The organism is Ruegeria sp. S263, assembly GCF_056780525.1.
In genome coordinates this window covers 2,099,607-2,155,949 of the sequence record NZ_CM165558.1, presented here as the reverse complement: position 1 = coordinate 2,155,949, position 56,343 = coordinate 2,099,607, and the positions used below count along the sequence as shown (strand labels likewise).

Sequence of the window (56,343 nt, the reverse complement as noted above, 5' to 3'; positions counted from 1 at the left end):
GCATCCACCAACATCTCGGCGCTGATATCACCTGTATGCGCGCCAGACCCGTTGGCGTGGCAATCCTGCCCTCCAACTTCGATATCGGTGGAATGCACCGTTTCGGCAGCCCTATGGAGCAATGTGGCAGGCGGACAAATCAGAACTTCAACCGACGGGGCGGGGTACGTATTTGCGAGCGACGTCAACTCCCCCAAAGCAGATGACGTTCCGTTCATTTTCCAATTACCTGCCGCCAGCTTGCGCCGCATCTTACGTACTCCCACATGATCTGTTGTTTGACCCTCGGATAACACCCGGGGCAGGGCGTGACAATTCTGGTTGCAGACCAGCGGCGAAATCGACAGAAATTCCGCAAAAGAATGAGGCAGATATGATCGACACTCTGGATCTGGAAAAACTGGATACCCGCAACAAGGTCGAGTTAGCCCGGCTGCAGCGCGCTGTCAGGGATGTCGGCTTTCTGTGTGTGTCCAACACGGGTTTGGACAATGCCCGCGTCGAGAGGGTGCTGTCGGAATACCGCGCGTTCTTTCATCTGCCGGAAGCTGAGAAAAGGCGCGTTGACATGGCTAGGACCGGCGCAAACCGGGGCTGGGGTGCATCCAGATCCGAGCAGGTTGACCCCAGCGCAAACCCTGATTTCAAAGAGGTGTTTGATTGCGGCTATGAACTGGCGGCTGGCGATCCCTATGCAAACCGGGGGTTGAGCGTCTATGCCCCGAACCTGTGGCCCCAATCGCCGTCAGGGTTTCGGGACACGATCCAAGATTACTATGACGATGCCTGTGCTGTTGCGCTGCGTATCCTGCGCGCTATTGCTGCCGCTTTGGGCCGGGACGCGCACAGCTTTGATACGGCTTTTGAGACACCCATGGCTTTGCTGAGGGGCAATTTCTACCCACAACGCCCCGCGTGGGCTGGCGCGCAGGATTTCGGTATCGGCGCACATACGGACTATGGCTGTCTGACCCTATTGGCCACAGATGGTACGCCGGGTCTTGAGGCGCAGGTGCCGGATGGTAACTGGGCCGAGGTGCGTGCTGATCCAGGCACCTTTATTATCAATTTCGGGGAAATGTTGGAGTTCTGGACCGAAGGGCAGGTTAAAGCGACGATGCACAGGGTTGTCGGAGGCGCGGAAGAGCGGCTTTCAATTCCGCTGTTTTTCAACCCGTCCTACGACACCAATGTCGCGCCACCGGACTCAGATCAAATTATATCCGCCGGAGAACACCTCACCCGTCGGTTCAATGAAACATACATCCACCTAAAGACGGCGTCTTAACGCTGTGTTGACAGGGTTTCGTCGAACTTAATGGATTCACCGCAACCGCAGGCATCGACAACGTTGGGGTTGCGGAACTTGAAACCGGATTCCAACAGCGACACTTCATAGTCAATCTCGGTTCCGAATAGGAACATCTGCGCCATCGGCGCGATCATGACCCGCGCACCGTCCTGTTCAACGACCTCATCATTGACATCGGCTTCGTCGACATAGTCCATCGTGTATTCCATGCCGGCACAACCGCCTTTCTTTACGCCAATACGCAAACCGGCATGTCCGCCAGTATCCATCAGGCGGGCAATCTGCGCAGCAGCTTTAGGCGTCATCGTCACGGCGTTTTTGCCGGGAATGCCGAACATGTTGATCTCCGTTTTCACAGGTTGGTTTCAATTTAATGCTGACTCGACGCAGTCTCAAGTCATAGCAGCCCTGCTTACCTAACTTTTCGAGTCAAGTTTGCGAAATGGGCCTGTATTCATTTGCTTTTGGCAACATGATGGTTTTAGCCTGAACCGTGTTTGAGCAGAGAATTCAGAGGGCACAATCTTATGAACAGTCGATTTAAGAAGACGCAGCGCGGATTGTTTGTTTTATCCGCGACCGCAGCAATTCTAGCCGTTTCGGGCATGTCGATGGCGGATGAGGCAGCTCGTCACCCTGTAAACTGCGCAACCGCCGAAGGTGATCTTCGCGCAATTGCCGCAGAAAAGAAACATGCGCAGGATCAGCAAGTTGAGAGCGCGATTGCGATCACCCCCGCAGGCGCGTTGCTGGGGCTGGTCACCGGAACCGAAAAGAAAAGACTTACAATGTTGTCAGGCGATTACGTCAAACAGTTGGACCAGCGCGCCGACGAGATAAAGACCACTTGCAACATTCAGTGATCGGCGGGATATCGGCCTGGTTGCCCTATTCAACTTAGGCCATTGTAATCACTGGGTTTACATGAAGCCCAGTTCAAGCCGCGCCTCGTCGGACATCATTTCCATGCCCCAGGGCGGCTCCCACGTCAGTTCGACGTCAACCTCTTTGACGCCAGCGACAGGCTCAATAGCCTCAACGATCCAGCCGGGCATTTCACCGGCAACAGGGCAACCCGGAGCCGTCAGTGTCATGATGACCTTGACTGCGTTATCGCTGGTAATGTCGATCGTATAGATCAGGCCCAGATCGTAAATATTTACAGGGATCTCAGGGTCATAGACCGTCCGGCAAGCTTCGACCACTGCGTCATACAGGGGGTGCTCGATGGTTGAAGGCGCGATCAGCGGGGTTCCTTCAAACTGTTCACTCGGATAAGTCATTTTTGCCTCGGGTCTGTTTCCTGAGAATTTATATAGGGAAAGCCACTGGCAGCGTCCAGTGGGGGTGTGGCGCCAAAAAGGGCGCCAGCGCTATTTTTCGTTGATGTCGTGGTTGAAGGTTTTCACCTGTCCATGGGGCAATGAATACATGCGCCGCAACACAAGCCAGGAAACCAATGACAACACCGCAAAGATCAGCAGCAAAATCGACAGCGACGGGGCGAAGCCGGGAATTACCAGCAAGATACCCGTAATTGCGGCACCGATCGCAAAGCCAAGAAAGATGAACCCGGGCAAGACGATCTCTAGGATGCCGAGGGCTAAAGCCCCGGCAAGCCAGATCCACCATGTCAGCCAGAACGGGTCGGCCATCACTTTGCTCCTTTCAGCATTTTGAACGCATCGCCGAATGCTTCAAGTGCGTTGGCGGGCACAACAATCGTTTGCGAACCGGTTCCGTTCCCCAGCGCATTCAGGGCTTCAACTTGTTTCAACGCGACCTGGTACTGGGCGGCTTCGATGCCATTGTCCTGAATGGCCTTGGCAACAACGCCGGTGGCATAAGCTTCGGCCTCGGCCTGAATACGGCGCGCCTTAGCAGTCTGTTCGGCCGCGTAAAGTTCTGCGTCCGCCTGAAGCTCGACCGAGCGTTTCTGACCTTCGGCCTCGGTAACCTGCGCACGGCGCGCACGTTCTGCGTTCAATTGCTGCAACATCGCGTCGCGGGTTGCCTGATCCAGGTTCACATCCAGAATCTCGGCCCGGGTCACTTCGATTCCCCAATCATCCACCGCGGTTTCAACGCTTTCCTGAATGCGGGTGATCAGTTGGGCACGGTTTGATTGCACCTCGTCCAGATCCATTTTACCGATCTCGGCTCGCACGATCCCCGCCACGGTGGTGGCAATCGCACCGTCTACGTCGCGGATACGGTAAACCGTCTTTTCCGGTTCCAGAATGCGATAGAACACCGAGGTGTCGATTTGCACCAGCACGTTGTCCTTGGTGATCGCGTCTTGCGTTGCATTGGGAAGTTGGCGTTCCAGAATGGATATCTTGTGGCGCGCAACATCCAGAAACGGAACGATAAAATTGATACCGGGGCCAAGGACCGAATGCAGTCGGCCAAACCGTTCAACCACGTATTTTTCGGATTGAGGTACGATTTTAATGCCTTTGAAAATAACGACGACAACCAGAACCGCCGCAAGTAAGTAGATTATATTTGATGAAAGCAGTCCAAAAATTTGGTCTTCGGTCATATCTGTCCTCTATTATTGTGTACGATGGTATACATTTGGGGATTGAATCGCACAATTTCAACTCAGGTATGAAGGGAATGCGCATAATTGCATATCTTTGACCTTAACGCCGTGTACCGGATTTTTGGGAATGTGGCTGCTTTGCATCCTGAAAAGGTTGGGTACGGTTGAGGTAAATGTACGAAGGCGACCCCACGGTTGGCGTTTATTCTCCGGGTTTTGTGCGATCCATAAAAACCGGGCTTTGCGCATCGACTTGCCGACGGGTTGCAATACAGCCTCAGATCAGGCAAATGCTGCCCAGTTCAGCGACCCAAAGAGCGATCCAATGACCGAGCGGTTTTCTTTCGAGCTAAAGGCCACCGATGGCAAGGCCAGAACGGGCGTCATAAACACGCCGCGTGGCGACGTACGTACACCCGCTTTTATGCCTGTTGGCACTGCGGCCACCGTAAAGGCGATGATGCCGGAAAGCGTGCGTGCGACCGGTGCGGATATATTGCTGGGCAACACCTATCACCTGATGCTTCGCCCAACTGCCGAGCGTATTGATCGGCTGGGTGGCCTGCACAAGTTCATGAACTGGGAACGTCCCATTCTGACGGATTCGGGTGGGTTTCAGGTCATGTCGCTGGCGGGCCTCCGTAAGCTGACTGAAAAGGGCGTGACCTTCAAATCTCATATCGACGGGTCAAAACATGAACTGACGCCAGAAAGGTCGATGGAAATCCAGCGTCTGCTGGGGTCTGACATCGTCATGTGTTTCGATGAATGTCCGGCGCTGCCTGCTGACCGTGATCGGATAGCCGATTCCATGCGCCTGTCGATGCGTTGGGCCGAGCGGTCGCGCGAGGCTTTTGGTGACCGTCCCGGTCATGCATTGTTCGGTATCCAGCAAGGGGGGCTGGAACAGGACTTTCGCGAGGAATCGGCCGACGCGTTGAAAGAAATCGGGTTCGAAGGTTACGCGGTCGGCGGATTGGCCGTTGGGGAAGGCCAAGAGGCCATGTTCGACGTGCTGGATTTCGCCCCCGATATGCTGCCGGCAGATAAGCCTCGGTATCTTATGGGTGTCGGAAAGCCCGACGATATCATTGGGGCCGTTGCACGCGGAATTGATATGATGGACTGCGTCCTTCCATCTCGGTCCGGGCGCACGGGGCAGGTGTTCACGCGCTATGGCGTTGTAAACATTAAGAATGCGCGCCACGCCGATGATCCACGCCCATTGGACGAGAATTGCGCGTGCCCGGCCTGTTCCAACTATTCCCGCGCATATCTGCACCACGTGTTCCGGTCGAATGAGATGATTTCGGGAATGCTTTTGACCTGGCATAACCTGCATTATTTTCAGGAAATCATGCAGGGAATGCGTGACGCTATCGCGGCGGGAAACTTTCAGGCGTGGCATTCCGAATTCCACGCGCAGCGCGCGCAAGGCGATATTGAGCCGATTTAACAACGCGGAACCGCCTTCATGAGGTAAAATCCGTGGATATATTGGCGCGACGCCTTGCAGTCCGAAAAACCACGCGTCATTCTGATTGAGACAAATGACGGTGAGGTTGAAAACGGGCGGTGAAGCCCCACCTTAATCGTCCAAACAGGAGACGGTCGGGCGTTGCCTCGATGAGGGACCGGTGCCGTCTTGCCAATGATAAGGATTGAGCATGCAAGAGCCTCTGAATTCCTCGTACCCAGTACTTCCGCTGCGCGACATTGTGGTATTCCCACACATGATCGTGCCGCTGTTCGTGGGTCGGGAAAAATCCGTCCGCGCGCTGGAAGAAGTGATGCAGGACGACAAGCAGATTCTGCTGTCCAGCCAGATTGACCCAAGCGATGATGATCCTTCGGAAGACAGCATCTATCGCTCAGGTGTTTTGGCGAATGTTCTGCAGCTGCTGAAACTGCCTGACGGTACTGTAAAAGTGCTGGTTGAAGGGCAGGCGCGTGTTCAGATCAACGAATTCCTGACGAATGACGAATTCTTTGAAGCCCGCGCGGAATACCTGACCGAAATTCCCGGTGACGTGACCACAACCGAAGCGTTGTTGCGCACCGTTGCCGATGAATTCGAGCGTTACGCGAAGGTACGCAAGAACATCCCAGAAGAAGCCCTTACTGCGGTAGGTGAAACTGCCGAACCGGCGAAGCTTGCTGATCTTGTGTCGGGTCATTTGGGCATCGAGGTTGAACAGAAGCAGGAGTTGCTGGAAACCCTCAGTGTCAGTGAACGGCTTGAGAAGGTCTATGGTCTGATGCAGGGCGAGATGTCGGTTCTGCAGGTCGAGAAAAAGATCAAGACCCGCGTGAAATCTCAGATGGAGAAGACCCAGCGCGAGTACTACCTGAATGAGCAGATGAAGGCCATTCAGAAGGAGCTGGGCGATGGTGAGGACGGCAGCAACGAAGTTGCTGAACTGGAAGCCAAAATCGCCGAGACCAAGCTGTCGAAAGAGGCGCGCGAAAAGGCCGAAGGCGAGCTGAAGAAGCTCAAGAACATGTCGCCCATGTCGGCTGAGGCCACAGTCGTGCGGAATTATCTGGACTGGATCTTGTCTCTGCCGTGGGGCACCAAATCCCGCGTCAAAAAGGACTTGGGCCGTGCGCAGGATATTCTGGATGCCGATCACTATGGCCTTGAGAAGGTCAAGGAACGGATCGTCGAATATCTAGCGGTTCAGCAGCGGTCGAAAAAGCTGAAAGGCCCGATCCTGTGTCTTGTTGGCCCCCCGGGTGTGGGTAAAACCTCGCTTGGCAAGTCGGTTGCCAAAGCCACGGGGCGCGAGTTCATTCGCATCTCGCTGGGTGGTGTGCGCGACGAATCCGAGATTCGAGGTCACCGCCGGACCTATATCGGCTCGATGCCCGGTAAGATCATTCAGGCGCTGAAGAAGGCAAAAACCACGAACCCGCTGATCTTGCTCGATGAAATCGACAAGATGGGGCAGGATTTCCGTGGCGACCCGGCTTCGGCGATGCTGGAAGTGTTGGACCCGGAACAGAACAGCACGTTCATGGACCACTACCTTGAGGTCGAATATGACCTATCCAACGTGATGTTCCTAACCACCTCGAACAGCTACAATATGCCTGGGCCTCTGTTGGACCGGATGGAGATCATTCCGCTGGCTGGCTATACGGAGGAAGAGAAGTCCGAGATCGCCAAGCAGCACCTGATCAGCAAGCAGGTCAAGAACCACGGTCTAAAGGCCAAGGAATTTGAACTGACCGATGAGGCGTTGCAGTCGATCATCCGCACCTATACTCGCGAGGCGGGCGTGCGGAACCTTGAACGTGAAATTGCCAAGGTTGCTCGGAAATCGCTGACCAAGATCATCAAGAAAGAGGCGGAATCGGTTACCGTGACGCCCGAAAATCTGGATGACTTTCTCGGCGTGCCCAAGTTCCGTTATGGTCTGGCCGAACAGGACGATCAGGTTGGTGTTGTAACCGGTCTGGCCTGGACGTCGGTTGGTGGCGATCTGCTGCACATCGAGGCGCTGAAACTGCCGGGCAAAGGTCGCATGAAGACCACGGGTAAGTTGGGCGATGTGATGAAAGAGTTGATCGACGCCGCTTCGTCTTATGTTCGTTCAATTTCGCCTCAGATCGGGGTCAAGCCGCCGAAATTTGACACGCTTGATATCCACGTTCACGTGCCGGACGGCGCGACGCCCAAGGATGGGCCCTCTGCCGGACTGGCAATGGTGACGTCGATCGTCTCGGTGCTAACCGGTATTCCGGTGCGCAAAGACATCGCCATGACGGGCGAAGTGTCGCTGCGCGGTAACGCAATGCCGATTGGGGGGCTGAAAGAAAAGCTGCTGGCGGCCCTGCGCGGTGGTATCAAGACGGTCCTGATCCCGGAAGAGAATGAAAAAGATCTGGCGGATATTCCGGACAATGTAAAAGAGGGGCTGGAAATCATTCCCGTAACCCACGTGTCCGAAGTTCTGAAACAAGCGCTGGTGCGCGAACCTGAGCCGATCGAATGGGACGAAGCCGCAGAAGAAGCAGCAGCGGCGGCGGCAAAGTCGAAGGATAGTTCAGGGGCGTCTGCAACGACGCACTAAGCTTTGATTTTATGGACTGGGCGGGGTTTCGACCTCGCCCTTCTTTTTATGCCCGGACGACAAGTCCAAAGGTCTGTTCGCGATGTTAAAAAGGGTAGGTGGTGGGTGATAAGAGATTTGAACTCCTGACATCTTCGATGTGAACGAAGCGCTCTACCACTGAGCTAATCACCCGTAAGGCGGCGTCTTACAGCGAGTCATTGACGTCTGCAAGAGGGGCCAATTGAGATTTGGTGTGTCGTTTGATATCCCCTGGAAGGAAAAGCCCCGAAGGTAATCTCCGGGGCTTTGGTCTTTACAGGCCAGGCAGGCCGGGAAGCTTGTCGAAAACTCCACGGCGTCCGAATGTGGTTCCGCGTTCGTTGCCGAAATTCATCCGGACCCCGACACCGATATAAGCTTCGTTCGTGTTACCCGAAACGACAGGCGAGGAGATATGCGCAACTCCGAGAATCCCGTAGACCTCGGCGTTGTCGCTGGCTGCGTAATTCGCGCCAAGTGCAAACAGATCAAAATCCAACACTCCGACAACGTCATTCACCAGATCATAGCTGGCGGTGAATTCCCATTTGTCGTTCAGGTCTGCCGTAACCGATACACCGAACATATTGCCGTCAACGTCCGAAAAATCGCTCAACTGTTGACGTGCGATATAGCCTTCAACCTCAGCTGGTCCTGCGTCGAAGCCAGTTTCCAGACCGTAGAATTCCACATCAAGAGAATCGATGCTTTCCTGCCCATAAAACGCACCGAATGAGGCGTTCTTGCTGGTGTGCCAGTTTGCGTGCAGCGTCCAGTTTGTCGCGTTTTCACCCAAATCCTGAAAGCGGTAACCGCCCAGGTCCAACTGCGCGCTGAATGCACGATTGAATGCCAGCTCGCCAGATCCGTTCAGGTTAAATACATCACCCAGATCGCTGTCTGTGAAAGTTCTGTAACCTAGATCCAGATAGCCACCGGTCACTTCGACTGCGTTGGCATGGCTTGCGGCAATTGTTACCGATAGTGCGCTGATAATGAATAATTTTTTCATTATTCTGCTCCGTCTTTTTCTTGTTTTGGGTAGCGTCTGATTGAGACTCTTCCGGTGAGCGCTGCTCTAGTCACCTAGGTCTGGAATGTGTACTGAGTCGATATGAAATCGTGTCGATGTTGCAGGCCAGACACACCTATAAGGAGATTGTCGGTTAAGGACTTCGTGTCGTCGTGAAATAACAATGTGTACTGCGAAGACGGGCAGGCGCGCCGACCTGTGGGCCAAGAAATTTTTGGAATTCGGAAAAATCTTCAAAACGCCGCTTGACGATGTCCGAGCCTAGCCATAATACACCCCAACGTTCAGCAACGAACGGGCAGCGGGCGGTTGTAGCTCAGTTGGTTAGAGTACCGGCCTGTCACGCCGGGGGTCGCGGGTTCGAGCCCCGTCAACCGCGCCATCGCTGCCAACCTTGGTCCAGGGTAAAGGCCATGAAAATAAGTGCGCGGTTGTAGCTCAGTTGGTTAGAGTACCGGCCTGTCACGCCGGGGGTCGCGGGTTCGAGCCCCGTCAACCGCGCCACTTTTCCTCAAAACCTGCCTTTTTTCCGAGCGAAATTCGTCGAGTATCGGCAGTACGTCAGTATGTGTCAGCAGGGATGGGCGATATTCCGACAGTTCACAGTTTGTTCTAATTTTTCTGTTGGAGACTCAGTGCGGCTCGCCTATTTCTAGGACACTTGTGTGTTGGGGGCCGAATATGGCTGAGCTGAAGAATATCGAGGTGCGCGGCGCGCGTGAACATAACCTCAAAAGTATTGATGTAGATATCCCTCGGGATCAGCTTGTGGTGATCACCGGGCTATCCGGTTCGGGCAAGTCATCCTTGGCGTTCGACACCATCTACGCCGAAGGCCAGCGGCGCTATGTGGAAAGCCTTTCTGCCTATGCCCGTCAGTTTTTAGACATGATGGAAAAGCCGGATGTGGATCACATCAGCGGTCTTTCCCCAGCGATTTCCATCGAGCAGAAGACGACCTCCAAGAATCCGCGTTCGACCGTGGGAACGGTGACCGAAATTTACGACTACATGCGCCTTCTGTTCGCGCGTGCTGGAACGCCGTACAGCCCCGCAACGGGCTTACCAATCGAAGCGCAGCAGGTTCAGGATATGGTCGACCGTATCATGTCCATGGAGGAGGGCACACGCGGATACCTTCTTGCTCCGATCGTACGAGACCGGAAAGGCGAATATAAGAAAGAGTTCCTTGAACTTCGTAAACAGGGCTTTCAGCGCGTCAAAGTGGACGGAGAGTTCTACGAACTGGATGAGCCACCGACTTTGGATAAGAAGTTTCGGCATGACATTGACGTGGTTGTTGACCGCCTTGTCGTGCGGGAAGGAATGGAAACGCGGCTTGCAGACAGCTTGCGCACCGCGCTGGATTTGGCAGACGGGATTGCGATCTTGGAAACTGCTCCACGTGAGGGCGACCCCGAGCGCATCACCTTTAGCGAAAACTTTGCCTGCCCGGTCAGTGGGTTCACCATCCCCGAGATCGAACCCCGTCTGTTTTCCTTCAACGCGCCTTTCGGTGCATGTCCGGATTGCGACGGGCTGGGTGTTGAACTGTTCTTTGACGAACGCCTTGTGGTGCCCGATCAAACGCTCAAGCTGTATGACGGGGCGCTTGCCCCATGGCGCAAAGGGAAATCCCCGTACTTTCTGCAGACGATCGAAGCCATCGCGCGGCATTATGAGTTCGACAAGAATACCCAGTGGAAAGACTTGCCCAAGAACGTCCAGCAGGTGTTTTTGCGGGGCTCGGGCGATGAGGAAATCCAGTTCCGCTATGATGAGGGCGGGCGCGTCTATCAGGTGACACGCAGCTTTGAAGGTGTGATCCCGAACATGGAGCGCCGCTATCGTGAAACCGACAGCGCATGGATCCGTGAAGAATTCGAGAGGTATCAGAACAACCGGCCGTGCGGGACCTGCGAAGGCTATCGTCTGCGGCCCGAAGCTCTGGCGGTTAAGATCGCGGGTCTGCATGTAGGGCAGGTGGTTCAGATGTCGATCCGTGAGGCCCTGGCGTGGGTCGAGGATGCGCCAAATCACCTGAGCGTTCAGAAGAATGAGATCGCGCGGGCCATTCTAAAGGAAATTCGCGAACGCCTTGGGTTTCTGAATAACGTGGGATTGGAATACCTTACGCTGTCGCGCTCAAGTGGAACGCTTTCGGGTGGGGAAAGTCAGCGCATTCGCTTGGCCAGCCAGATCGGGTCGGGTCTGACTGGGGTGCTTTATGTCTTGGATGAACCCTCAATTGGCTTGCATCAACGCGACAATGATCGGCTGCTCGGAACTTTGAAAAACCTTCGGGATCAAGGCAACACCGTAATTGTGGTCGAGCATGATGAAGAAGCCATACGTGAGGCTGATTATGTATTCGACATCGGCCCCGGCGCCGGTGTGCACGGTGGACAGGTCGTGAGCCAGGGTACGCCGTCTGAAATTGCGGCAGATGCGGCCTCGATGACGGGGCAGTATCTGGCCGGAACGCGGGAAATCTCGGTTCCCGCAAAGCGCCGCAAGGGCAACAAGAAGAAAGTCACCGTTGTCAAAGCGACGGGAAACAATCTCAAGAATGTCACGGCGGAATTCCCGTTAGGCAAGTTCGTTTGTGTGACCGGGGTCTCTGGCGGCGGTAAATCCACTCTGACAATTGAGACATTGTTCAAAACGGCCTCGATGCGCCTGAACGGGGCGCGGCAAACACCAGCGCCCTGTGAGACGATCAAAGGGTTGGAGCATCTGGACAAGGTTATCGACATCGACCAGCGGCCTATTGGCCGAACTCCGCGTTCGAATCCAGCGACTTATACTGGGGCGTTCACACCGATACGGGATTGGTTTGCCGGTCTGCCAGAAGCAAAGGCACGCGGCTATAAACCCGGTCGCTTCAGCTTTAACGTCAAAGGTGGCCGGTGCGAAGCCTGTCAGGGCGATGGCGTCATCAAGATTGAGATGCACTTTCTGCCCGATGTCTATGTCACCTGCGAAACCTGCAAAGGCGCGCGCTACAACCGCGAGACGCTTGAGATCAAATTCAAGGGTAAGTCCATCGCAGATGTCCTTGATATGACAGTAGAAGATGCGCAGGAGTTCTTTAAGGCCGTGCCCTCGATCCGCGACAAGATGGATGCGCTGGCCCGCGTCGGACTGGGTTATATCAAGGTCGGCCAACAGGCAACGACACTATCTGGTGGCGAAGCGCAGCGGGTAAAACTGTCGAAAGAGTTGTCGAAACGCTCAACCGGTCGGACGCTTTATATTCTGGACGAACCGACGACGGGCCTGCACTTCGAAGACGTGCGCAAGCTGCTCGAAGTGCTTCATGAACTGGTCGAGCAGGGTAACACCGTGGTCGTCATCGAACATAATCTGGATGTCGTGAAGACGGCAGATCATATCATTGATATCGGCCCCGAAGGCGGCGACGGGGGCGGTGAAATCGTTGCCACTGGAACGCCTGAAGACGTCTCCGACGTAGCGCGCAGCCATACCGGGCGGTATTTGAAACAGATGCTGGATGGCGCACGCGTCGCGGCAGAGTGATGGTGGTGTTAACCGACGGTCAGTACAGAATGTCCGCCACCGCCCCGATCAGGTTCAGAACCTTTCGCGTTTCCGGATCAACGCGATAAACGTAATCTCCGGCGCGGATATACGATCCGCCACGATTTAGGCCATAGCGGTACGGATCATTAATCCAACGGTAGTCGCGATCAATGTAGTCGCCTGTTCGGTAGTATTTTTTCGCTTGCCCGGGCGGCACACACGGCACGGCTTTCTTCGCAAGCCCCGGAGGGCAATGGCCTGCTTTGCCCTTTGCAAGCACCACCGGGGAATTCGGGACGCGAAATACTTTGTCGTTTGCCCGATTGTTGTCATTGGCCGCGAATACAGCCGTTGAGCTGCACGCGATAGCCGATGTCAGGAAAAGAACCTTAAAATGCCGCAGCATCTGTGTCACCTATGCTCGATTTCTCTGTCACATAGTTGGCCCTTGGCAACTTTCAGGTCAACCCGATGGGCAATAAGCTGCCAAGGGTGATCCGTTATTCCCGCCCCCGCTTTTCGAAGCGTGGTAGCATGGCCGAGAAATCCTTGCCTAAACCATCTTCGGCCTCAACAAAACGTTCGTACAGTGAAGTTGCGGCTTGTCCCATCGGCGTGTCAGCATCCGAACTTTCGGCGGCCTGTTGGCTAAGGCGCAAATCTTTCAACATAAGCTCTGCCGCGAAGCCGGGTTGGTAGTCATTGTCTGCAGGGCTGGCTGGACCTACACCCGGAGCTGGACAATAGGCGTTCATTGTCCAGCTATATCCAGACGAGGTGCTGACCACATCGAACATCTTTTGTCGGTCCAGCCCCAGCTTGTCAGCCAGGGCGAATGCTTCACATGTTGCGATCATGGTGACGCCAAGGATCATGTTGTTGCAGATCTTCGCTGCTTGCCCGGCCCCGGATTCGCCGCAATGGACTGCTTTTTGGCCCATGATGTCAAACAATGGCGCGGCTTTTGCAAAGGCTGCATCACTGCCGCCCGCCATGAACGTCAAGGTTCCTGCAGCGGCCCCGCCAATACCGCCCGAGACCGGGGCGTCAACGGCCAAGATTCCGGCCTTGGCAGCCTGTGATGCGACGGCGCGGGCGCTGTCTACGTCGACGGTTGAACAATCAATCCAAACCGACCCTTCGGACATGGATGGAATGATGTCTTCGGCGACGGCACGCAGGATTTGACCGTTGGGCAGCATCGTAATCACGATTTCAGCGCCCGAAGCCGCGTCCGCGCTGGAACTGGCCATCTCGACACCCGGAACGCTTACATTCGCGGTATCGAACCCGGTTACGGCATAACCAGCTTTCGCCAAATTGGCCGCCATCGGATTTCCCATATTCCCAAGACCAATAAATCCGATTTTCATCCGTTACTCCTCTTCGAATGTCAGGGTGTCCGCACCGAGCGGCCGAAGCATATTCGATACCTCCACAGCCGGAACAATTTGATCCTTATGGCGCCAGCGCGGCTTGCGGTCTTTATCGATGATCTGGGCGCGAATACCTTCCAGTAAATCACCGCTCTCCATTGCGCGGAAGGTAAAGCGATATTCATGCTCAAGTGCTTTGCGGATCGACAGGTTTGAACTACGCAAGCGGTGCAGCATTTCAATGGTACAAGCCATCGACAAAGGTGAGCTACGTTTCATCATCTTCAGGGCGTTTGCTGAAAACTCATCCTCTGAATGGTGTAGAGTGTTCAGAATATCGGCCAGGCCTTCACCTCCGAAGCCAGTGTCGATCTCAGCTTGAGCGATGGTCAAGCTACTGTCCGGTGGTGTCTGCGCATGGTTGGCAAGATGTTCAACGTCGCCGGACGCTTCCAAAAGCTGTATGATGTCGGGCCATTGGGACGAAGGGATGAAAGTATCCGCGAACCCCGCATAAATTGCGTCGCCGGGCCCCATGCGGTAGCCGGTCGTTCCCAGATATTCGCCCAGACGACCCGGTGCCAACGCCAACATAAGCGAGCTTCCAACGTCAGGGATCAGACCGATGCCGCATTCAGGCAACGCGATCTGGCTGGATTCGCAAACAATTCTGTGGCTGCCGTGGCATCCAATTCCGACCCCGCCACCCATCGTGAAACCTTGTAGAAAGCTGACAACTGGCTTCGGGTATTCAAAGATCAGCGTGTTAAGCCGGTATTCATCCCGCCAGAACGTTCGTCCATAGTCGAAATCGCCCTTTGTGCCTGTTTCATACAGTTCGGCAATATCGCCACCTGCACAGAATGCCTTTTCCCCCACCGCATCCAAAATGACTAAATCGACGGTGTCATCCTCGCGCCAATTTCGCATCGCTGCGTCAATAGCCATGCACATGTCGTAGCTGAGCGCATTAAGCGCCTGCGGCCGGGTCAACGTAATGCGTCCAGCGCGGCCTTCGGTACGGATTTCGATGTCTGACATTCGGACCTCAGCGTTGGGCCAGCATTTGACGCGAAACGATGACGCGCATGATCTCGTTTGTGCCTTCCAGAATCTGATGAACACGCAGGTCGCGGACAAGCTTTTCGATCCCGTAGTCAGCAAGATAGCCATAACCGCCATGAAGCTGCAGACATTGGTCCACGACTTTTGACCCGGTTTCTGTCACGAATTTCTTCGCCATGGCGCAGAATTTTGTCGCGTCGGGCGCGCCTTGGTCCAGCTTCCACGCGGCCTGACGCAGGAAGGTGCGGGCGGCTTGCAGTTCAATCTCCATATCGGCAAGACGGAACTGTAGGGCCTGAAACTGATCAATAGATTGCCCAAAGGCTTTGCGCTCGGACATATATTGCAAGGTCATGTTCAACCCGGTTTGCGCTGCGCCCAGAGAACACGAGGCAATGTTCAGGCGCCCGCCATCCAGCCCCATCATGGCATATTTGAACCCGTCACCTTCGGCACCGACAAGGTTCCCAGCTGGAATCTTGCAATCGTCAAACTGAACCTGCGCGGTGGGTTGGCTTTTCCATCCCATTTTTTGTTCCAGCGCACCAAAGCTAAGGCCGGGCGTTCCGTCTTCGACATAGACAGTCGAGATGCCTTTTGGTCCGTCCTCGCCCGTGCGAACCATGCAAACATAAGCATCGGAATAGCCACCACCCGAGATGAAAGCTTTGGTTCCGTTCAGAGTGTAGCCTTCGTTCGTACGCGCCGCCCGGGTCTTAAGCGCCGCGGCGTCCGAGCCCGAACCTGGTTCTGTCAGGCAATAGCTGAGTACGGTGTTCAGGCTTAGAACCTCTGGCATGATGCGCGACTTCAACTCATCGCTGGCAAAGCTGTCCAGCATCTTGGCGCACATGTTGTGGATCGACAAAAAGGCCGCGACTGAGGGGCAGGCCATGGACAGTGCTTCGAACACCAGGGTGGCGTCCAATCGGCTGAGGCCCGATCCACCACCGTCTTCTGAAACATATAGCGCTCCGAACCCCAGTTCGCCGATCCGGGGCCACAGGTCCTTGGGGATCGTTCCGTCGGCCTCCCACTGGCGCGCGTAAGGGGCGATGTTTTCCTGGCCAAAATCATAGGCCATATCGAAGATCGCTGTTTGCTCTTCGGTCATTGCGAAATCCATGGCTTGCCTCCCACGCCGTCGGATGAATTGAACAAGTGTTTATTTCCGAATTCTTACAGAAATTTTTCACGGTCAGCAATTCCCCAGCGGGGTACCGGCGGTTCGGGATTAAGCCGCCGAATTCCTAGTCAGAGATCCGCGTGGTATTCCTCTATCAGGTGTTTGACGACGGCCTTTCCGGGATCTTCGTCCCGGGCTGTGGCTTCTGCATAAACGCGACGCTGGCGGGTGGCCGATGTGCCGTTCTGAGCGATTTGCTGTAGGCGGGCCAGTTCGGTCATGGTCCCCAATGCCTCGGCGTCTTCGGCAAGTAATCCCATCAACTCCCCCATGAGTTCGGGCATCGGTTTGATGGAACGATCGCCAAAATCTATCATACCCTCACCAACGCCGTAACGCTGCGCACGCCATCGGTTTTCTCCAATGAGAAAACGGTCGTATTGACGCCACCGCAGGTTACGATCCTTTAATCGGCACAGCATACGCGTCAGGGCTTGCACCATCGCGGCCAGGGACAAGGCGTGTTCCAAGCGTGGCTGAACGTCCATTATCCGGGTCTCGAGCGTTGGAAAACGATGGGACGGTCGCAAGTCCCACCAGATTTTCGAGGTGTCTTCGATGACCCCCAGCTCGACCAGTATCCCGGTCGTCCGTTCATAATCCGCCCAGCTTGCCAGCACTGGCGGAAGACCCGTGCGGGGTAGGTTATCGAAAACGGTCAGGCGATAGGACGACAGGCCGGTATCCTCGCCGTTCCAATAGGGCGAGGACGTGGACAGGGCCAAAAGGTGCGGCAGAAAGTATGACAACTGAGGCATCAGGTCGGCCCGCAAAGCCGGGTCCTCGACGCCGACATGGACATGCATCCCACAGATGAGCATACGGCGCGCGACACCGCCCAGCGCGTGATGCAGGGCATCATACCTGTCTTTTCGTGTGTGATGCTGTTTCTTCCAATCCGCAAAAGGATGACAAGATACCGCAATGGGCGCCAGATTGTAGTCTGCGGCACGGCTTGCGACGCAGCTACGCAGCCGCTTTAGGTCTTCTCGGGCTGAACCGATCGTTGTGTGGGGGCGGGTGCCGACCTCAATTTGACATTGCAGGAATTCCGGGCTGACTTGCCCTTCAAAATCCGCCTGACACGCTTCCATAAGGGCTTCGGGTGCTTCGGCAAGTTCAAGACTGTCACGGTCAACCAGCAGATATTCTTCCTCGATGCCCAGTGTGAATTCCTGCTGCATGGCGGCCCTCATGGTTGATTATCGGACCAGTGAATACGGAATTTGGATTTTTGCCAAGTGTTTACCCGCGCGGTGCTTGCGGACTGCCTGTCTCCAAATGTAAGGACAGGATCAAATGAAATCCAAACCCGGAGTCTTCGATTGAAACCCAGGAAATTCCCTCGGCTGAATACGGTGCTTGACCAGTTTGGAGTAAAACTGATCGACAAGGTGACAGAGCGCGAGGAGCGCGCCCGTCTTGAGGCGTTTGAACGGGCAGGGGGGCTGACCCGCCCGGCCTATGCGCTTTCTCCTGGGATGGATAGGTTCGACATCACGCAGTTGGCCGACGAATATCGCCAGCACGCAGCCGCACTGGACGCCTTGAAAGACCCCGCGCGCAATCAAACCGGGTATCGCGTTGGAAACGGGTATTACGACAGCCCCGACGCAGACGCGCTGTATCTCATGATCCGCAGGTTTCAGCCCAAACGGGTGATCGAGGTCGGCTGCGGAAATTCGACACGCGTTACACGTCAGGCGATCATTGACGCAGGGCTGGACACGCAGATAACCGCGATCGACCCGTTTCCGCGTGCAGACATCGCGCATGTGGTGGATCAGTTCGAGCAAAAACGGCTGGAAGATGTCGATCCATCGGTATTCGATCAGCTTGAATCCGGTGACGTATTGTTCATCGACTCCAGCCATGTTGTCCGTATGAGCAACGACGTCGCGCATTTGTTCTGTCGGATCATTCCGAACCTGAAGCCCGGCGTCGTCATCCACGTGCACGATGTTTTTCTGCCTTACGAATATCCCAAGCGTTTCTTCTATGATTGTCCGGGTTGGGGCGAGCAGTATATGCTGCACGCCCTGTTGCAATCTGACGCCTTTTCAATGCTTTGGCCGGGATATTACCTGCAACAGGATCGTCTGGATGCGGTGGAAGCCCTGCCTTTCCTAAAGGACGGTCGGGCGCAAAGTATTTGGGTGCAGATAAAAGAAAATTGACCTCATTGTGATCCGGCTTCCGCAAAGGTGCGTACCCCTTTCCATACAACGCTGGAGAGGAGTTAACAGCCATGTTCCGCCGCACATTCATGGGCGCAGCCGCCGCAATCGCACTGACACTGCCAGTAAAGGCTCAGGCCGCTGACATCGTGGACACCGCAGTTTCTGCCGGGTCATTCAATACGCTGGTCGCAGCCGTTCAAGCCGCCGGTCTCGTCGACACGCTGAAAGGGAACGGACCTTACACAGTTTTCGCGCCGACCGACGAAGCGTTTGCCGCTCTGCCCGAAGGTACCGTGGAAACTTTGCTGCTGCCTGAAAACAAGGATCAACTTGTCGAGATTCTGACTTACCATGTTGTTCCCGCCAAGGTGATGTCGGGTGATATTGCCGGGAAGCGCGCCAAGGTTCTGACCGTTCAGGGCGATCGTTTGAGCGTGAATGCCAAGAACGGCGTCAAAGTGAATGGTGCAGAGGTCGTACAAGCCGACATCGAAGCAAGCAACGGCGTCATTCATGTTGTGGACGCAGTGATCCTGCCTGAGTAATCACTCATCAGAAAAAAAGCCCCGGTCCTTGTGACCGGGGCTTTGTTGTCAGATCAGTCGAACTTGGGTTCCGACTTTAACCAGAGGATACAACTCCTCAACATGCTGGTTATACAGACCGATACACCCAGACGAACTTTGGCGTCCGATCTTACGCGTGTCGTGTGTTCCGTGAACCAGATACGCTGGCCAGCCCAAATACATCGCGCGGGTGCCCAATGGATTACCGGGGTCTCCGCCCTCCATTCTAACGGGCAACGAGGGATCGCGTTCGCGCATTGACGCGGTTGGTGTCCAACTTGGGTTTTCTCGCTTGCGTACCACTTCGGTATATCCGCGCTTGGTCAGTTCTTCGCTCATGGGAACGGAACTTGGGTACAGTTTATAGGTTCCATCCGGACCCCAGTAGTGGACCGCGCGGCTGGTAATATCGGCCAGCAGACACCCAACCCCCAACTGGTCAAAGTGATCCTGCCAGTTCTGTTGCGAGAACGAGGATACATTGCGGCGTACAGGCAACTGTGTGCTGATCGCATCTTCTGTTTGCGGGAATGCATCCGTGCTTTGCGCGCGCACCAAAGCAGGTGTTGCCAGCAAGGACGCTGCACCCAACAAAGCTGTGCGGCGGGTCATACGGGGGTTTGACAATGTTGCCTCCGGATCAGGAACTGCTCGAACAAATTTGAGGTAAAATATTGCTGCCGGCACGGATTTGCCAGTGGTGTCAGTTTGAACTTATCGTGAGTTCGCCAAAAACTTGGATTTCGGCAGAGCTTTGCCGAAAAAACCCGGCCAATACAGGCCGGGTTTGGTGTTCATGGGGGACGCTTTTAATCAGTCCATGGCTTTGAAGTTAAACTCGCCACCTTCCTTGATGCCCGAGGGCCAGCGGGCCGTAACGGTCTTGGTGCGGGTATAGAACTTAAAGCTGTCAGGGCCGTGCTGGTTCAGGTCACCGAACATGGACTTCTTCCAGCCGCCAAAGGTGTGATAGGCCAGCGGAACAGGGATCGGTACATTGACGCCGACCATGCCGATATTCACGCGGCTTGAAAAGTCGCGTGCGGTGTCACCATCACGGGTAAAGATCGCGGTGCCGTTGCCGTATTCATGGTCCATCGCCAGCTTCAGCGCTTCCTCATAAGAACCGGCGCGGACGGTGGACAGGACAGGACCGAAGATCTCCTGCTTGTAGATATCCATCTCAGGCGTCACGTGGTCGAACAGGTGAGGACCGACAAAGAAACCGTCCTCATAGCCTTGCAGGCTGAAATCGCGATTATCGACGACCAGTTTTGCGCCCTGTTCCACGCCCGAGTTGATCAGGCCCAAAATGCGTTCTTTCGCGGCGGCTGTAACAACGGGGCCCATGTCCACGTCATCACCTGCAGTATAGGGGCCAACTTTGAGTTTTTCGATGCGCGGGATCAGCTTTTCGATCAACGCGTCGGCTGCTTCTTCCCCAACGGGAACCGCAACCGAAATCGCCATGCAGCGTTCGCCTGCTGCGCCGAAACCCGCACCGACCAGCGCATCGGCGGCCTGATCCATGTCTGCATCCGGCATCACGATCATGTGGTTCTTGGCACCGCCAAAGCACTGAGCACGTTTGCCGTTCGCCGTGGCGCGGGAATAGATGTACTGTGCAATCGGGGTCGAGCCCACGAAAGACACGCCCTGAATAATTTCGCTGTCCAGCAGGGTATCGACGGCCTCTTTATCGCCATTCACGACCTGAAAGACGCCTTTGGGCAGACCTGCCTCGATGAACAGTTCGGCCAGCATCAGCGGAACCGAGGGGTCACGTTCGGACGGTTTCAAAACGACAGCGTTACCACAGGCCAAAGCAGGGCCCACATGCCATAGAGGCATCATCGCCGGGAAGTTGAACGGCATGATCGAGGCCACAACACCCAACGGTTGACGCATCGAATACATGTCGATGCCCGGACCCGCGCTGTCCGTGAACTCACCCTTCAACATCTGAGGCGCGCCGATGCAGTACTCGATCACTTCCAGCCCGCGTTGAAGGTCACCCTTGGCGTCCGGGATGGTTTTGCCGTGTTCACGGCTGAGTGCCTCAGCCAGTTTGTCCATATCGCGGTTCATCAGATGAACCATTGCCATCATAACACGCGCGCGTTTCTGAGGGTTTGTCGCGCCCCAAGCAGGTTGCGCCGCCGCCGCACTTTCGATCGCAGCGGTGGTTTCAGCAGCGCTTGCCATGGGGCATTTGTACTGAACTTCGCCTGTTGCCGGATTGAACACATCGTCGAAGCGACCAGACGTGCCAGCGACATTCTCGCCATTGATAAAGTGGGACAGTTCGGACATTTCCATTTCCTCCGATAGATTTGCGGGCAGAATAGGCTTGCATAAATCGCGTGAACAGAGGCAATCTCCCAAAGGTGCTTTGCAAAAATGCAATGGGATAAAACGTGACGCCAAACTGGGATGATATGCGTGTATTTCTTGCGGTTGCCCGCGAGGAAAGTCTGTCGGCGGCTGGACGTTTGCTCAAAATTGATCCCGCTACGGTCGGGCGCAGGATCGGGCGGCTTGAAATGTCACTGGACACACCGCTTTTTTCAAAGTCCCCGCAGGGATATTTGCTGACCACCGCCGGTGAGCGCCTTCTGGAATACGGGCTGAAGGCGGAAGAGGCCATGCGTGCTGCGTCTGGTGCGTTGGCTGGATCGTCCAAGACGATGAGCGGCCAAATTCGGATCGGGGCACCTGATGGATGCGCCAATTATCTTTTGCCGCAGGTTTGCGCGAAGATCTGCGAAGCCAATCCTGAACTGGATATACAAATCCTGGCCTTACCGCGCGTCATAAACCTGTCACGCCGCGAAGCGGACATGGCGGTGACGGTAAGCGCGCCGACAGCGGGGAAGTTGCTGGTTCAGAAGATCACGGACTATAGGTTACATCTGGTTGCAACGCAGGATTACCTGCACGCTCACCCCACAATCAACTCAGTCGAGGCTTTAAGTGGGCACAGGCTGATCGGTTACATCCCGGACATGATCTTTGATCGCGAACTGGATTATCTGGTCGATATCGGTGTTGACCGTGTCGCGCTTGCATCGAATTCGGTTTCGGTTCAACTGAGGCAAGTCTCGCTGGGCTCAGGTATTTGCATGGCGCATGACTTTACCCTGCCGTTCCATCCATGTTTGCAGAAAATACTGACGGATCAGGTAAGTCTGACCCGAAGTTTCCACCTTGTCCGCCATCAGGGAGACCAACGAAATGAACGATTGAACCGTTTTGCGCAGGCCCTGACGCTTGGTATTCGCGAAGAGGTTGAGCGGCTTGAGGCCGAAGCTTCACCTTGACAGGTTTAGACATTCCGGCAACGCTTTGTAAAACAGGAAGTTATTTCGGAGGTTATCTATATGCTTGTACAGACCATTCTGAAATCCAAGGCCACCGAGGGGGTCGTTACTGTTACCCCCGATATTACCGTGTCCGAGGCTTCGAAAATACTAGCGGAAAAACGGATTGGTACGGTCGTGGTGTCTGTGGATGGTGGGGAAACAGCATCCGGTATCCTTTCCGAACGTGACATCGTGCGGGAATTGGCCGCAAGTGGCAGTGGCTGTCTGAATCGGTCCGTCAGTGCCTATATGACGAGTGATCTGGAAACCGCAACGCGGCAGGACAGTGTGCAAGATGTTCTTCAACGCATGACGACCGGCCGCTTTCGCCACATGCCGGTTGTGGAAGACGGACAGTTGATTGGAATTGTCACCCTGGGCGATGTCGTCAAAGCGCAATTGTCAGAACTTGCAATGGAAAAGGAAGCGCTGGAAACGATGATCATGGGGCATTAATCACCACTCAAACCTTACTTCCTATTGCACCTGCGGCAGAGTTATGTTTGCTTGCGCAGAAATTTTGTTGCGCAGGAGGCCGCGATGAGGGTTGGATTGTATCCCGGAACTTTTGATCCGATCACTTTGGGTCATATCGACATCATTCGCCGCGCTTCCGCGCTTGTCGACAAGCTGGTGATTGGCGTCGCAATTAATCGGGACAAAGGCCCCTTGTTCACCCTGGAAGAACGCGTCGCCATGATCGAGGCGGAATGCGCACTTCTGACGGAGCAAACGGGTACTGAAATCATCGCACATCCCTTTGAAAACCTTCTGATCGACTGCGCCCGCGATGTCGGCGCGCAGATTATCGTGCGTGGTTTGCGCGCGGTTGCTGACTTTGAGTATGAATTTCAAATGGTTGGCATGAATCGCGCGTTGGATAACTCGGTGGAAACCGTTTTCCTGATGGCCGAAGCACGTCACCAGGCGATCGCGTCGAAACTGGTTAAAGAAATCGCCCGGCTGGACGGGGACGTATCGAAATTCGTCACACCCCGCGTCAATACAGCATTGAAAGCGCGCTTAGGATAACGCACCCATCGCCGCTGCGGTATCCAGCATCCGGTTCGAGAATCCCCATTCATTGTCATACCAGGCCAACACCCGGACCAGAGTACCGTCGGTGACCTTTGTCTCGGGCAGCGACACGGTTGAGCTGTGGGAATCGTGGTTAAAATCGACGGAGATAAGCGGGCGTTGTTCGGCCGCCAATACGCCGGGGATTTTAGCCGCCGCTTCGACAAACAAGGCGTTGACCTCGTCTTCTGTGGTCGCGCGCGAGACCTCGGCCACCAGATCAACGACCGAGACATTCGGCGTCGGCACGCGGATGGCTTGACCGGTCAGTTTGCCCTGCAACTGCGGCAATACAAGACCAACGGCGGATGCAGCACCGGTTGTTGTCGGGATCATCGACAGAGCCGCCGCGCGTGATAGATAGGGGTCCTTGCCCGCGGAATCGTGCACCGGCTGACTGGCGGTATAGGCATGAACCGTCGTCATGTTGCCATGGACAATGCCAAGGCCCGCATCCAAAGCGGCAGCGACTGGTGACAGGCAGTTTGTGGTGCACGAGGCGTTTGAAACGATGGTGTCCTGCGCCGTCAGTTCGTGGTCGTTTACGCCGAATACGACTGTTTTAACGCCATCGTCTCCACGTGCCGGGGCCGAGATCAGAACCTTTTTCGACCCGTTCTCCAGATGGCGGGCGGCTGCCTCGCGCGTGCGGAACACGCCGGTACATTCCAGGACAACGTCCACATCGGACCAGTCAAGAGTCTCAGGGTCCCGCTCGCCGGTCAGTCGGATAGGGCCTGCACCGACATCCATACCGGCATCCGACAGGGTTACGGGTTTGGAATAGCGGCCATGGACACTGTCAAACTCGAACAGATGCGCATTCATTTCCGGTTTTGCCAGATCGTTGATGGCGACGATTTCAACATCGGTCCGGCCATTTTCCATAACAGCCCGCAACACGTTGCGTCCGATGCGTCCAAATCCATTGATTGCCAGTTTGAGTGTCATGGTTTGCTCCGTCCGTGTATCGGCCATGCTCTAGTTAGCGCTAACAACGTCAGAACGACGAAAAAGTCAAGCAAAACCTCTGTCATCGCCAGAAGGCGATCCAATCCAGAAAGGCATAGAATTTCTTGCCGAGGAACACGAAATGTTCGGGTCCAAACAGGGCAAAGTCCAGAAAAGCGCCGCCCAGAAGCAATAGACCCAGCCAGATTGCGATTTGATTGGTCATTTGGGCCCCGAACGAAAACACCCGCCCAGATAACCTGAGCGGGTAAATATGTTCAAGATTTCAACGACGTCTTAGTTAAGACGCCCCATCGCAACAGCGACGTCGGCCATACGCACCGAGAAGGCCCATTCGTTGTCGTACCACGCCAGCACCCGGACCATGCGGTCATTGACGACGCGAGTCTGGTCCGGCGCGAAGATCGAGCTTTCTTCGGTATGGTTGAAGTCGGTCGAAACCAGCGGCGCGGGCTCATAGCCCAGCACGCGCTGCATATGACCTTGCGAGGCTTCGCGGACGATGGCGTTCACTTCGTCCACGCTTACGTCACGCGCCGCGCGGAAGGTCAGGTCTACGGCAGAAACATTCGGCGTCGGAACACGGATGGCTGATCCATCCAGACGCCCCTTTAGGTTAGGCAGCACTTCACCCAGCGCCTTGGCCGCGCCGGTCGAGGTCGGGATCATCGACATAGCAGCGGCACGGGCGCGGTACAGGTCGCTGTGGCGACGGTCTAGTGTGGGCTGGTCGCCTGTATAGGCGTGGATCGTGGTCATTATGCCATGCTCGATCCCGATACCTTCGTCCAGAACCTTGGCAAGCGGGGCAAGGCAGTTCGTGGTGCAAGAACCATTCGAGACCATCTTGTCTTCTGTGGCCAGGCTGTTGTGGTTCACGCCATACACGATGGTTTTGTCGACATTCTTGCCAGGCGCGGACAACAGAACCTTTTGCGCGCCGCGCTCAAGGTGAGTCTTTGCCTTCAGGCCGTCGTTGAACTTGCCGGTACATTCAAGAACGACGTCGCAGCCTTCCCAGTCCAGTTCGTTCATATCGTAGGTCGAGAACATCTGCATCGGACCACGGCCCAAATCCATCGTATTGCCGTTGATGGCAACGTCACGAGGGAACCGGCCATGGACGCTGTCGTACTTCAGTAGGTGCGCGGTGGTTTCCAGCGGGCCGGTCGCGTTGACCTTGATCACTTCGATGTCGTTGCGGGCCGATGCCGCGATATGCGACAGGGTGCAGCGGCCGATACGGCCAAAACCATTGATGCCGACCTTGATGGTCATCTGACGTCTCCAAAATGCGCTTGCGTTGCAGGCGATATAGCGGCCCGAACGCGTTCCCAAAAGAGTAAAAGTGACATATTCTGAACGTGTTAGCGCAAACCTCGACCGGTATCGCTAACGCTTGCGCTAGCCGTGGGATCGGGTAGGGTCGGATTGCGGCAGGTGACTGGAAAGGAAGCAGCATGAGCGGTCTTTTGGCATTGTTGGATGACGTGGCGGGGATCGCAAAGGTTGCGGCGGCGTCAGTTGACGATGTGGTTGCTGCAGCGGGCAAGGCCGGGGCAAAAACTGCAGGCGTGATAATCGACGACGCGGCAGTTACCCCCAAATACGTTCAGGGCTTTGCTCCGGCCCGAGAGCTGCCGATTATATGGCGCATTGCGCGCGGTTCGGTGCTCAACAAGGTTGTTTTGTTGTTGCCCGTCGCCTTGTTGCTAGCGAATTTCGCGCCTTGGATGATCACGCCCTTGTTGATGTTGGGGGGGTCTTATTTGTGTTTTGAAGGGGCGGAGAAGATTTTCCACGTCCTTTTTCCGCACGGCAGCCATGTCATCAAAGAGGATATGGCCATCCGCGAACCGGGCCAGCTGGAAGAGCAAAAGGTCAAAGGGGCGATAAAGACAGACTTTATCCTGTCCGCCGAGATCATGACCATTGCGTTAGCCGCAGTTGAGGCCCCGAACCTTTGGATGCAGGCGGCCACTCTGGCCGTTGTGGGTGTCGGTGTCACGGTTGCGGTATATGGCTCGGTGGCGCTGATCGTAAAGATGGATGATATCGGGCTGTACATGGCACAGAACGCGTTCACCCCGATCGGGCGCGGGTTCGGTCGTGGGTTGGTCAAGGCGATGCCCATTGTCATGAAGGTTCTGTCCGTTGTCGGCACGGCTGCAATGTTGTGGGTCGGCGGGTCAATCCTCATTCATGGTATGGAAGAACTGGGCTTTGGCTGGTTGGGCCACCACATTCACGACTGGGCTTATGCGCTGGGGCATACCGTGTCCGAGCAATGGACCGGTGCCGTGGAGTGGATATCCAAGGCCGCGATGGATGGTGTGTTTGGTCTTGCCTACGGGCTGGTGCTGATTCCAATTGCAACCAAGATTATCGCGCCATTGATGGCTATGTTTTCGGGGCCAGACAAACAGCATTGAATACTCTGTTTTGACGTCGGGTCGTTATGGCCGGAAGCTAAACTACAGTTAAGCTGTGGGCTGAATTGCAAGAATCGGAAACCAAATGTCGTCTCACACCTTAGCCGAGGTTCTTGAGAGCCGTATGCCGGAAGGCGATGGTCTTAGCTATCCCGTACCAACCAACTGGATGCAAGGGCGGACAACGTTCGGCGGTTTTTCCTCGGCGCTCATGTTGGATGCGGTTCACACTAAGCATCAGGATCTACCGTCCTTGCGCTCGGCCCTGGTGAATTTCACCGCTCCTATTGGAACCTCGCCGACGATCGGCACCGAGGTTCTAAGGCAGGGGCGGAACGTGACCATCATCAATGCCCGTGCTGAGATTGACGGGAAGGTCGCTGCGATGGCGACTTTTTCCTTTGGTTATCCTCAGGATAGCCACGTAGCGTTCGAATGCCCGGCAAATTCAGCAGAGGAACCCGAAAACACGGGGTATTATTTTCCGCCAGATTTACCCAAGCCGCCCATACCGTTTCTGCAAAATTTTGATGTTAGGCTGATCGACGGTGCTTTGCCTTTCTCAGGCGCTGAGAAAGGGTACATGCGCCTTTGGGCACGGCATAAAGATCCGTGCATGTGGGACCGGATGGAAGGGTTGATCTCGGTTGCTGATCTGCCGCCGCCTGCAATCTATCCAACGCTCAAAAAGCCGGGTCCAAACTCATCGATGAACTGGATTTTCAATGTGTTGGCCGAAGAGATCAGGACGCGAGAAGGCTGGTGGTTGCTGGAACATCAACTGACTGCGGGGCGAAACGGTTATAGCTCTCAAGTCATGCGGGTCTGGAACACCGACGGTGACCTTGTTGTAGACGGGATGCAGTCAGTTATCATCTTTGTTTAACAAAAAAGCCCCGGCGCAGGCCGGGGCTTTTGACGTTATTGCTGCCGGGATCAACCCAGCAGTTCTTTAACCTTCGCAACTGCAGCCTCAGCCGTGATGCCAAAATGCTTGTACAGTTCGCTCGCTGGGGCCGAGGCACCAAAGCTCGACATGCCGATGAAACCGGCCTTGGCTTCGCGGCCGCGTTCACCCAGCAACCAGCGATCCCAGCCACCCGCGCGAACGGCGGCTTCGATGCCTACACGGACGGGACCAGCCGGAAGAACACGCTTACGATATGCTTCGTCCTGCTGTGCAAACAGTTCCATGCAGGGCATGGACACAACGCGGGTGCCTATGCCTTCGGCTTCAAGCATCGCTTTGGCTTCCATCGCCAGCGACACTTCGGAGCCGGTGGCAATCAGGATGGCCTGACGTTTGCCCTCGGCCTCGGCCAAAACATAAGCGCCCTGAGCGGTCAGGTTCTTGGTCTTGTGCTGGGTCCGAACGGTCGGCACGCCCTGACGGGTCAGCGACAGGACCGATGGGCTGCCCTTGAAGGTCAGCGCCAATTCCCAGGCTTCGGCCGTTTCAACCGTGTCAGCGGGGCGGAACACATAGGTGTTCGGCGTCGCGCGTGAAATTGCCAGATGTTCGACCGGCTGGTGAGTCGGGCCGTCTTCGCCCAGACCGATGGAATCGTGTGTCATCACGAAGACCGACGGCACTTTCATCAGCGCGGCCAGACGCATCGACGGGCGAGCATAATCGGTGAAGGCCATAAATGTCCCGCCATAGGGGCGGATACCGCCATGCAGCGCCATACCGTTCATCGCAGCGGCCATGCCGTGTTCACGGATACCGTAATGGATGTAACGGCCCTTGCGGTTTTCCGGCAGAAACACACCCATATCAGCCGACTTAGTATTGTTCGAGCCAGTCAGGTCGGCCGAACCGCCCACGGTTTCGGTCATGATCGGGTTGACGACGTTCAGAACCTTTTCCGACGAGGCGCGGGTGGCCAGTTTTGGCTGGTCTTCCGACATCTGTTTTTTGAATGAACGGATTGCACCGGCCAGTTTCTTGGGTGCTTCGAACGCATAGGCGCGGTTGAACTCGGCCTGCTTACGCTCGGATAGCGCAGCAAAGCGGGCCTCCCACGCGGTGCGCTCGGCACTCCCACGCGCGCCGATTGCTTCCCATGCGGTCTTCACGTTGGCGGGGATTTCGAACGCGTCATGCGGCCAGCCATAGCCTTCCTTGGCGGCCTTCAGTTGATCTTGATCCGTCAGCGCCCCGTGACCTTTCGAGGTATCCTGCGCTGCGTGACCCAAAGCGATGTGGCTTTCGCAGGCGATCATGGTCGGCTTGTTCGATTTTTTCGCATCCACGATTGCGGCGTCGATGGCCTGCGGGTCGTGACCGTCAATCTCAATCACATGCCAGCCCGAGGCCGCAAAACGGCGCACCTGATCGGTGCGATCAGCGATGTCCACGGTGCCGTCAATGGTGATGTTGTTGTTGTCCCAGAAGACGATCAGCTTGCTTAGTTCATGACGACCGGCAAGGGTGATCGCCTCTTGGCTGACGCCCTCCATTAGGCACCCATCGCCCGCGATCACGTAAGTGTAGTGATCGACGATTTTCTTGCCGTAATGTGCACGCTGGATTTCTTCGGCCATGGCAAAGCCCACGGCGTTCGAAATACCCTGACCCAGCGGGCCAGTTGTGGTTTCAATCCCGTCGACAAGGAAGTTTTCCGGGTGGCCCGCGGTTTTCGCGCCCAGTTGGCGGAAGTTCTTGATCTCGTCCAGCGTAACGTCTGCATGGCCTGTGAGATAGAGCAGCGAATAGACCAGCATCGAGCCGTGTCCGGCAGACAGGATAAACCGGTCGCGGTCCGGCCAGTTCGGGGCAGAGGCGTCAAATTTCAGGTGCTTTTCGAACAGCACGGTCGCAACATCGGCCATGCCCATGGGCATGCCGGAATGGCCGGAATTGGCGGCCGCGACGGCGTCGAGGGTCAGTGTGCGGATGGCCGCAGCTTTGTCCCAGTGTTCGGGGTTTGCATTGCGCAGCGCAGTCAGGTCCACGGGCGTTGTTCCTTTGGATTACAGGCAGATGGGCCGCTCAATACCACTCAGCCCTCAAAGTGCAAGCATAACTGGGGGTTGCGTCATATTCATGGATCAAGAACGCAGTCCAAGTTGTTGAAAGCAAAGAGTGGGTATTTTCTGCGCCGTTGGGTTAGACTAGAGCAAGACGCGGATTATGTTGATTCGGATGAACCGCGACACAAGGAACCTTGATAAAGAGGTGGCAGGGGCATGAGCCAGATCGAAGAATTACACCGCCGTATCGTCTCTGCGATGGAGAGAATTGGAACCGGGGTCGATGCCTTACAGAACGCAGCTCCGACCGGGGCAGTCCAAGACGATAGCTTGCGCGCGGCACTGGATGATGAACGTGTCGCCAATGCGCAGTTGGAAGAACGCCTGAAAACACTGAAACAGCGGCACGAACAAGAAGTCGACGCAATGCGTGCTGACATGGAAAGCCTGCGTTCAGCACCGTCCGACCACCCCGAAAACGGCGCATTGCGAGAGCAGTTGGCCGAAGCGACTGCGAAGCTAGAGGCGGTTGAAGCCGCTCGCGCGGAGTTGGCGGACGCAAAGGCCGCCTTGGAAAATCAGGATGAGGTCGAAACGCTTCGCACAGAGAATGAGCAACTGAGGGCCGCGGCAACAAAATCTCAGGAACTGGAAGCCGAGAACGCCCGATTGAAATCCGAATTGGCCGATAGTGAGCGTGTAGCCGAACTTAGTTCGGAACTTGAGATGTTGCGCGCGGAGCGCAGCAGCCATGGTGCCGCAATGTCCAGATTGGATGATGATCTGCAACGTATGCGCAAAGCCAATGAGCAGTTGCGCAAGTCTGTTGATGAGCTTCGGGCAGCGTCGCAGAACGGTCTGCCCGATGCGGAACTGTTGAACCGGGCCACAGTGGCGGAACTGGAAGCAACCCGCGCGGCGCAGGCAACAGATGCTGCCGAAGCCCATGCAGTTCTGGCGCGTTTGGAACCGCTGTTATCGCGAGCGAAACTGGCTGATGGGGAGGTGGAGTAATGCCCGAAGTAACCATTCAAATAGGTGGCCGTGGCTTTGATGTCTCTTGTCAGGAGGGGGAGGAAGTATTCCTGCAAGCCGCTGCAAAAATGCTGGATGACGAGGCGCAGGTATTGTCAGACCAGATTGGGCGTATGCCCGAGTCGCGAATGCTTCTTATGGCCGGGTTGATGCTTGCGGATAAGACCGCAGCGAATGATGACAAGATCAAGATGCTTGAACGTAAGTTGTCCGAGGTGGAAGCAGAGGTCAAAACCCTTCGTGAGATGCCAAAGCCAGAGCCCGAAAGGGTGGAAGTCGCAGTTGTGCCGCCGTCGGTGACGGATACGCTGGCGGAACTGGCTGCAAGGGCTGAGGCCCTGGCCTCGGTCATCGAAGACAAAACAGCAGGATAACGCATGTTCAGGATTGGCATTATTGCCGCTGCGATGCTTGCGTCAGGCGGATCGGCGCAGGCTGAGATCGACATCCTGCCTGTGACATTCACCTGTGAGAACAACGTCTCGCTTCAAGTGACGTATTTCAACGCGACTGACGGATCCAGCGCGGCGGCGATGTTGGTTGATGACACCCTGATCTCACTTAAGCAAGCACCCAGCGCCTCGGGTATCCGCTATGAATCTACGGGTGAGGAAGGCACTTATATTCTGCGGTCCAAAGGCTGGGATGCCATGGTCAGCTTTCTGGCGACGGGCGACGCCGCCAGTGAGCAGGACATTCTAAAGGATTGCTCCAGCCGTTAATCAGGCGTTCGCTTCGCGGATTTTGTCCGCAGCATCTTTGTCGTAGCCAACACCGTTGTCATCAAAAAGCGTGTCCAATTCACCCGACAGGGTCATCTCGGTGATGATATCGCACCCGCCGACGAATTCGCCTTTGACATACAGTTGCGGAACAGTCGGCCAGTCGGAGTAATCCTTGATACCCTGACGGACCTCTTCGTCGGACAGAACGTTTACGTCGGTATAGTCGACCCCCATGTAATTCAGCACACCAGCCACGCGGGACGAGAACCCACACTGAGGCATTTCCTTGGTGCCTTTCATATACAACACCACGTCGTTGGCTTTGACGGTTTCGTCGATCTGGGTCTTAACGTCGCTCATCCTGCGTTTCCTTGTCGATAGCGCTCATGAGCGCCAGTTTCGTGTTCAATTCGTTCGTTTTCCACCCGCACCTTAGTCATATTGGCAATCTTCAGCCTCAAAGGTGGTTCTTCGTCGTGACAAGGGTTTTCCGGCCAAATTGAAAAAGCCAGAAGTTCCCAAGCCACTCGCGTTATTCGGGCGCCTTAGTCGTTAACGCCAGCGCGTGTAGTTCTCCATCTGGGCCGTCCATTTTGCCTTTCAAGGCTGCATAGACCGCGCGCTGCTGTTGAACCCTGTTTTTTCCGCGAAAACTCTCATCCACAACCATGGCGGACATGTGTACACCATCGTTGCCGCCGACTTGAATTTCCGCATCCGGAAAAGCTTCGCGCAGCAGGTGTTCGATTTCGTGGGCGCTCATCGGCATGTAGGTAACTCCTGAAGGTCTTTCCCAAGATGTAGAGTGCCCGGGCGGGGCGTGCAAGGGTGTGGTGTCGGGCTAAAACGCACAAAACCTGCGCTTGAAACAGCGCAGGTTTCGCATTGCAAATCCCTGTTAAGATCAGGCGACAGCGGCGGCAAAGCTGCTGCGGAACGTCCCGGTCAATTCCTCTAGCGGGGCTTCCGAGCTTCCGATGCGAACCGCGTCTTTGGTGAAACGGCCAACCGAGGCCACTGGTACACCCGCCTGGGCTGCAGCAATCATCAGCGCCTCGGCCTGATCAAAGTTGCAGGCGACCAGATAACGGGCCTGATCTTCACCAAACAGAAACTCGGTCGAAGCTTCGTCGAGGCAAACGCCCACACCAGCCGCCTCGGCCAATTCAAACGCGGCCAGCGCAAGGCCGCCATCGGCCAGGTCGGTGCAGGCTTTGATCATCTCGCGGTTGGCGCGGATAAAATCGCCATTGCGCTTTTCTGCGTCCAGATCGACATGGGGCGCATCGCCGTCTTCGCGGTTGAACACCTCGGCCAGCAGGGCAGATTGGCCCAGATGGCCAGTCGTTTCACCGATAACCAGCGCCACATGACCCTCACGTACTTCGTTGCCGATGATGTCATCTGTATGGGCCAGTAAACCAACCGCGCCGATGGTCGGGGTCGGCAGGATCGCCTGACCGTCGGTTTCGTTATAAAGCGAGACGTTGCCCGACACGATGGGCATGTCCAGCGCGGCGACGGCTTCTCCGATGCCTTTGATCGCGCCGACGAACTGGCCCATGATCTCGGGCTTTTCGGGGTTGCCGAAGTTCAGGTTGTCGGTTGTCGCCAGCGGAGTGGCCCCAACAGCGGTCAGGTTTCGATAGGCTTCGGCCACCGCCTGCTTGCCGCCTTCAACGGGGTTGGCGCGCACATAGCGGGGCGTCACGTCGCTGGTGAAGGCCAGAGCCTTGTCGGTCCCATGCACGCGGACCATACCAGCGCCCAGACCCGGCGTGCGGGCGGTGTCGGCCATGACCATGGTGTCGTACTGTTCATAGACCCATTGCTTGCCCGCATAGTTGGGCGAGGAGAGCAGGGCGCGCAGACCGTCGATCGGATCAATCTGCGGAACTTCGGCCAATTCTTCGGCTTCCGGCGTCGCGACCCATGGGCGGTCATACTCAGGCGCGGTCGAGGAGAGTTTCGACAGGACCAGATCAGCTTTGACCTCACCATTGTGGACGATAAGGAAGCGGTCCTCGGCAATGGTTTCGCCAACGATCGCGAAATCCAGATCCCATTTTTCGAACACGGCGCGGGCTTCGGCTTCAAGCTCGGGCTTGAGGACCATCAGCATCCGTTCCTGAGATTCCGAAAGCATCATCTCATAGGCGGTCATGTTCTCTTCGCGCTGGGGGACGTTTTCCAGATCCAGACGCACGCCAAGGCCGCCCTTGTCGCCCATTTCAACCGCAGAGCAGGTCAGGCCCGCAGCCCCCATGTCCTGAATCGAGATCACGGCACCGGTCTGCATCAACTCCAGCGTTGCTTCCATCAGGCGCTTTTCGGTGAAGGGGTCGCCGACCTGAACGGTGGGGCGCTTTTCCTCGATCGTGTCGTCGAATTCGGCCGAGGCCATGGTTGCGCCACCCACGCCGTCGCGGCCTGTCTTAGCGCCCAGATACACGACTGGCATCCCGACGCCCGAGGCAGCCGAGTAGAATATCTTGTCACTGTCGGCCAGACCGGCGGCGAAGGCGTTTACAAGGCAGTTGCCGTTATAGGCAGAGTGAAATCGAACCTCACCGCCCACACAAGGAACGCCAAAGCAGTTGCCATAGCCGCCAATGCCCTCGACCACGCCATTCACAAGCTGACGGGTTTTGTGGTGGCCGGGTTCACCAAAGGAAAGCGCATTCATCGACGCGATGGGCCGCGCGCCCATAGTGAAGACGTCGCGCAGGATGCCGCCGACACCGGTCGCCGCGCCTTGATAAGGCTCGATGTACGAGGGGTGATTGTGGCTTTCCATTTTGAACACCACGGCCTGACCATCGCCGATATCGACCACACCCGCATTTTCACCGGGTCCGCAGATCACCTGAGGGCCCGAGGTGGGCAGGGTGCGCAGCCATTTCTTGGACGACTTGTACGAACAATGTTCGTTCCACATGGCCGAGAAGATGCCCAGCTCTGTAAAGGTCGGCTCGCGCCCGATGATCTCGAGGATCATGTCATATTCGTCGGGCTTCAGCCCGTGTGCGGCAATCAGATCCGGGGTGATGGCGGGCTCTTGCATCGTCTGTCCTGTGTCCAAAGGGGCCGAGATTGCGCGCCTTGTAGGGCAAGGACGCGCCCGTGGGAAGAGTCAAGTAACCGCAGGGCGGTCTAGATGAACAAAATCGGGCCCCGCAATCGTGCAGGGCCCGTGTATTGAATAATAAAGAGCCGGGTCAGGCGGGTGCTTCGCCCTTGTTGACGGCATCCGCTGCGGCTGCTCCGACCGCCGCCTTTTGTTCTTCCGTCAGGTTCTCGGCTTCTTCCAAACCGGGGATCGCCACGCGCACTTCGCGGCGGGCAAAGTCGATGCCGTTTTCCTTGAAGGCCGCTTTCACGCGATTGAAGATTTCCTTGCGCAACGTGAACTGCTTGCCCGGTTTGGCCATGAACTTACCTCGGATGATCATGCCAACATCGTCGAAATCAAACACACCCTGAGATTTGAATGGCTGAAGGAACCCGTCTTTGTGGGTTTCGTCTGCCATCATCTCGGCCCCAATCTTCTTGAAGATCTTTTTGACTTTGTTTGGATCGGTATCGAATGGAACGGTGAACTTGAGCTTCATGATCACCCAGTCGCGGCTGAAATTGGTCAGTTTCTGAATCTCGCCGTACGGGATCGTGTGAACCGGTCCGCGGTGGTGTCGCAGTTGCATGGAGCGGATCGAAATCTTCTCGACCGTTCCCATTGTGCCGCCAACATCGACATATTCACCGACGCGGAAGGCATCATCAATCAGGAAGAAGATGCCACCGACGATATCAGCCACCAACTTCTGTGCGCCAAAACCAATGGCCAGACCGAGAACACCAGCACCGGCCAGCAGCGGGGTGATGTTGATACCCAGCGCCCCCAGCGCCAGCAGCACAAAGATTACCGCGATCGAGACTTGTGCCGTCACGCGCAGCAAGGGCAAAACCGTCGCCAGACGTGATCCGCCAGCACCGCCGCCTTCGCCAGCTTCCTCGTCGGGGCTTTGTTCCGCTGCGGTCTGTTCCTTGGCCAGCCGGCGGTTGATCCACAGAGATACCGCTTCGTTCAGAATGTAGCCGACTGCGATGATGATAAAGAACTGAATGACCTTGCTGCCAGATTCCGTGCCACCGCCCGCAATCTCTTGCAGATCCAGATCCCAGGCGTTCGCGATCATTAGAATGATCAGGATACCGGCCAGAACACGGCCAATGCGGATATAGCTGCGCTTGGTCGACTTGTAGGCGCGTTCTGCAACCGGTCCATCGCCCAGCATCGGAGGCTGAAGATGACGCACGAGCCCGCGGATCAGCGTATCCAACGCCGGAGCGATCAGAAGCCAGAACATGGTGGTGAAATGGGCACCATGCGCCAGCAACTCGAACACGGCCGGGTTGCGCTGTGCCGAAAGGTATTCAACAAGCAGCCATGTACCCGCCGAGACACCTATGGCCAGATATGGATATAGGCGCGCGACTTCTTCGTCGAAACGCGTGCGGTCAGGGTCAGACCCCCGCATCATGTCAGACAGCCCATCGCGTGCGCGCCATGCGATTACGCCAATATAGATATGAATCGCTGTATTGAGCCAGAATCCCAAGCGCGATTCACCCGGCATGACACCATTGAGCGCATTAAAGTCCAGAATGAACAGCGTGAAGCCGATCAGCAGGAACAGGCCAATCAGGTTCCGATGCAGGTACTTTGCCCAATGGTCGTCGACGTTCACAAGCCGCAGGTCGTGCTGTTTGGGCGCCAAAATAAACCGCGAGATAGCCGCGCCCAGACGCGGGAACCAGATCATGTAGAATACAAAGGGGGCCGCCTGAGCTATCTGCTGTTCGTTCAACAACTGCCGTCCGACAAAAACGAGGGTGTAATAAAAGACCAGCAGGCCCAGAAACTCAAACAGGAATCGTTTGAATAGAAAGGTCACGGCCCCACGAAGGTTCGATGATGCGTCGCCATCGACGACCTTGATCCAGCGGCGCGTCCACAGACCGACGACGTTTTCCGCCGCATACCCAATCGCCAGCGCCAGGAACGTAAATCCAAACAGTGACATGAGGCCACTTGAACCGAAGGTTGCTCCGAAATTCGAGAAAGCCTCGACCTGGGCGCTTACCAGCAGAGGTATCTTTCGGATCACATCCAGCCATGAGGCGGTCATGCTGGTGACGGTGTCAGAAATTGTTTGAATCAGGCCCTTTCTGGCCTGAGTGGTTTCGGCCTGTTGCGCCGCCACAGCATCGAGACGTTCCAGCAAAATGGCGCGAACCTGATCGTCGGACATGCGCGCAACAAGGTCGTCCACCTGCTCGGGTGTCAGATCCTCGGGAATTGAGATGGAGGCTGTCGAACCGGAAGTACCGCTTTCCTGCGCGGCCAGAGGCCCTGAAAGTAAAATAACTGACAGCATCGCCAAAAGCAGGCGAAATGGGTGAAACATCGAATCTGTCCTCGAACACATCTATTGGTATTTTTTTCGGATCATAGGTCTAAGTGCCCGGCATTCCCAGATGTTTCACCAACTCAGGGCCCGTTCTGATGCTTGAAGGCAAAAAAAAGGCCGAGCACTAAGCTCGGCCATAGTCCAACAGGGAGGTATGAAGATGATGAGCGTTTCAGCATCACCGCCTTCGAGTGCTCATTTAGGGATCAGTTTATGAACGATCAAGATTTTTCAGACTGATGAATGGGAATGTCCGCTATGCCTTTCGTGCATAGCTAAAGTTTTCCCATTTGCTTCAATTGCTTGCGTTGTTCAATAATTTCATCCTGAACAAAGTCCCTAAACGCCGCAACGCGCTTGGAATGGCGCAATTCCTCGGGGTAGGCGAGGTAAACGGGAACATCGGCGGCTTCGATATCGCTCAAAATCGGAACCAGATGCGGGAAATCCTGGGTCACATAGTCCGGCAAGACACCGATACCAAGATTGTGCAAAACGCCCTGCAAAACGCCGAAATAGTTGTTCACTGTCAGCAACGACCCGGGGTTATAGGTCATAAGATGGCGAACCATTGATGCACTTGCGCCTACTTGTGGGGCTGCCGGAGTTTGACAAATCAGCCGATGGGTCGAAATTTCCTCGAGTGACCCGGGCGTACCGTTTTCGGCAAGGTATTCCTTTGTCGCATAAAGCTGCATCTGCACGGTCATCAACCGTTTGCGAACAAGGTCGGCCTGGCTGGGTTCCTTCATACGGATGGCGACGTCGGCCTCGCGCATTGGCAGGTCCAGCACACGTTCTTCCAGCATCAGGTCGATATTCAGGTCAGGATATTGCTCATAAAGTTTCGGGAGGCGCGGTGCCAACCAAAGCGTTCCGAACCCGAAGGTCGTTGTGACGCGCAGAACACCAAAAACCTCTTCTTCACTGTCGCGGATGCGTGCTGCCGCAGCATCCAGTCGTTTGGACATGGCCGAGGTTGCGTCGAACAACAGCTCACCTTGTTCGGTCAGGATCAAGCCGCGGGCGTGACGGTGAAACAGGGTCGAATCAAGCGATTCTTCCAATGCCCGAATTTGGCGGCTTACGGCGGATTGCGACAGGTTCAGTCGATCGCCCGCATGGGTCAGACTGCCTGCATCGGCCACTGCATGAAATATCCTAAGCTTGTCCCAGTCCATCGCCGCAACTTTCGTTATCCTTCGGAATGCCTATATGAAATAGGTAACAACTTCCACATTCAAACGGTGAAATCCTTATGTTTCAGAGGATAAACCCTATACAGGTCAGGAATTGTGACCTAATATGTGTATAAATGAAGCACACTGATCTGACGAGGGGAGACGTCTGATGAGTCAGCCACTGATATCACTAAATGACCGGTTCGATCTGGAGAAGAACCCGGTTCTGCTGAACGGAACACAGGCTTTGGTGCGCCTGATGTTGATCCAGAAAGCACGGGACAAACAAGCGGGACTAGACACAGCGGGTTTGGTTACCGGGTATCGGGGATCACCGCTTGGGGCCGTTGATCAGCAGATGATCCGTGCTCAGAAGCAATTGGCCGAAAGCGATGTAACTTTTCAGTACGGTTTGAACGAAGACCTCGCGGCCACCGCTCTGTGGGGCAGCCAACAGGCTGGTTTGCGTGGGGATGGAAAATACGACGGTGTCTTCGGCCTTTGGTACGGCAAAGGTCCCGGTGTTGACCGATCTGGTGACGTGATGCGCCATGCGAATATGGCTGGTACGGCCAAGCACGGCGGCGTTCTAATGGCGATGGGCGATGACCACACTGGCGAAAGCTCGACTGTATTGCATCAATCCGAGTGGTCACTGGTCGACACCTATATGCCCGTGGTCAGCCCGGCCGGGGTTCAGGAAATTCTGGATTACGGTGTCTATGGATTTGCACTCAGCCGGTTTGCCGGCGTCTGGGTTGGCCTGAAGACGATGAAGGACACGATCGAAGTGACGTCCGTCGTGGATGGCAGCGTTGACCGAATGAAGGTGATAACGCCGGACTTTGAGATGCCTGAGGGTGGCTTGAACATCCGGCTTGGCGACACACCGCACCTGCAAGAAGCGCGGATCATAGACTATAAGCGGTTCGCGGCGGAAACATTCTCGCGCGCCAACAAGATGGACAAGCGGGTTTGGGGTAAACCCGGTGCCAAGATCGGTTTTGTCGCTGCCGGGAAGAACTGGCTTGACCTTGTTCACGCCATGTCACTTTTGAACATCGACGAGGCCGAGGCCGAACGGCTTGGGATCACGACCTATAAAGTCGGGCAGACATTCCCGCTGGACATGGCCGGGTTCCACGAATGGGCCGAAGGGCTGGACCTGATCGTGATCGTCGAGGAAAAGCGCAAGCTGATCGAAGTACAGGTCAAAGAAGCCATTTTCGATGATCGCCGGGGGCGCCGGGTCTATGGATGGTACAAGGGCGGTGCAGGTACGCTGCACCGGGAAGAGCTTTTCCCGACACGTGGTGCACTTGACCCGATTATGATCGCCGAGAAATTAGGAGAAATCCTGATCGAGGAAGGTCGTGAAACCGACGGCATTCGCGGCGGCCTCGATTCGTTGTCCGCAGCCCGACGCGCTGACAACGCCGAAGAGATCGCAACACGCCTTCCGTATTTCTGTTCGGGCTGTCCGCATAACAGCTCGACCAAAGTGCCTGACGGAAGCCGCGCTTATGCCGGCATCGGGTGTCACTATATGGTTCAGTGGATGGACAGGAATACGTCCGGCTTTACCCAAATGGGCGGAGAGGGCGCGAACTGGATCGGTGAAGAGCCGTTCTCGACCACTCAGCACGTTTTCCAGAACCTTGGGGACGGCACCTATAACCACTCGGGTGTGCAAGCCATCCGGGCGGCATTGTCTGCGGGAACGAACATCACCTTCAAGATCCTGTTCAATGACGCGGTTGCTATGACCGGCGGGCAGGGGAACGAGGGCGATCTGACCGCCGAGCGGATCGTAGCCGAAGTTAAGGCGATGGGCGTAAAGGACGTTGCTTTGGTCTATGACGAGAAAGAGGATGTGAACTTCAAGGCTCTGCCCGCCGGGGTCGAGACATTCGAACGCGCGGAACTCATGCAGGTTCAGGAGCGGTTCCGAGACATCGAAGGAGTTTCCGTCATCGTCTACGTACAGACTTGCGCTGCCGAAAAACGGCGGCGTCGCAAGCGCGGTACTTTCCCCGATCCGGACAAGCGGGTGTTCATCAATACCGATATCTGCGAGGGCTGCGGCGATTGCGGCATTCAGTCGAACTGTGTGTCGATCGTGCCCCAAGAGACGGAACTGGGGCGCAAGCGCGCGATTGATCAATCCAGTTGCAACAAGGATTTTTCCTGTTTGAAAGGGTTTTGTCCGTCTTTTGTAACTCTGGAAGGGGCGGAAATCCGCAAAGAAGCCACGACCGAGATTGACCTGCCTGACCTGCCTTTGCCCACTCTGCCGACGATCCACGGCACTCATAACGTGGTGATTACCGGTATTGGCGGCACCGGGGTTGTTACACTTGGCGCGGTTTTGGCGCAGGCCGCTCAGATCGACGGCAAAGGCGCCGGGATGATGGAGATGGCTGGACTGGCGCAAAAAGGTGGCGCGGTGCACATTCACTGTCGCCTAGCCGACCGGCCCGAAGACATCAGCGCAATTCGCGTCGCTACGGGTGAAGCCCACGCATTGATCGGCGGTGACCTTGTTGTGTCCGCCGGGTCCGCGACGCTTGGTCTGACCCGCGCAGGGCAGACAGGAGCAGTGGTGAACAGCCACGAGACAGTCACGGGTGACTTCACCCGTGACACCAAGTTCCGCATTCCAGGTGACAGGTTGGAATTGGCATTGCAGGCGCGTTTGAAGGACGACGTTTCCCTGTTCGATGCCACCGAACTGGCGCGTGCCGTAATGGGCAATTCGATCTATTCCAACATGATGGTGTTTGGGGCCGCGTGGCAACGCGGGTTGCTACCAATCAGCCATGAGGCCGTTTTGACTGCGATCGAGCTGAATGGAACTGCGGTTGAGCGCAATAAACGGGCATTCGACATTGGACGCTGGGCCGTTTTGCACCCCGAAAAGGTCGGTGAAATTCTGCGCCCCAAGGTCGCCGAACTGCCCAAAACTCTGGATCAACTGATCGAGTTCCGGGCAAGCCATCTATCCGAGTACCAAAGTGCCCGGCTGGCAAAGCGATATAGGAAACTGATTGACTCGTTCGAAGATACGGAAATCAAAGAGGCTGCAGCAAAAGGGTATCACAAGCTGTTGTCCTATAAGGATGAATACGAGGTTGCTCGCTTGCTGTTGTCCAGTCGCGAAAAGGCTGCTGCTGAATTCGATGGGGACTTCAAGATGACCTTCCACCTTGCCCCTCCATTGCTGGGCGGCACCGGACCGGACGGACGTCCACGCAAACGCGATTTTGGCGAATGGATGCTGGGTCCGCTTAAGATAATGAGCAAGTTCAAATTCCTGCGCGGTACACCGTTGGATATCTTCGGCTACAGCGCGGAACGGCGCATGGAGCGTGCTTTGATCAAGCAATATGAGCGTGATTTCAAAGAGGTGTCTTCGCTGATCACGCCGCAGACAAAAGACGCCGTTGTTGCGTTGGCCCAGTTGCCACTGGATATCCGGGGTTTCGGACCTGTTTTGAAGGAAAACGAGGCCAAAGCAGCCAAGCGTCGCGAAGAACTGCTGGCAACGATCCGAAGCGGAGGGCCCGATTTGCGCGCGGCAGCCGAGTAAATCGTCACAGCCCTGTCACGATATCTAGGCAAACTTGATGCCTGCACATAAATAGCAGGCAACAAACCCCGGAGTCGTCCATGCCCTCGCGCCGCCATGTCGCTCGTGACATTTCTTATGCTTATTCCGCCGAAACCAAAGGTGGACGCATAGTCATTAAGCTGATGGAGAATACAACCGGCCGGATGCGGCTGATCAAGCGGGCCGACGGGTACGAGAAAGAAGTCGCCAACGGGCGCGATTTCTGGTCGGTGATGGTGGATCGGTACGGGCTTTCGCTGGATGTGGTTGGCGGGTCACTGGCGAATATTCCCAAGACTGGGCCGTTGATCCTGATCGCCAATCATCCCTATGGCATTCTGGACGGGATGATGATGGGGCATATGCTATCCCAGACCCGTGGCGATTTCCGCATTCTGGCGAACAGAGTGTTCCGCAAGGCCGAGGACCTGAACCGCATCGTCCTGCCAATTTCGTTTGATGACACGAAAGAGGCGGTGAAGCTGAACCTGGAGACTCGGAAAACAGCCTTGAACTACCTGGGTGAGGGTGGCGCAATCGGCATTTTCCCCGGTGGCACTGTCAGCACGGGCGCAAAGCCGTTTTCCCACCCGATGGATCCGGGGTGGCGTGGATTCACCGCGCGGATGGTCGCCAAGTCGAATGCTACTGTGGTTCCTGTCTTTTTCGACGGCCACACCTCGCGCCTGTTTCAGATCGCCAGCCATCTGCACAGCACCCTACGTATGGGTTTGTTGATAAAAGAGTTCAAAAAACGCGTAGATACACCTGTCAAAGTCGCCATCGGAGAGCCGATTGGCCGCGACGTTCTGAACCCTTTGGCGAAGGATACGCGCAAGATGATGGATTTCCTGCGCAAAGCCACGTATGAGCTGTCTCCAAAGCCGCTAAGGTCCTATGACTACGGCTATGAATTCGAGGAACGGCATCGCGCCTGAAGGGGCAAATGGCAGTAGGTATTTTTGATTCTGGTTTGGGCGGTTTAACCGTGCTGGACGCCGCGCAGCAACGTCTGCCGGACGTGGAGTTTCTGTATTTCGCAGACAGCGCGCACGCGCCTTATGGGGTGCGGGACGCCGAAAACATCTATGATCTGACGCGCAGCGCTGTGAACGATCTGTGGAGCCGCGGCTGTGATCTGGTGATTCTGGCGTGCAACACGGCAAGCGCCGCCGCCCTGCGTCGGATGCAAGAAGAGGGCGTGCCAGAAGGCAAGCGGGTTCTGGGTGTGTTCGTTCCATTGATCGAAGCGCTGACTGAACGTCAATGGGGCGATAATAGCCCCCCGCGCGAAGTCGCCGTGAAGCATGTTGCCCTGTTTGCAACCCCGGCCACCGTCGCCAGCCGAGCGTTTCAACGCGAACTGGCATTCCGGGCGATCGGTGTGGACGTTGAAGCTCAGGCCTGTGGCGGTGTGGTGGATGCGATCGAGGATGGCGATATGATCCTGGCCGAGGCGTTGGTGCGTAGCCATGTCGATGCGTTGAAACGCAAGATGCCGGAACCGCAGGCCGCCATTTTGGGGTGTACACATTACCCTTTGATGGCAGACACGTTCCAGCAGGCACTTGGCACCAATGTCGAGGTGTTCAGCCAGGGGGATCTGGTCGCGGAGAGTCTGGCGGACTACCTGCAGCGCCATCCCAAGATGCTTGGCGAAGGGAAAGGCGGTTTTCTGACAACCGGGAAGCCAGACGTTGTCAGTGATCGGGCGACACAGTTCCTCCGACGACAAATCACATTCGAGGCCGCCTGACTTAGGTCAAGGATAGTTAAAGGCTGGCTCCTTAGTTCAAAGATCGTCGCGTCGGCGGTCGTGATATGTGACATTCAGAAACAAGAGGTCTCAGATGACCCATAAAATCGCAATTCTGGGCGCTTCGGGATATACCGGCGCTGAACTTGTTCGGTTGATCGCCGAACATCCGAACATGGAAATCACCGCGCTTGCCGCCGAGCGCAAAGCGGGCCAGCCGATGGCGCAAGTCTTTCCTCATCTGCGTCATATGAACCTGCCGGATCTGTGCAAGATATCCGAAATCGACTTTTCGCAAGTCGACCTGTGTTTTTGCGCGCTGCCGCATAAGACCAGTCAGGAAGTCATCCGCAATCTGCCTAAAGAGTTAAAGATCGTTGATCTGTCCGCAGACTTTAGATTGCGTGACCCCGACGAATACGAAAAGTGGTACGGCAACCCTCATGTGGCCTTGGAACAGCAAGACGAAGCCGTCTATGGCTTGACCGAGTTCTATCGCGACGACATTAGCCAAGCTCGACTTGTTGCAGGAACGGGTTGCAACGCCGCGACGGGGCAATATGTGCTGCGCCCGTTGATCTCGGCCGGAGTGATTGATCTGGACGATATCGTTCTGGACCTGAAATGCGCCGTTTCGGGGGCAGGGCGCTCACTCAAAGAAAACTTGCTGCACGCGGAACTCAGCGAAGGGTATAACGCTTACGCTGTTGGCGGCACGCATCGGCATCTCGGAGAGTTTGATCAGGAGTTTTCAGCCTTGGCCGGACGTCCTGTGCATGTTCAGTTTACGCCGCACTTGATACCGGCGAACCGGGGAATTCTGGCGACCACCTACGTCAAGGGCGATCCTGCCAGTGTCTATGAGGTATTGTCCAAGACCTATGAGGATGAGCCGTTCATCAAGATGTTGCCCTTTGGCGAAACGCCTTCAACGCACCATGTGAGGGGGTCTAACTTTTGCCATATCGGAGTGGTTGCAGACCGGATTGAACGCCGCGCGATTGTGATCGGTGCACTTGATAACCTGACAAAAGGTAGCAGTGGACAAGCCTTGCAGAATGCCAACCTGATGTTAGGTGAAGCTGAAACCGCTGGTCTGATGATGGCCCCTCTGTTCCCGTGAGGATATCATGAAGTCACTCAAGAAACGTCGTCGCGTACAAATCATTCTGCTGGCCGTCGTGGCCTTGGTGTCCTCGACGGTGTTGATTGGTTGGGCATTGCAGGACGGTATCAACTTTTTCCGATCGCCCAGTGAAGTGATCGCTGAACCACCAAAACCTACCGAAGTGTTTCGGATCGGTGGCCTTGTCGAAGAAGGCTCGATTGTTCGCGGTCATGGTGAAACAGTGACATTTGTTGTGACGGATGGCGGAGAAAGCGTACCGGTCGCCTTTACGGGTGTTCTGCCAGACCTGTTTTCGGAAAATCAGGGCATGGTCGGCACCGGAAGTTACGTAAACGGTGTCTTTGAAGCTACTGAAATACTTGCAAAACATGATGAAACTTACATGCCGAAAGAGGTAGTGGATGCCCTCAAGGAACAAGGCGTATTTCAACACGCCGACGAAGGCTGATCCGACGATTTTCCATTAGGTAAAAGGGCGTTGCGTAGGAAGACTATTCAGCGCCCTTTCTTGTTTCCCGGACTTAACACTTTTGACTGACCGTTCCCTCACACTTTGAAGGAGGGTGCGGTGCAGACGGTTCGACAAATCGCAACACAGATTGTAGCCCGAGAGGGCGGGTTTGTAGATGACCCAGACGACCCGGGCGGCGCAACCAAGTATGGCGTTACAATCCACACAATGCGACGACTTGGTTTGGACCTTTCTGGTGACGGAAAGATAAACAGGGAAGATGTGAGGCTGCTCACCAAATCACAGGCGGTCGACATTTTTGTAACCCACTACTTCAAGGGTCCGCGTCTGGGGCTTTTGCCATTTGATCTTCAGCCTTCGTTATTCGACATGCACGTCAACTCTGGCGCACAAGCTGTTAAAATATTGCAGATATTACTGCGCGATATGGGGTTTTCACTGGCCGTAGATGGGGTCGTTGGACCGCAGACAGCAAACGCCGCACAAAAGGCATCGCGGCCAGAGCCTGTGGTTTTGAAAGACGCCTATGGCGTGGCCCGGAGGAACTATTACTTCCGATTTGCAGACCACCGACCCTCGGCCAGAAAATATGCACGGACGCGGGCAGGCGGCAAAGGTGGCTGGATACGCCGGGCTGAGGAGTTCATCTCGCCGGTCTACCATCTGAGTGATGCAGAGTTTCAGAAAAGGGTTGCGGGATGGGACTGATATCCGAGGTTTTGACGTTCCTCTTTGGCGGCGGAAGGAACGTGGTGCGCGAAACAACTGAGGTTTTTCGCCAAAATGCTGAAAACGCGGCCGTTCGTGATCTGACCTTACAACAACAGGCAATGCTTCAATTCGGCACCGAATTCCGCGCGGCCAACAAAAGCAGGTACGATCGGGTTCTGGATGGTCTTAATCGTTTACCTAGACCGGCGCTGGCCCTTGGCACACTTGGCTTGTTTGTCGCCGCAATGGTTGATCCGCTTTGGTTCGCAGCCCGGATGCAGGGGATTTCGTTGGTCCCTGAGCCGTTATGGTGGTTGTTGGGTGTGATCGTGTCCTTTTATTTTGGCGCCCGCCATCAGGCCAAGGCACAAGATTTGCAACGAGAGCTATCCGCGGCAATTAAGCGTGCGCCCCAAGTCGTGGAAAATATTAGGCTAATTGAGGGATTGCGTACCGAGACCATAGGTTCCGCAGACCCCGGCACTGACGCCGAATTGGCGGAAAACGCGCTTCGGCCCGATGCGAACCGCGCGCTAGAGGATTGGCGGCATCAGCGATCCGGCTGAAGCCGCGACACTATGTGCGCCCCTACGGGGCGAAAGTTATTGGTTCTCGCCCCGCATCAGGATTATATGCGGGGCCATGATTACTGAACTCGGTCACTTCACCCTGATACTCGCCTTTCTCGTCGCAATCGTTCAGACGGTTTTTCCACTTATTGGCGCGGGCTACCGCTGGACGGGTTGGATGAAGTTCGGTGAAACGGCTGCAATTGCGCAATTCGCGCTGGTCTCATTTTCTTTTGGCGCGCTGGTCTGGGCCTTTGCGACCTCTGACTTTTCGCTACGCATCGTGGTGGAAAACAGCCACTCTCTGAAGCCGATGCTGTACAAGATCAGCGGAACCTGGGGAAACCATGAGGGGTCGATGCTTCTGTGGGTTCTTATCGTTGCGCTGTTTGGTGCAATGGCTGCCTTCTTTGGTGCAGGTTTGCCACCCACACTCAAGGCCCGTGTACTGTCAGTGCAGGCCGCCATCGGTGTCGCGTTTTATGCGTTCATCTTGTTCACCTCTAATCCTTTCGACCGGCTCATCGTCGCTCCGTTCGACGGGCAGGACCTGAACCCTTTGTTGCAGGATCCGGGCTTGGCGTTTCACCCGCCGTTTTTGTATCTGGGCTATGTGGGTCTGAGCATGGCGTTCAGCTTTGCCGTCGCCGCCTTGATCGAGGGGCGTATCGACGCCGCATGGGGCCGCTGGGTACGGCCATGGACTTTGGCGGCGTGGATTTTTCTGACGATCGGCATCGCTCTGGGGTCGTGGTGGGCGTATTATGAACTGGGCTGGGGCGGTTTTTGGTTCTGGGACCCGGTTGAAAATGCCTCGTTCATGCCATGGCTTCTGGCTGCAGCCTTGTTGCATTCCGCCATCGTTGTCGAAAAACGTGAGGCTTTGAAAAGCTGGACGATCCTTCTGGCCATTATTGCCTTTGGCTTTTCGCTTATCGGGACGTTTATCGTTCGATCCGGCCTGCTGACATCCGTTCATGCCTTTGCGAATGACCCGGAACGCGGTGTGTTCATCCTGTTCATTCTTGTCATTTTTATTGGCGGCGCGCTTATCCTGTTTGCGGCCCGTGCTCAGGCGATGGAGGCAAAGGGCGTCTTTGGCATGGTAAGCCGGGAAAGTGCGCTGGTTCTCAATAACATCCTGCTGGCCGTAAGTTGCTTTGTCGTATTCTTCGGAACGATGTGGCCGATGGTGGCGGAAATGGCTTTTGACCGGAAACTTTCGGTTGGTCCGCCGTTCTTCAACGCGGCCTTCACGCCCTTCATGATCGCTTTGGGAATTGCCCTTCCTGTTGGGGCCATGCTTCCATGGAAACGGGGCAAGATTGCGAAAGCCGCCTATTCATTGCGCTTTGCCTTTGTTCTGGCGGTGGCTCTGGCGCTGTTGGTCTGGGCGATGCAGACGGGTCGCAGTTCATTGGGGCCTGCAGGTCTGTTTCTGGGTGCATGGATTACCTTTGGCGCAGCCGTGGATCTTTGGAGCCGCACCGGGCGCAAAGGCAACCTGTCGCGCCTGTTTCGCCTTCCTGGCGCGGATTGGGGCAAGGCCGTCGCACACACCGGGCTTGGCGTTACAATGTTTGCCATAGCGGGCCTTACCGCGTGGGAGGTTGAGGATATTCGTGTCGCCCAACCGGCAAAACCATTCGATGTGGGACAGTTTACATTCACATTGGAAGACGTCCGGCGGGTAGAGGGGCCGAACTACTTCTCAACCATGGCCGAGGTTTTGGTGGAAAAGGACGGACGACCCGTTGCAACCCTATACCCAGAGAAACGAGACTATCCGGTTGCCAGAATGCCCACTACCGAAGCGGCAATCGACTATCGTTTTCTACGCGACGTATATGTCGTGATCGGTGATCAACAGGCTGACGGTGGCTGGGTGATGCGGACCTATATCAAACCTCTGGCCAACTGGATTTGGGGTGGGTGTATTCTTATGGCCCTTGGTGGCTTCATAAGCTTGTCGGACCGCCGCTTCCGTGTTGCGGCAGGTGCGCGTAAGGCGCCTTCTGGTGGAGTTCCCGCAGAATGAAACGACTGCTTTTGATCCTCGCGTTTCTTGCATCGCCTGCGTGGGCGGTTCAACCGGACGAAGTTCTGGATGATCCGGTTCTGGAACAGCGCGCGCGCGACCTGAGCACGGGTCTGCGATGTCTTGTGTGCCGAAACGAGAGTATTGATGAAAGCAATGCCGACCTTGCACGTGACCTGCGCCTTTTGGTTAGGGAAAGACTGGTCGCAGGCGACACCGATGATGAGGCGATTGAATTCATCGTGGATCGCTACGGTGAATACGTTCTGTTGAAGCCTACCTCTTATGGGGCAAACCTTGTACTGTGGTTGGCCGGTCCAATCATGCTGTTGATCGCTGCGGGTCTGGGTTGGAACTTTGTGCGCAAGCGGTCAAACGCGCAACAATCCACAGGCGGTGAGGCCCTGAGCGACGCTGAAAAAGAGCGGTTAGAACAAATTCTTAAGGACTAACGGGTCGTCGGGCTTTCCCTCTCAAGGTAATTGCGTCAGGGTCGCGAGAAATCCAGGACGAACGGGAGGAACGCATGGACTACGAAACGCTGTTATTGGACGTTGCTGACGATCTGGCAGTAGTCACCTTGAACCGGCCAGACAAAATGAATGCGATGACCGCGCAGATGCGGGCCGAAGTCACACATGCCATGAAACACGCAGCCCGCAATGCCCGCGCAGTCGTATTGACGGGCGCGGGCGGCGCATTCTGTTCAGGTCAGGATCTGGGAGATTCCTCAAGCACCGGCAAGATCGACCTTGAGCGTACTCTGCGGGATGAGTACGAGCCAATGCTTGAAACCATTTATAACTGTCCGGTTCCCACCATCGCTGCGGTGAACGGTGCTGCGGCCGGGGCAGGGGCGAACCTAGCGCTTTGTGCCGACGTTGTGATCGCGTCGGAAAGTGCGTATTTCCTGCAGGCTTTTGCGCGAATTGGATTGTTGCCCGACGCGGGCGGCACATGGTTCACACCGCGGCAAATGGGGTTCGCTAAAGCCATGGGTGCTGCCTTGTTCGCCGAAAAGATCAGCGCGCGGCAAGCTGATGATTGGGGTTTGATTTGGGAAGCCGTTCCCGATGACGAATTTGAGGCGCATTGGCGCAAGCGCGCATCCTACCTTGCCAAAGGTCCAACTGCCGGTTTCGGAGCGATCAAGCAAGCCATTCGGGGCACTTACGACAAAACGCTAAGTCAGCAGCTAGAAATCGAAGCCCATTTACAGGGCGAATGCGGACGAACCCGAGACTTTGCTGAAGGCGTGGTGGCCTTCATGGAAAAACGCCCCCCGAAATTCGAGGGGCGCTGAACCTTATGCTCTGCGACGGCGGCGGGCCCTGCGTTCGGGCACGTCGGCCTCTTCGGTGCCGTCCGAGGCTGACGAAAACGGCCCGAGTGCTTCAGTAATCTGATCCAGTGTGGGGCGAGAGCCGCACGAAGTGGTATCAAGGGCTTCGCGCATCTTTCGAAGATGCGCTGGCATGGTGCCACAGCAGCCGCCAATGATCGTTGCGCCGGAGTCGCGAGCCATCGCTGCGTATTGCCCCATCAACTCGGGCGTACCGTCATAGTGGATATGGCCGTTGACGTATTTCGGGATGCCCGCGTTGCCTTTTGAGATCACAGGGCGCTCGGTCCCTTGGGCCACAAAACCAAGAACAGTGCGCAGGATGTCAGATGCACCTGTGCCGCAATTCGCACCGAAGGCCACGGGCGGGTTCGGTAGGGTCTCGACCAATTGGGCCAAATCCGCCGAAGTGACGCCCATCATGGTCCGCCCGGCGGTATCAAAGCTCATCGTGCCACACCAAGGCATGTCGGCCAGTGCAAAAGCTTCGGCTGCGGCCCGGAACTCTTCCGGGGCGCTGATTGTCTCAAGCCACAGAACGTCCGCACCGCCAGCCTTCAACGCTTCGGCTTGTTCATGGAACATCTCGACAGCGCCAGCATGGGACAGGCTTCCGATGGGTTCCATAATCTCGCCTGTCGGACCGACCGAACCGGCGACGATTACGGGGCGTCCGGCTTTGTCAGCGACCCCGCGGCCCAATTCAGCGCCGACCCGGTTCAGCTCAGCCACACGATTTTGAGCATCGTGCAGTTTCAACCGCGCCGAAGTTCCGCCAAACGTGTTTGTCAGAAACAGATCGCTGCCCGCATCGACCGAACCTTGATACAAAGCCTTGATTTTTTTGGGAGAATCCACGTTCCACAACTCAGGCGCGTCACCGGATTGCAAACCCATATTGAAAAGGTTTGTTCCGGTGGCACCATCAGCCAGAATCGTATCATTGGTTTCCAGAAATGTGTTGAGCGCGTTTGTCATTGAGGTTTCCAGATGTCGGCAAGGCCGAACAAGGCCGTATAAACTAAGATGCCCCGTCTCTCATGGACGGGGCATCAAATCAAATTCATAAAACTCATGAAGATCATGAGTTGGGCGTTGGCCTTACTGAGCTTCGCTCAGAATCTGCGCCTTGGCCTCAGGCAAAAGCTCGGCCATTTTCGCGCGGATTTCATCATCGGATGACAAAGAGCCAAGGTCGCCGGACACTTTGCGAACCACGTCCTCGTGGCCAGCTTCTTCCATATCGGCAATCACAACGGTTTTGGCATAATCTTCAGCCTCGGCACCGGACTTGCCCAGCTTTTCCGCGGCCCAAAGGCCCAAAAGCTTGTTGCAGCGTGCCTGTGCCTTGAACTGCATCTCTTCATCATGCGCAAACTTGGCTTCAAAGGCGTTTTCGCGTTCGTCAAACGTGGTCATTGATTGGGGACCCCTTGGATTACATCTTCTTAATTGATGATATGACTATAGCTGCGCCCGGACGCAAGGTATTTGCGCTGCGTCAAAGACCTTCGGGTCGTCGAACTTGCGGGAAAGTGGGGCTTGGACTATGACAGCGCCAAGAAGCATGGGAAATCCCCGGCTCAACAGTCTGGAAGGGTCGCTTATGGCGCGTCGCAAGAAAATCTACGAAGGCAAAGCCAAGATTCTGTATGAAGGCCCCGAGCCGGGTACCATTGTGCAGTACTTCAAGGATGACGCCACCGCGTTCAACGCGGAAAAGAAGGATGTCATCGACGGCAAGGGCGTTCTGAACAACCGCCTGAGCGAATTCTTCATGAACGGCCTGAACCAGATAGGCGTGCCGACCCATTTCATTCGTCGCCTCAACATGCGCGAACAACTGGTTCGTAGCTGCGAGATCGTGCCCCTTGAAGTGATCGTGCGCAATTATGCGGCCGGAACCATGTCCAAGCGCCTTGGAATTGCTGAGGGAACGCAGTTACCGCGTCCTATTGTTGAGTATTGCTACAAGGATGACGCTCTGGGTGACCCGCTGGTAACTGAAGAGCACATTGCAGCATTCGGTTGGGCCAGCCAGCAGGATATGGACGATATCCTTAGCCTTGCGTTGCGTGTGAACGACTTCATGAGCGGCATGATGCTGGCGGTGGGTATCCGTCTAATCGACTTCAAGATCGAGATCGGCCGTGTTTTCGAAGGCGATTTCCAACGCCTGATCGTAGCCGACGAGATCAGCCCGGACAGTTGCCGCCTGTGGGATATTGAAACGGGCCAGAAATTGGACAAGGACGTGTTCCGCCGCGATTTGGGCAGCCTGACAGATGCCTATTCAGAGGTGGCGCGTCGTCTGGGCGTACTTCCCAAGAGCAATGTGACCAAGCCCACACTCATCAATTGAGGCATCCCCTCATTCTGACTTTGAAACGCCGCATCTAATTGCGGCGTTTTTTATTTGCCGACGGACCTGCGGCAAACTGCGTGCGGACAAGGGTTGTCGAATGGCCAAAGGCGCGCTATCCCCCGCGCAACGGAACGGGCCGTGACCGAAGGCCCTTAGCTGGAGTTGCAGGAATGAAAGCACGGGTGCATGTGATGCTCAAGAACGGGGTTCTGGACCCGCAGGGTGAAGCGGTGCGTCATGCATTGGGCGCTATGGGCTTCGATCAGGTCGAAGGCGTGCGCCAGGGCAAAGTGATCGACCTGGAACTGGCCGAAGGCGCGACCGAGGCCGACGTGACCCAGATGTGCGAAAAGCTGTTGGCCAACACGATCATCGAACGCTACGAAATCGAACTGGTCTGACGGGATGCGGGATGCGCTCTATTCCGGGCGGTTGGCCGTGTTTGGCACCGGTGGAATGCCAAGTTGGCGCTATCCTTCACTTATATCGTTGATCGTTGGGGGCGGTGTTGATCTGAGCCCGCTGGCGTCACGTCAGAATTCACTGTCTCTGGTAAGTGAAAAACTTGCCGCTGTTGATCATCCGACGCCACTCGGCGTTGCCGTGGTCGCCGATTATTTGCATTAGGAGGCCCCGTAATGCGCGCAGCAGTCATCGTATTTCCCGGTTCGAACTGTGACCGGGATCTGGCCGTAGCCTTCGAACAGGCAGGTTTTCAGGTTGATATGGTCTGGCACAAGGACGCCGCCTTGCCCGAGGGGGTGGACATTGTCGGCGTACCCGGTGGTTTCTCGTACGGTGATTATCTGCGCTGCGGTGCGATCGCTGCGCAGTCCCCGATCTGCAAGGCCGTCGTGGATCACACAAAGCGGGGCGGCTACGCGCTGGGTGTTTGCAACGGTTTTCAGATTCTGACCGAAACCGGCATCCTTCCGGGCGCTTTGCTGCGAAATGCTGGCCTCAAGTACATCTGCCGAAAGGTCGGTCTGAAGGTCCAGACGAGCGCCAGTGCATTTACCGAAGGATATAACGCAGGGGATGTGATCGGGATTCCAATCGCGCACCACGACGGCAATTATTTCGCCGATGACGACACGCTGGCTCAACTACGGGACCAGGATCGGGTGGCGTTCACCTATACCGAGAATCCGAACGGCTCGGTTGGCGACATCGCTGGTATCCTGTCTGAAAACCGCCGCGTTCTTGGAATGATGCCGCATCCCGAACGTGCGGCAGACGAAGGTCACGGTGGAACAGACGGAACGGCATTGTTCCGCGCATTGTCAGGCGTGCTTGCACCCGCATGACTTGAGGTCGCAGACAAGCCCGCGTAGTTTCCGGGTATGAGTTCCGACGATCGCTCAGGGTGGGCTTCACTGCAAAAACCTTTCCGCGGCGCGCCTTTGGGTTGGCGCCTACGTGTTGCGGTTTCCATTCTGCTGATTTCAACCGTTGCAACGATCTGGGTGACCAATCGGTTGCTGACAGATCGGTTTACGGAATCCACGCGCAATCGGGCCGAATTGCGTCTGGCCCTGTATTCCGGCAACCTGCTGAGTGAACTGCGCAGGAACGCAATTGTTCCACAACTTTTAGCGCGGGATCCCACCCTGATTTCGGCGTTGCAATCCAGCGATTTTACGCTTTCAACACAGCGCCTTATATCATTTGTTGAAGAAATTGGTGCGGCATCATTGATGTTGTTGGACAGTGACGGGCGCACCGTTGCTGCCACAGATCGCAGCAGGTTGGGTGAAGCGCACCGAAACTCTCCTTACTACGTGGAGGCTGTCCGCGCGAATTCGACAATTTTCACCGTTATCGAGAATGAAACCGGGTCGTACAGCTTTACCTATTCACGCCGAATGGACGCCGGTTCGGATATTCTTGGGGTAATCGTTGTCGAAGTTGACCTGCAAAAGTTTGAGCGTGCTTGGGCGGGTATCTCTGACGCGGTGATGGTGGCCGATAGTACCGGCACGATTATTCTTTCGACTGAACCGAAGTGGCGGGGACTGGAAGAAAGTGCAGCCCTGGTGCGTCAACCACCCGAAGGCGCGATTGAGCGTGCCATCCGTGCGACAACCGATTGGACGGCATTGCCACCGGACGCCTATCTGCAAGGCGAAGCCGTGATGAGACTGGACACGCGGATTCCGTTCAGAGGATGGCAAATGACGTCGTTCACGACCTATTCCTCAATTCGGGAAAAGGTGAACAGCGTCATCGCGCTGGAAATCATGGGTTTTGCGATTCTTCTGGCGCTTGCCTTCTATGCGCTCAGTCGCCGGGCAACGTTCCGCATGGCCCTGTTCCAGCGCGAGTCGGCAGAGCTTCGCGCATTGAACACAAGGCTACAGCGGGAAATTGCTGAACGTGAGAGGGTCGAAAAGACGCTGGAAGTGGCAGAACAGACGCTTGCGCAAAGCTCAAAACTTGCGGCCCTTGGTGAGATGTCGGCGGCTGTCAGCCACGAGTTGAATCAACCACTGGCTGCAATGAAAACCTATTTGGCGGGCGCACGCCTGCTGCTGCGCCGAAACCGCCCAGAAGAGGCCTTGGCCAGCTTTGGCCGCATCGACGGTTTGATCGAGCGGATGGGAGCCATTACCCGACAGCTCAAGTCCTATGCGCGCAAGGGCGCGGATGCGTTTTCGCCTGTAAATCTTGGTGAAGCGCTGGCCTCGGCTCTGTCGATGATGGAACCGCAATTGCGGCAGCGCCATGTTAAGATCACGCAAATTCTCCCGGAAGAACCCGTGTTTGTGATGGGGGATCGGATGCGGATTGAACAGGTCATGGTGAACCTCTTGCGGAATGCGCTGGATGCCACCAAATCTGTAACAGAGCCAGATGTCGAAATAATTCTGGCCGTGGGCGACATGGCGGTGTTGACTGTAAGGGATAACGGTCACGGGATCGAAGACATCGAAAACCTGTTCGAGCCCTTCTACACGACCAAACAACCTGGCGATGGCGTTGGGCTGGGGCTTGCCATCTCGTCCGGGATCGTGAACGACCATGGCGGACGGCTGACCGCGCGCAACAGCCCGAACGGAGGCGCGGTGTTTGAAATGCAGCTGCCGACACTAGGAAGCGACGGCCTTGAGGCCGCGGAATAACGGGGAAAGACTATGGCACAAGCCATGAAGATTGCCATCGTGGACGACGAACAGGACATGCGCCAGTCGATCAGTCAGTGGTTGGCGTTGTCGGGATATGACACGGAAACCTTTTCCAGTGCCGAAGATGCGCTCAAGGTTCTTGGGCCTGAATACCCCGGGATCGTCATCTCCGACATCAAGATGCCGGGCATGGATGGCATTCAATTGTTGAAAAAGCTGATGGGTGCGGACAGTACTCTGCCGGTTATCATGATCACCGGACATGGCGATGTTCCCATGGCGGTAGAGGCCATGCGTGTCGGGGCGTTCGATTTTCTTGAGAAGCCGTTCAACCCGGATCGGATGTCAGAGCTTGCCAAGCGCGCCAGCAACGCGCGGCGCCTGACGCTCGACAACCGTGCCCTGCGGCGGGAATTATCGGACGGCACGCAGATCATGAACAAGTTGATCGGTGCCAGCCCTGTGATGGACCGTCTGCGTGAAGACATTCTGGATCTGGGTCAGGCCGACGGCCACGTGCTGATCGACGGCGAAACAGGTACTGGCAAGACGCTGGTGGCTCATGCATTGCACGCTGTTGGCAGCCGGGCAGGTAAGAAGTTTGTTCTGGTGTCTTGTGCAGCGCTTGAGGAAGAGGCCCTGTCAAAGCGCCTGTTCGGACCGATGATGCCCGAAGACGCACAATTACCAGCGATCGAAGAGGCGCGCGGCGGGACTTTGGTCTTGGAAGATATCGAAGCCCTGAGCGATACGTTACAGGCGCGGCTGCTGAGTGTGATGAACGATCAGGGAACACCGGCCGAAACGCGTATAATAGCGATTTCAAACCTTCAAGAAGCTGGCAAGACCAGCGAGGATGTGCTGCGCCCGGACCTCTTCTACCGTTTGGCTGCGTTGCGGATTACTATGCCCCCGTTGCGGCAGCGTGGTGAGGATATCCTGACGTTGTTCACCCGTCTGAGTGAGCAATTTGCCGAGGAATATGGCTGTGACGCACCTCAGGTCAGTGCTCAGGAAGCAGCGCAGTTGTTGCAGGCCCCGTGGCCGGGCAACGTGCGTCAGCTGATCAATATTGCCGAGCGTGCCGTT

General features: G+C 55.9%; 55 protein-coding genes and 3 tRNA genes (2 of these 58 running past the window's edge). 33 read left to right on the top strand and 25 right to left on the bottom strand.

Annotated features, from left to right (window positions below):
* Positions 1-251 carry the start of a triose-phosphate isomerase gene (gene tpiA / locus ACT2B1_RS10785; RefSeq protein WP_171240884.1) on the bottom strand. The gene continues 499 nt to the left of window position 1, outside the view, so only the first 251 of its 750 coding nucleotides appear in the window; the start codon lies at positions 249-251; its stop codon lies beyond the left edge, outside the window.
* A gap of 122 nt (positions 252-373) precedes the next feature.
* Here tpiA and ACT2B1_RS10780 point away from each other — a divergent pair, with 122 nt between their 5' ends.
* Entirely contained in the window at positions 374-1,288 is a 915-nt protein-coding gene (locus ACT2B1_RS10780; protein ID WP_481667726.1) for an isopenicillin N synthase family dioxygenase, read from the top strand.
* On the opposite strand, the gene ACT2B1_RS10775 is transcribed toward ACT2B1_RS10780, so the two are convergent.
* Complete coding sequence (locus ACT2B1_RS10775; RefSeq protein WP_171125231.1) at positions 1,285-1,650, bottom strand: HesB/IscA family protein; 366 nt, start codon at positions 1,648-1,650, stop codon at positions 1,285-1,287. The two genes, ACT2B1_RS10780 and ACT2B1_RS10775, sit on opposite strands and share 4 nt — an antisense overlap.
* 189 nt (positions 1,651-1,839) lie before the next feature.
* Between ACT2B1_RS10775 and ACT2B1_RS10770 the strand changes: the two genes are divergently transcribed.
* Positions 1,840-2,175, top strand: coding sequence for a hypothetical protein (locus ACT2B1_RS10770; RefSeq protein ID WP_254429111.1), 336 nt, complete (start codon positions 1,840-1,842; stop codon positions 2,173-2,175).
* Between the two features lie 57 nt (positions 2,176-2,232).
* Here ACT2B1_RS10770 and ACT2B1_RS10765 read toward each other — a convergent pair whose 3' ends face one another.
* From ACT2B1_RS10765 to ACT2B1_RS10755, 3 genes are all read right to left on the bottom strand, one after another.
* The gene (locus ACT2B1_RS10765) at positions 2,233-2,595 is read right to left on the bottom strand and encodes an SUF system Fe-S cluster assembly protein (protein ID WP_481667725.1); all 363 of its coding nucleotides are present in this window, start codon (positions 2,593-2,595) and stop codon (positions 2,233-2,235) included.
* Between the two features lie 90 nt (positions 2,596-2,685).
* Positions 2,686-2,967: an NfeD family protein gene (locus ACT2B1_RS10760; RefSeq protein WP_171121317.1), complete on the bottom strand. Its 282-nt coding sequence runs from the start codon at positions 2,965-2,967 to the stop codon at positions 2,686-2,688.
* The gene (locus tag ACT2B1_RS10755; RefSeq protein WP_171121318.1) at positions 2,967-3,857 is read right to left on the bottom strand and encodes an SPFH domain-containing protein; all 891 of its coding nucleotides are present in this window, start codon (positions 3,855-3,857) and stop codon (positions 2,967-2,969) included. The genes ACT2B1_RS10760 and ACT2B1_RS10755 overlap by 1 nt, the downstream gene beginning before the upstream one ends.
* Before the next feature lie 328 nt (positions 3,858-4,185).
* Between ACT2B1_RS10755 and tgt the strand changes: the two genes are divergently transcribed.
* Both tgt and lon read left to right on the top strand, forming a co-directional pair.
* The gene (gene tgt, locus ACT2B1_RS10750; protein ID WP_171240882.1) at positions 4,186-5,316 is read left to right on the top strand and encodes a tRNA guanosine(34) transglycosylase Tgt; all 1,131 of its coding nucleotides are present in this window, start codon (positions 4,186-4,188) and stop codon (positions 5,314-5,316) included.
* Positions 5,317-5,527: 211 nt separating this feature from the next.
* Positions 5,528-7,936 (top strand): endopeptidase La, encoded by a 2,409-nt coding sequence (gene lon / locus ACT2B1_RS10745; protein WP_481667724.1) that lies wholly within the window; start codon positions 5,528-5,530, stop codon positions 7,934-7,936.
* 99 nt (positions 7,937-8,035) lie between these two features.
* On the opposite strand, the gene ACT2B1_RS10740 is transcribed toward lon, so the two are convergent.
* Positions 8,036-8,110 (bottom strand) — tRNA-Val (locus ACT2B1_RS10740).
* 121 nt (positions 8,111-8,231) lie between these two features.
* A complete protein-coding gene (locus tag ACT2B1_RS10735; RefSeq protein ID WP_481667723.1) occupies positions 8,232-8,969 on the bottom strand; it encodes a porin in 738 nt (245 codons plus the stop codon).
* A 326-nt stretch (positions 8,970-9,295) separates the two neighbouring features.
* Between ACT2B1_RS10735 and ACT2B1_RS10730 the strand changes: the two genes are divergently transcribed.
* The 3 genes from ACT2B1_RS10730 to uvrA all read left to right on the top strand — a co-directional run bounded on the left by ACT2B1_RS10730 (position 9,296) and on the right by uvrA (position 12,530).
* Positions 9,296-9,372, top strand: a tRNA-Asp gene (locus ACT2B1_RS10730).
* Positions 9,373-9,417: 45 nt separating this feature from the next.
* Positions 9,418-9,494 (top strand) — tRNA-Asp (locus ACT2B1_RS10725).
* A 177-nt stretch (positions 9,495-9,671) separates the two neighbouring features.
* A complete protein-coding gene (gene uvrA, locus ACT2B1_RS10720) occupies positions 9,672-12,530 on the top strand; it encodes an excinuclease ABC subunit UvrA (protein ID WP_171240879.1) in 2,859 nt (952 codons plus the stop codon).
* Positions 12,531-12,549: 19 nt separating this feature from the next.
* Here the strand turns inward: uvrA and ACT2B1_RS10715 are convergent, their stop codons facing one another.
* From ACT2B1_RS10715 to ACT2B1_RS10695, 5 genes are all read right to left on the bottom strand, one after another.
* Complete coding sequence (locus tag ACT2B1_RS10715) at positions 12,550-12,939, bottom strand: hypothetical protein (RefSeq protein ID WP_254447336.1); 390 nt, start codon at positions 12,937-12,939, stop codon at positions 12,550-12,552.
* A gap of 94 nt (positions 12,940-13,033) precedes the next feature.
* Entirely contained in the window at positions 13,034-13,906 is an 873-nt protein-coding gene (gene mmsB, locus ACT2B1_RS10710) for a 3-hydroxyisobutyrate dehydrogenase (protein ID WP_481667722.1), read from the bottom strand.
* Between the two features lie 3 nt (positions 13,907-13,909).
* On the bottom strand, positions 13,910-14,950 hold the full coding sequence (locus ACT2B1_RS10705) for an enoyl-CoA hydratase/isomerase family protein (RefSeq protein ID WP_481667721.1): 1,041 nt from the start codon (positions 14,948-14,950) through the stop codon (positions 13,910-13,912).
* Positions 14,951-14,957: 7 nt separating this feature from the next.
* Positions 14,958-16,100 carry an acyl-CoA dehydrogenase family protein gene (locus tag ACT2B1_RS10700; RefSeq protein ID WP_171125217.1) on the bottom strand — a complete coding sequence of 381 codons (1,143 nt, stop codon included), beginning with the start codon at positions 16,098-16,100 and terminating at the stop codon, positions 14,958-14,960.
* 128 nt (positions 16,101-16,228) lie between these two features.
* The gene (locus ACT2B1_RS10695) at positions 16,229-17,344 is read right to left on the bottom strand and encodes a carboxylate-amine ligase (protein WP_171211557.1); all 1,116 of its coding nucleotides are present in this window, start codon (positions 17,342-17,344) and stop codon (positions 16,229-16,231) included.
* Between the two features lie 141 nt (positions 17,345-17,485).
* On the opposite strand from ACT2B1_RS10695, the gene ACT2B1_RS10690 reads away from it, so the two are divergent.
* Together ACT2B1_RS10690 and ACT2B1_RS10685 are read left to right on the top strand one after the other, a co-directional pair.
* The gene (locus ACT2B1_RS10690) at positions 17,486-18,337 is read left to right on the top strand and encodes a class I SAM-dependent methyltransferase (RefSeq protein WP_171240875.1); all 852 of its coding nucleotides are present in this window, start codon (positions 17,486-17,488) and stop codon (positions 18,335-18,337) included.
* A 71-nt stretch (positions 18,338-18,408) separates the two neighbouring features.
* Positions 18,409-18,885 (top strand): fasciclin domain-containing protein, encoded by a 477-nt coding sequence (locus tag ACT2B1_RS10685; protein WP_170485513.1) that lies wholly within the window; start codon positions 18,409-18,411, stop codon positions 18,883-18,885.
* Between the two features lie 48 nt (positions 18,886-18,933).
* Here ACT2B1_RS10685 and ACT2B1_RS10680 read toward each other — a convergent pair whose 3' ends face one another.
* Positions 18,934-19,518 (bottom strand): L,D-transpeptidase, encoded by a 585-nt coding sequence (locus tag ACT2B1_RS10680; protein ID WP_171121705.1) that lies wholly within the window; start codon positions 19,516-19,518, stop codon positions 18,934-18,936.
* A gap of 201 nt (positions 19,519-19,719) precedes the next feature.
* Positions 19,720-21,219 carry a CoA-acylating methylmalonate-semialdehyde dehydrogenase gene (locus tag ACT2B1_RS10675; RefSeq protein WP_171121329.1) on the bottom strand — a complete coding sequence of 500 codons (1,500 nt, stop codon included), beginning with the start codon at positions 21,217-21,219 and terminating at the stop codon, positions 19,720-19,722.
* 104 nt (positions 21,220-21,323) lie between these two features.
* Here ACT2B1_RS10675 and ACT2B1_RS10670 point away from each other — a divergent pair, with 104 nt between their 5' ends.
* The 3 genes from ACT2B1_RS10670 to coaD all read left to right on the top strand — a co-directional run bounded on the left by ACT2B1_RS10670 (position 21,324) and on the right by coaD (position 23,300).
* Positions 21,324-22,226, top strand: coding sequence for a LysR family transcriptional regulator (locus ACT2B1_RS10670; protein WP_481667720.1), 903 nt, complete (start codon positions 21,324-21,326; stop codon positions 22,224-22,226).
* 60 nt (positions 22,227-22,286) lie between these two features.
* On the top strand, positions 22,287-22,724 hold the full coding sequence (locus tag ACT2B1_RS10665) for a CBS domain-containing protein (RefSeq protein WP_171121331.1): 438 nt from the start codon (positions 22,287-22,289) through the stop codon (positions 22,722-22,724).
* An 84-nt stretch (positions 22,725-22,808) separates the two neighbouring features.
* Positions 22,809-23,300: a pantetheine-phosphate adenylyltransferase gene (coaD, locus tag ACT2B1_RS10660; protein WP_171125207.1), complete on the top strand. Its 492-nt coding sequence runs from the start codon at positions 22,809-22,811 to the stop codon at positions 23,298-23,300.
* Here coaD and gap (ACT2B1_RS10655) read toward each other — a convergent pair.
* The 3 genes from gap (ACT2B1_RS10655) to gap (ACT2B1_RS10645) all read right to left on the bottom strand — a co-directional run bounded on the left by gap (ACT2B1_RS10655) (position 23,292) and on the right by gap (ACT2B1_RS10645) (position 25,595).
* Positions 23,292-24,296, bottom strand: coding sequence for a type I glyceraldehyde-3-phosphate dehydrogenase (gene gap / locus ACT2B1_RS10655; RefSeq protein WP_171240872.1), 1,005 nt, complete (start codon positions 24,294-24,296; stop codon positions 23,292-23,294). The two genes, coaD and gap (ACT2B1_RS10655), sit on opposite strands and share 9 nt — an antisense overlap.
* Before the next feature lie 82 nt (positions 24,297-24,378).
* Complete coding sequence (locus ACT2B1_RS10650; RefSeq protein ID WP_171125203.1) at positions 24,379-24,522, bottom strand: hypothetical protein; 144 nt, start codon at positions 24,520-24,522, stop codon at positions 24,379-24,381.
* A gap of 71 nt (positions 24,523-24,593) precedes the next feature.
* Positions 24,594-25,595, bottom strand: coding sequence for a type I glyceraldehyde-3-phosphate dehydrogenase (gene gap / locus ACT2B1_RS10645; protein ID WP_171240871.1), 1,002 nt, complete (start codon positions 25,593-25,595; stop codon positions 24,594-24,596).
* A gap of 182 nt (positions 25,596-25,777) precedes the next feature.
* Here gap (ACT2B1_RS10645) and ACT2B1_RS10640 point away from each other — a divergent pair, with 182 nt between their 5' ends.
* Together ACT2B1_RS10640 and ACT2B1_RS10635 are read left to right on the top strand one after the other, a co-directional pair.
* On the top strand, positions 25,778-26,749 hold the full coding sequence (locus ACT2B1_RS10640) for a DUF808 domain-containing protein (protein ID WP_481667719.1): 972 nt from the start codon (positions 25,778-25,780) through the stop codon (positions 26,747-26,749).
* A gap of 85 nt (positions 26,750-26,834) precedes the next feature.
* On the top strand, positions 26,835-27,635 hold the full coding sequence (locus ACT2B1_RS10635) for a thioesterase family protein (protein WP_481667718.1): 801 nt from the start codon (positions 26,835-26,837) through the stop codon (positions 27,633-27,635).
* Positions 27,636-27,685: 50 nt separating this feature from the next.
* On the opposite strand, the gene tkt is transcribed toward ACT2B1_RS10635, so the two are convergent.
* Complete coding sequence (tkt, locus tag ACT2B1_RS10630; RefSeq protein WP_481667717.1) at positions 27,686-29,707, bottom strand: transketolase; 2,022 nt, start codon at positions 29,705-29,707, stop codon at positions 27,686-27,688.
* Positions 29,708-29,941: 234 nt separating this feature from the next.
* On the opposite strand from tkt, the gene ACT2B1_RS10625 reads away from it, so the two are divergent.
* From ACT2B1_RS10625 to ACT2B1_RS10615, 3 genes are read left to right on the top strand one after another with little or no spacing between them, the layout of a single operon-like run.
* Positions 29,942-30,739 (top strand): hypothetical protein, encoded by a 798-nt coding sequence (locus tag ACT2B1_RS10625; RefSeq protein ID WP_481667716.1) that lies wholly within the window; start codon positions 29,942-29,944, stop codon positions 30,737-30,739.
* The gene (locus ACT2B1_RS10620; RefSeq protein WP_171121340.1) at positions 30,739-31,134 is read left to right on the top strand and encodes a cell division protein ZapA; all 396 of its coding nucleotides are present in this window, start codon (positions 30,739-30,741) and stop codon (positions 31,132-31,134) included. Before ACT2B1_RS10625 ends, ACT2B1_RS10620 begins: the two co-directional genes overlap by 1 nt.
* A gap of 3 nt (positions 31,135-31,137) precedes the next feature.
* A complete protein-coding gene (locus ACT2B1_RS10615; RefSeq protein ID WP_171240867.1) occupies positions 31,138-31,482 on the top strand; it encodes an MliC family protein in 345 nt (114 codons plus the stop codon).
* Here the strand turns inward: ACT2B1_RS10615 and grxD are convergent, their stop codons facing one another.
* The 5 genes from grxD to ACT2B1_RS10590 all read right to left on the bottom strand — a co-directional run bounded on the left by grxD (position 31,483) and on the right by ACT2B1_RS10590 (position 38,137).
* Positions 31,483-31,845, bottom strand: a complete 363-nt coding sequence (grxD, locus tag ACT2B1_RS10610) for a Grx4 family monothiol glutaredoxin (protein WP_171121342.1) — start codon at positions 31,843-31,845, stop codon at positions 31,483-31,485. It abuts the gene before it with no gap.
* A gap of 172 nt (positions 31,846-32,017) precedes the next feature.
* On the bottom strand, positions 32,018-32,254 hold the full coding sequence (locus ACT2B1_RS10605) for a BolA/IbaG family iron-sulfur metabolism protein (RefSeq protein ID WP_171121343.1): 237 nt from the start codon (positions 32,252-32,254) through the stop codon (positions 32,018-32,020).
* 135 nt (positions 32,255-32,389) lie between these two features.
* Complete coding sequence (purL, locus tag ACT2B1_RS10600) at positions 32,390-34,549, bottom strand: phosphoribosylformylglycinamidine synthase subunit PurL (RefSeq protein ID WP_171240865.1); 2,160 nt, start codon at positions 34,547-34,549, stop codon at positions 32,390-32,392.
* A gap of 154 nt (positions 34,550-34,703) precedes the next feature.
* On the bottom strand, positions 34,704-36,953 hold the full coding sequence (locus ACT2B1_RS10595; RefSeq protein WP_171211547.1) for a mechanosensitive ion channel family protein: 2,250 nt from the start codon (positions 36,951-36,953) through the stop codon (positions 34,704-34,706).
* Between the two features lie 278 nt (positions 36,954-37,231).
* Positions 37,232-38,137, bottom strand: a complete 906-nt coding sequence (locus tag ACT2B1_RS10590; RefSeq protein WP_171121346.1) for a LysR family transcriptional regulator — start codon at positions 38,135-38,137, stop codon at positions 37,232-37,234.
* A gap of 169 nt (positions 38,138-38,306) precedes the next feature.
* Here ACT2B1_RS10590 and ACT2B1_RS10585 point away from each other — a divergent pair, with 169 nt between their 5' ends.
* The 10 genes from ACT2B1_RS10585 to ACT2B1_RS10540 all read left to right on the top strand — a co-directional run bounded on the left by ACT2B1_RS10585 (position 38,307) and on the right by ACT2B1_RS10540 (position 49,725).
* Entirely contained in the window at positions 38,307-41,726 is a 3,420-nt protein-coding gene (locus ACT2B1_RS10585) for an indolepyruvate ferredoxin oxidoreductase family protein (protein ID WP_481667715.1), read from the top strand.
* A gap of 80 nt (positions 41,727-41,806) precedes the next feature.
* Positions 41,807-42,685: a lysophospholipid acyltransferase family protein gene (locus tag ACT2B1_RS10580; protein WP_171240863.1), complete on the top strand. Its 879-nt coding sequence runs from the start codon at positions 41,807-41,809 to the stop codon at positions 42,683-42,685.
* 8 nt (positions 42,686-42,693) lie between these two features.
* The gene (locus ACT2B1_RS10575) at positions 42,694-43,503 is read left to right on the top strand and encodes a glutamate racemase (RefSeq protein ID WP_171125181.1); all 810 of its coding nucleotides are present in this window, start codon (positions 42,694-42,696) and stop codon (positions 43,501-43,503) included.
* Positions 43,504-43,597: 94 nt separating this feature from the next.
* Positions 43,598-44,626: an N-acetyl-gamma-glutamyl-phosphate reductase gene (gene argC / locus ACT2B1_RS10570; RefSeq protein WP_481667714.1), complete on the top strand. Its 1,029-nt coding sequence runs from the start codon at positions 43,598-43,600 to the stop codon at positions 44,624-44,626.
* A 7-nt stretch (positions 44,627-44,633) separates the two neighbouring features.
* On the top strand, positions 44,634-45,080 hold the full coding sequence (gene ccmE / locus ACT2B1_RS10565; RefSeq protein WP_481667713.1) for a cytochrome c maturation protein CcmE: 447 nt from the start codon (positions 44,634-44,636) through the stop codon (positions 45,078-45,080).
* 120 nt (positions 45,081-45,200) lie between these two features.
* The gene (locus ACT2B1_RS10560; protein WP_481667712.1) at positions 45,201-45,812 is read left to right on the top strand and encodes a holin-associated N-acetylmuramidase; all 612 of its coding nucleotides are present in this window, start codon (positions 45,201-45,203) and stop codon (positions 45,810-45,812) included.
* Positions 45,803-46,381 (top strand): holin family protein, encoded by a 579-nt coding sequence (locus ACT2B1_RS10555; RefSeq protein WP_171240860.1) that lies wholly within the window; start codon positions 45,803-45,805, stop codon positions 46,379-46,381. The genes ACT2B1_RS10560 and ACT2B1_RS10555 overlap by 10 nt, the downstream gene beginning before the upstream one ends.
* A gap of 76 nt (positions 46,382-46,457) precedes the next feature.
* Positions 46,458-48,422 carry a heme lyase CcmF/NrfE family subunit gene (locus tag ACT2B1_RS10550; RefSeq protein ID WP_171240859.1) on the top strand — a complete coding sequence of 655 codons (1,965 nt, stop codon included), beginning with the start codon at positions 46,458-46,460 and terminating at the stop codon, positions 48,420-48,422.
* Positions 48,419-48,874: a cytochrome c-type biogenesis protein gene (locus ACT2B1_RS10545; RefSeq protein WP_171240858.1), complete on the top strand. Its 456-nt coding sequence runs from the start codon at positions 48,419-48,421 to the stop codon at positions 48,872-48,874. Before ACT2B1_RS10550 ends, ACT2B1_RS10545 begins: the two co-directional genes overlap by 4 nt.
* 74 nt (positions 48,875-48,948) lie before the next feature.
* Positions 48,949-49,725, top strand: coding sequence for an enoyl-CoA hydratase-related protein (locus ACT2B1_RS10540; RefSeq protein WP_171240857.1), 777 nt, complete (start codon positions 48,949-48,951; stop codon positions 49,723-49,725).
* Between the two features lie 3 nt (positions 49,726-49,728).
* On the opposite strand, the gene bmt is transcribed toward ACT2B1_RS10540, so the two are convergent.
* Positions 49,729-50,742, bottom strand: a complete 1,014-nt coding sequence (gene bmt, locus ACT2B1_RS10535) for a betaine--homocysteine S-methyltransferase (protein ID WP_481667711.1) — start codon at positions 50,740-50,742, stop codon at positions 49,729-49,731.
* Between the two features lie 123 nt (positions 50,743-50,865).
* The gene (locus ACT2B1_RS10530; protein ID WP_171121358.1) at positions 50,866-51,183 is read right to left on the bottom strand and encodes a DUF1476 domain-containing protein; all 318 of its coding nucleotides are present in this window, start codon (positions 51,181-51,183) and stop codon (positions 50,866-50,868) included.
* A gap of 187 nt (positions 51,184-51,370) precedes the next feature.
* On the opposite strand from ACT2B1_RS10530, the gene purC reads away from it, so the two are divergent.
* From purC to ACT2B1_RS10500, 6 genes are all read left to right on the top strand, one after another.
* Positions 51,371-52,126, top strand: a complete 756-nt coding sequence (gene purC / locus ACT2B1_RS10525; protein ID WP_481669019.1) for a phosphoribosylaminoimidazolesuccinocarboxamide synthase — start codon at positions 51,371-51,373, stop codon at positions 52,124-52,126.
* Between the two features lie 173 nt (positions 52,127-52,299).
* Positions 52,300-52,530, top strand: coding sequence for a phosphoribosylformylglycinamidine synthase subunit PurS (purS, locus tag ACT2B1_RS10520; RefSeq protein WP_481667710.1), 231 nt, complete (start codon positions 52,300-52,302; stop codon positions 52,528-52,530).
* 4 nt (positions 52,531-52,534) lie between these two features.
* Entirely contained in the window at positions 52,535-52,756 is a 222-nt protein-coding gene (locus ACT2B1_RS10515; protein ID WP_171240855.1) for a hypothetical protein, read from the top strand.
* A gap of 11 nt (positions 52,757-52,767) precedes the next feature.
* Positions 52,768-53,436: a phosphoribosylformylglycinamidine synthase subunit PurQ gene (purQ, locus tag ACT2B1_RS10510; protein WP_171125161.1), complete on the top strand. Its 669-nt coding sequence runs from the start codon at positions 52,768-52,770 to the stop codon at positions 53,434-53,436.
* 36 nt (positions 53,437-53,472) lie between these two features.
* Positions 53,473-55,251 (top strand): sensor histidine kinase, encoded by a 1,779-nt coding sequence (locus ACT2B1_RS10505; RefSeq protein WP_171240854.1) that lies wholly within the window; start codon positions 53,473-53,475, stop codon positions 55,249-55,251.
* Positions 55,252-55,263: 12 nt separating this feature from the next.
* Positions 55,264-56,343: the 5' portion of a sigma-54-dependent transcriptional regulator gene (locus tag ACT2B1_RS10500; protein WP_171125158.1), read on the top strand. The gene runs 255 nt beyond the window's last position; only the first 1,080 of its 1,335 coding nucleotides appear in the window; the start codon lies at positions 55,264-55,266; its stop codon lies off the right edge, out of view.

Bases quoted from the DNA above. Each gene is read 5' to 3' on its own strand.
- ACT2B1_RS10780 (WP_481667726.1), top strand. From the start codon at position 374: ATGATCGACACTCTGGATCTGGAAAAACTGGATACCCGCAACAAGGTC.
- ACT2B1_RS10775 (WP_171125231.1), bottom strand. From the start codon at position 1,650: ATGTTCGGCATTCCCGGCAAAAACGCCGTGACGATGACGCCTAAAGCT.
- ACT2B1_RS10770 (WP_254429111.1), top strand. From the start codon at position 1,840: ATGAACAGTCGATTTAAGAAGACGCAGCGCGGATTGTTTGTTTTATCC.
- ACT2B1_RS10765 (WP_481667725.1), bottom strand. From the start codon at position 2,595: ATGACTTATCCGAGTGAACAGTTTGAAGGAACCCCGCTGATCGCGCCT.
- ACT2B1_RS10760 (WP_171121317.1), bottom strand. From the start codon at position 2,967: ATGGCCGACCCGTTCTGGCTGACATGGTGGATCTGGCTTGCCGGGGCT.
- ACT2B1_RS10755 (WP_171121318.1), bottom strand. From the start codon at position 3,857: ATGACCGAAGACCAAATTTTTGGACTGCTTTCATCAAATATAATCTAC.
- tgt (WP_171240882.1), top strand. From the start codon at position 4,186: ATGACCGAGCGGTTTTCTTTCGAGCTAAAGGCCACCGATGGCAAGGCC.
- lon (WP_481667724.1), top strand. From the start codon at position 5,528: ATGCAAGAGCCTCTGAATTCCTCGTACCCAGTACTTCCGCTGCGCGAC.
- ACT2B1_RS10735 (WP_481667723.1), bottom strand. From the start codon at position 8,969: ATGAAAAAATTATTCATTATCAGCGCACTATCGGTAACAATTGCCGCA.
- uvrA (WP_171240879.1), top strand. From the start codon at position 9,672: ATGGCTGAGCTGAAGAATATCGAGGTGCGCGGCGCGCGTGAACATAAC.
- ACT2B1_RS10715 (WP_254447336.1), bottom strand. From the start codon at position 12,939: ATGCTGCGGCATTTTAAGGTTCTTTTCCTGACATCGGCTATCGCGTGC.
- mmsB (WP_481667722.1), bottom strand. From the start codon at position 13,906: ATGAAAATCGGATTTATTGGTCTTGGGAATATGGGAAATCCGATGGCG.
- ACT2B1_RS10705 (WP_481667721.1), bottom strand. From the start codon at position 14,950: ATGTCAGACATCGAAATCCGTACCGAAGGCCGCGCTGGACGCATTACG.
- ACT2B1_RS10700 (WP_171125217.1), bottom strand. From the start codon at position 16,100: ATGGATTTCGCAATGACCGAAGAGCAAACAGCGATCTTCGATATGGCC.
- ACT2B1_RS10695 (WP_171211557.1), bottom strand. From the start codon at position 17,344: ATGCAGCAGGAATTCACACTGGGCATCGAGGAAGAATATCTGCTGGTT.
- ACT2B1_RS10685 (WP_170485513.1), top strand. From the start codon at position 18,409: ATGTTCCGCCGCACATTCATGGGCGCAGCCGCCGCAATCGCACTGACA.
- ACT2B1_RS10680 (WP_171121705.1), bottom strand. From the start codon at position 19,518: ATGACCCGCCGCACAGCTTTGTTGGGTGCAGCGTCCTTGCTGGCAACA.
- ACT2B1_RS10675 (WP_171121329.1), bottom strand. From the start codon at position 21,219: ATGTCCGAACTGTCCCACTTTATCAATGGCGAGAATGTCGCTGGCACG.
- ACT2B1_RS10665 (WP_171121331.1), top strand. From the start codon at position 22,287: ATGCTTGTACAGACCATTCTGAAATCCAAGGCCACCGAGGGGGTCGTT.
- coaD (WP_171125207.1), top strand. From the start codon at position 22,809: ATGAGGGTTGGATTGTATCCCGGAACTTTTGATCCGATCACTTTGGGT.
- gap (WP_171240872.1), bottom strand. From the start codon at position 24,296: ATGACACTCAAACTGGCAATCAATGGATTTGGACGCATCGGACGCAAC.
- ACT2B1_RS10650 (WP_171125203.1), bottom strand. From the start codon at position 24,522: ATGACCAATCAAATCGCAATCTGGCTGGGTCTATTGCTTCTGGGCGGC.
- gap (WP_171240871.1), bottom strand. From the start codon at position 25,595: ATGACCATCAAGGTCGGCATCAATGGTTTTGGCCGTATCGGCCGCTGC.
- ACT2B1_RS10640 (WP_481667719.1), top strand. From the start codon at position 25,778: ATGAGCGGTCTTTTGGCATTGTTGGATGACGTGGCGGGGATCGCAAAG.
- ACT2B1_RS10635 (WP_481667718.1), top strand. From the start codon at position 26,835: ATGTCGTCTCACACCTTAGCCGAGGTTCTTGAGAGCCGTATGCCGGAA.
- ACT2B1_RS10625 (WP_481667716.1), top strand. From the start codon at position 29,942: ATGAGCCAGATCGAAGAATTACACCGCCGTATCGTCTCTGCGATGGAG.
- ACT2B1_RS10620 (WP_171121340.1), top strand. From the start codon at position 30,739: ATGCCCGAAGTAACCATTCAAATAGGTGGCCGTGGCTTTGATGTCTCT.
- ACT2B1_RS10615 (WP_171240867.1), top strand. From the start codon at position 31,138: ATGTTCAGGATTGGCATTATTGCCGCTGCGATGCTTGCGTCAGGCGGA.
- grxD (WP_171121342.1), bottom strand. From the start codon at position 31,845: ATGAGCGACGTTAAGACCCAGATCGACGAAACCGTCAAAGCCAACGAC.
- ACT2B1_RS10605 (WP_171121343.1), bottom strand. From the start codon at position 32,254: ATGCCGATGAGCGCCCACGAAATCGAACACCTGCTGCGCGAAGCTTTT.
- purL (WP_171240865.1), bottom strand. From the start codon at position 34,549: ATGCAAGAGCCCGCCATCACCCCGGATCTGATTGCCGCACACGGGCTG.
- ACT2B1_RS10595 (WP_171211547.1), bottom strand. From the start codon at position 36,953: ATGTTTCACCCATTTCGCCTGCTTTTGGCGATGCTGTCAGTTATTTTA.
- ACT2B1_RS10590 (WP_171121346.1), bottom strand. From the start codon at position 38,137: ATGGACTGGGACAAGCTTAGGATATTTCATGCAGTGGCCGATGCAGGC.
- ACT2B1_RS10585 (WP_481667715.1), top strand. From the start codon at position 38,307: ATGAGTCAGCCACTGATATCACTAAATGACCGGTTCGATCTGGAGAAG.
- ACT2B1_RS10580 (WP_171240863.1), top strand. From the start codon at position 41,807: ATGCCCTCGCGCCGCCATGTCGCTCGTGACATTTCTTATGCTTATTCC.
- ACT2B1_RS10575 (WP_171125181.1), top strand. From the start codon at position 42,694: ATGGCAGTAGGTATTTTTGATTCTGGTTTGGGCGGTTTAACCGTGCTG.
- argC (WP_481667714.1), top strand. From the start codon at position 43,598: ATGACCCATAAAATCGCAATTCTGGGCGCTTCGGGATATACCGGCGCT.
- ccmE (WP_481667713.1), top strand. From the start codon at position 44,634: ATGAAGTCACTCAAGAAACGTCGTCGCGTACAAATCATTCTGCTGGCC.
- ACT2B1_RS10555 (WP_171240860.1), top strand. From the start codon at position 45,803: ATGGGACTGATATCCGAGGTTTTGACGTTCCTCTTTGGCGGCGGAAGG.
- ACT2B1_RS10550 (WP_171240859.1), top strand. From the start codon at position 46,458: ATGATTACTGAACTCGGTCACTTCACCCTGATACTCGCCTTTCTCGTC.
- ACT2B1_RS10545 (WP_171240858.1), top strand. From the start codon at position 48,419: ATGAAACGACTGCTTTTGATCCTCGCGTTTCTTGCATCGCCTGCGTGG.
- ACT2B1_RS10540 (WP_171240857.1), top strand. From the start codon at position 48,949: ATGGACTACGAAACGCTGTTATTGGACGTTGCTGACGATCTGGCAGTA.
- bmt (WP_481667711.1), bottom strand. From the start codon at position 50,742: ATGACAAACGCGCTCAACACATTTCTGGAAACCAATGATACGATTCTG.
- ACT2B1_RS10530 (WP_171121358.1), bottom strand. From the start codon at position 51,183: ATGACCACGTTTGACGAACGCGAAAACGCCTTTGAAGCCAAGTTTGCG.
- purC (WP_481669019.1), top strand. From the start codon at position 51,371: ATGGCGCGTCGCAAGAAAATCTACGAAGGCAAAGCCAAGATTCTGTAT.
- purS (WP_481667710.1), top strand. From the start codon at position 52,300: ATGAAAGCACGGGTGCATGTGATGCTCAAGAACGGGGTTCTGGACCCG.
- ACT2B1_RS10515 (WP_171240855.1), top strand. From the start codon at position 52,535: ATGCGGGATGCGCTCTATTCCGGGCGGTTGGCCGTGTTTGGCACCGGT.
- purQ (WP_171125161.1), top strand. From the start codon at position 52,768: ATGCGCGCAGCAGTCATCGTATTTCCCGGTTCGAACTGTGACCGGGAT.
- ACT2B1_RS10505 (WP_171240854.1), top strand. From the start codon at position 53,473: ATGAGTTCCGACGATCGCTCAGGGTGGGCTTCACTGCAAAAACCTTTC.